The organism is Bacillus sp. VT 712, from assembly GCF_001614195.1.
GTDB lineage: Bacteria > Bacillota > Bacilli > Bacillales > Bacillaceae_H > Priestia > Priestia flexa.
The window spans coordinates 57,672-115,342 of the sequence record NZ_LWBK01000001.1 but is presented as its reverse complement, the minus strand read 5'-3'; the positions used below and the strand labels follow the sequence as shown (position 1 = coordinate 115,342).

At 38.9% G+C, this 57,671-nt stretch carries 55 protein-coding genes and 2 riboswitches (2 of these 57 cut by a window edge); of the genes, 9 read left to right on the top strand and 46 right to left on the bottom strand.

Annotated features, from left to right (window positions below; all coding sequences use genetic code 11):
• A protein-coding gene (locus tag A2U94_RS00565) for a tandem-95 repeat protein (RefSeq protein WP_025910251.1) crosses the window boundary here: on the bottom strand, positions 1-2,593 show its beginning. 7,610 nt of this gene lie to the left of the window's left edge; the window shows 2,593 of its 10,203 coding nt (coding positions 1-2,593); the start codon lies at positions 2,591-2,593; the stop codon falls past the left edge of the window.
• Positions 2,594-2,744: 151 nt separating this feature from the next.
• On the opposite strand from A2U94_RS00565, the gene A2U94_RS00560 reads away from it, so the two are divergent.
• A complete protein-coding gene (locus A2U94_RS00560; protein WP_138116876.1) occupies positions 2,745-3,386 on the top strand; it encodes a BMQ_0737 family morphogenetic spore coat protein in 642 nt (213 codons plus the stop codon).
• A 43-nt stretch (positions 3,387-3,429) separates the two neighbouring features.
• On the opposite strand, the gene A2U94_RS00555 is transcribed toward A2U94_RS00560, so the two are convergent.
• Positions 3,430-4,143: a glycosyltransferase gene (locus tag A2U94_RS00555; RefSeq protein ID WP_025910249.1), complete on the bottom strand. Its 714-nt coding sequence runs from the start codon at positions 4,141-4,143 to the stop codon at positions 3,430-3,432.
• A gap of 175 nt (positions 4,144-4,318) precedes the next feature.
• Between A2U94_RS00555 and A2U94_RS22215 the strand changes: the two genes are divergently transcribed.
• Positions 4,319-6,046 (top strand): glycosyltransferase, encoded by a 1,728-nt coding sequence (locus A2U94_RS22215; RefSeq protein WP_081801875.1) that lies wholly within the window; start codon positions 4,319-4,321, stop codon positions 6,044-6,046.
• A 46-nt stretch (positions 6,047-6,092) separates the two neighbouring features.
• Here the strand turns inward: A2U94_RS22215 and A2U94_RS00545 are convergent, their stop codons facing one another.
• On the bottom strand, positions 6,093-6,503 hold the full coding sequence (locus A2U94_RS00545) for a hypothetical protein (protein ID WP_025910247.1): 411 nt from the start codon (positions 6,501-6,503) through the stop codon (positions 6,093-6,095).
• A gap of 155 nt (positions 6,504-6,658) precedes the next feature.
• Between A2U94_RS00545 and A2U94_RS21735 the strand changes: the two genes are divergently transcribed.
• Positions 6,659-8,455 (top strand): glycosyltransferase, encoded by a 1,797-nt coding sequence (locus tag A2U94_RS21735; RefSeq protein WP_226372917.1) that lies wholly within the window; start codon positions 6,659-6,661, stop codon positions 8,453-8,455.
• Between the two features lie 86 nt (positions 8,456-8,541).
• On the opposite strand, the gene A2U94_RS00530 is transcribed toward A2U94_RS21735, so the two are convergent.
• The 7 genes from A2U94_RS00530 to wecB all read right to left on the bottom strand — a co-directional run bounded on the left by A2U94_RS00530 (position 8,542) and on the right by wecB (position 16,167).
• The gene (locus A2U94_RS00530; protein WP_025910245.1) at positions 8,542-9,384 is read right to left on the bottom strand and encodes a sugar ABC transporter permease; all 843 of its coding nucleotides are present in this window, start codon (positions 9,382-9,384) and stop codon (positions 8,542-8,544) included.
• Between the two features lie 2 nt (positions 9,385-9,386).
• Positions 9,387-10,697, bottom strand: a complete 1,311-nt coding sequence (locus tag A2U94_RS00525; protein WP_025910244.1) for a carbohydrate ABC transporter permease — start codon at positions 10,695-10,697, stop codon at positions 9,387-9,389.
• Between the two features lie 130 nt (positions 10,698-10,827).
• Entirely contained in the window at positions 10,828-12,099 is a 1,272-nt protein-coding gene (locus A2U94_RS00520) for a sugar ABC transporter substrate-binding protein (protein ID WP_025910242.1), read from the bottom strand.
• A gap of 282 nt (positions 12,100-12,381) precedes the next feature.
• Entirely contained in the window at positions 12,382-13,287 is a 906-nt protein-coding gene (locus tag A2U94_RS00515; protein WP_051567154.1) for an NAD-dependent epimerase/dehydratase family protein, read from the bottom strand.
• Complete coding sequence (locus A2U94_RS00510; RefSeq protein ID WP_025910098.1) at positions 13,269-14,096, bottom strand: dTDP-4-dehydrorhamnose reductase family protein; 828 nt, start codon at positions 14,094-14,096, stop codon at positions 13,269-13,271. The genes A2U94_RS00515 and A2U94_RS00510 overlap by 19 nt, the downstream gene beginning before the upstream one ends.
• On the bottom strand, positions 14,097-15,083 hold the full coding sequence (locus A2U94_RS00505) for a polysaccharide biosynthesis protein (RefSeq protein ID WP_025910097.1): 987 nt from the start codon (positions 15,081-15,083) through the stop codon (positions 14,097-14,099).
• A complete protein-coding gene (gene wecB / locus A2U94_RS00500; RefSeq protein ID WP_025910095.1) occupies positions 15,076-16,167 on the bottom strand; it encodes a non-hydrolyzing UDP-N-acetylglucosamine 2-epimerase in 1,092 nt (363 codons plus the stop codon). The genes A2U94_RS00505 and wecB overlap by 8 nt, the downstream gene beginning before the upstream one ends.
• Before the next feature lie 226 nt (positions 16,168-16,393).
• On the opposite strand from wecB, the gene A2U94_RS00495 reads away from it, so the two are divergent.
• Complete coding sequence (locus A2U94_RS00495; RefSeq protein ID WP_025910094.1) at positions 16,394-17,641, top strand: glycosyltransferase family 2 protein; 1,248 nt, start codon at positions 16,394-16,396, stop codon at positions 17,639-17,641.
• A gap of 1 nt (position 17,642) precedes the next feature.
• On the opposite strand, the gene A2U94_RS00490 is transcribed toward A2U94_RS00495, so the two are convergent.
• The 3 genes from A2U94_RS00490 to A2U94_RS00480 form a co-directional block, all read right to left on the bottom strand.
• Positions 17,643-17,846: a hypothetical protein gene (locus A2U94_RS00490; RefSeq protein ID WP_025910093.1), complete on the bottom strand. Its 204-nt coding sequence runs from the start codon at positions 17,844-17,846 to the stop codon at positions 17,643-17,645.
• 20 nt (positions 17,847-17,866) lie between these two features.
• The gene (locus A2U94_RS00485) at positions 17,867-18,136 is read right to left on the bottom strand and encodes a hypothetical protein (protein WP_025910092.1); all 270 of its coding nucleotides are present in this window, start codon (positions 18,134-18,136) and stop codon (positions 17,867-17,869) included.
• 189 nt (positions 18,137-18,325) lie between these two features.
• Complete coding sequence (locus tag A2U94_RS00480) at positions 18,326-19,468, bottom strand: acyl-CoA dehydrogenase family protein (RefSeq protein ID WP_025910091.1); 1,143 nt, start codon at positions 19,466-19,468, stop codon at positions 18,326-18,328.
• Between the two features lie 275 nt (positions 19,469-19,743).
• Here A2U94_RS00480 and A2U94_RS00475 point away from each other — a divergent pair, with 275 nt between their 5' ends.
• The gene (locus A2U94_RS00475) at positions 19,744-20,223 is read left to right on the top strand and encodes an Hsp20/alpha crystallin family protein (protein WP_025910089.1); all 480 of its coding nucleotides are present in this window, start codon (positions 19,744-19,746) and stop codon (positions 20,221-20,223) included.
• A gap of 32 nt (positions 20,224-20,255) precedes the next feature.
• On the opposite strand, the gene A2U94_RS00470 is transcribed toward A2U94_RS00475, so the two are convergent.
• The 5 genes from A2U94_RS00470 to A2U94_RS00450 all read right to left on the bottom strand — a co-directional run bounded on the left by A2U94_RS00470 (position 20,256) and on the right by A2U94_RS00450 (position 26,192).
• Positions 20,256-21,530, bottom strand: a complete 1,275-nt coding sequence (locus A2U94_RS00470) for an ABC transporter ATP-binding protein (protein ID WP_025910087.1) — start codon at positions 21,528-21,530, stop codon at positions 20,256-20,258.
• Positions 21,527-22,576: a FecCD family ABC transporter permease gene (locus A2U94_RS00465; protein ID WP_025910086.1), complete on the bottom strand. Its 1,050-nt coding sequence runs from the start codon at positions 22,574-22,576 to the stop codon at positions 21,527-21,529. The genes A2U94_RS00470 and A2U94_RS00465 overlap by 4 nt, the downstream gene beginning before the upstream one ends.
• A gap of 99 nt (positions 22,577-22,675) precedes the next feature.
• The gene (locus tag A2U94_RS00460) at positions 22,676-24,166 is read right to left on the bottom strand and encodes a cobyric acid synthase (RefSeq protein WP_025910084.1); all 1,491 of its coding nucleotides are present in this window, start codon (positions 24,164-24,166) and stop codon (positions 22,676-22,678) included.
• 107 nt (positions 24,167-24,273) lie between these two features.
• Positions 24,274-24,458, bottom strand: a riboswitch (cobalamin riboswitch).
• The gene (gene panF / locus A2U94_RS00455) at positions 24,457-25,917 is read right to left on the bottom strand and encodes a sodium/pantothenate symporter (protein WP_025910083.1); all 1,461 of its coding nucleotides are present in this window, start codon (positions 25,915-25,917) and stop codon (positions 24,457-24,459) included. It overlaps the preceding riboswitch by 2 nt.
• Positions 25,914-26,192 carry a YhdT family protein gene (locus tag A2U94_RS00450; RefSeq protein WP_025910081.1) on the bottom strand — a complete coding sequence of 93 codons (279 nt, stop codon included), beginning with the start codon at positions 26,190-26,192 and terminating at the stop codon, positions 25,914-25,916. Before A2U94_RS00450 ends, panF begins: the two co-directional genes overlap by 4 nt.
• A 193-nt stretch (positions 26,193-26,385) precedes the next feature.
• On the opposite strand from A2U94_RS00450, the gene A2U94_RS00445 reads away from it, so the two are divergent.
• Positions 26,386-26,952 (top strand): YdcF family protein, encoded by a 567-nt coding sequence (locus A2U94_RS00445; RefSeq protein ID WP_025910079.1) that lies wholly within the window; start codon positions 26,386-26,388, stop codon positions 26,950-26,952.
• A gap of 176 nt (positions 26,953-27,128) precedes the next feature.
• Positions 27,129-27,452: a winged helix-turn-helix transcriptional regulator gene (locus A2U94_RS00440; RefSeq protein ID WP_025910077.1), complete on the top strand. Its 324-nt coding sequence runs from the start codon at positions 27,129-27,131 to the stop codon at positions 27,450-27,452.
• Positions 27,453-27,499: 47 nt separating this feature from the next.
• On the opposite strand, the gene metE is transcribed toward A2U94_RS00440, so the two are convergent.
• From metE to A2U94_RS00305, 27 genes are all read right to left on the bottom strand, one after another.
• A complete protein-coding gene (gene metE / locus A2U94_RS00435) occupies positions 27,500-29,776 on the bottom strand; it encodes a 5-methyltetrahydropteroyltriglutamate--homocysteine S-methyltransferase (protein ID WP_025910075.1) in 2,277 nt (758 codons plus the stop codon).
• A 141-nt stretch (positions 29,777-29,917) separates the two neighbouring features.
• Positions 29,918-30,104: riboswitch (cobalamin riboswitch) on the bottom strand.
• A 177-nt stretch (positions 30,105-30,281) separates the two neighbouring features.
• Complete coding sequence (locus tag A2U94_RS00430) at positions 30,282-31,031, bottom strand: glucose 1-dehydrogenase (RefSeq protein ID WP_025910074.1); 750 nt, start codon at positions 31,029-31,031, stop codon at positions 30,282-30,284.
• A 24-nt stretch (positions 31,032-31,055) separates the two neighbouring features.
• On the bottom strand, positions 31,056-32,024 hold the full coding sequence (locus tag A2U94_RS00425) for a DHH family phosphoesterase (RefSeq protein ID WP_025910072.1): 969 nt from the start codon (positions 32,022-32,024) through the stop codon (positions 31,056-31,058).
• Positions 32,025-32,153: 129 nt separating this feature from the next.
• Positions 32,154-33,374 carry a dicarboxylate/amino acid:cation symporter gene (locus A2U94_RS00420; RefSeq protein ID WP_025910071.1) on the bottom strand — a complete coding sequence of 407 codons (1,221 nt, stop codon included), beginning with the start codon at positions 33,372-33,374 and terminating at the stop codon, positions 32,154-32,156.
• A 228-nt stretch (positions 33,375-33,602) separates the two neighbouring features.
• Positions 33,603-33,884, bottom strand: a complete 282-nt coding sequence (locus A2U94_RS00415) for a hypothetical protein (protein ID WP_062686361.1) — start codon at positions 33,882-33,884, stop codon at positions 33,603-33,605.
• 116 nt (positions 33,885-34,000) lie between these two features.
• Positions 34,001-34,723, bottom strand: coding sequence for a hypothetical protein (locus tag A2U94_RS00410; RefSeq protein ID WP_025910069.1), 723 nt, complete (start codon positions 34,721-34,723; stop codon positions 34,001-34,003).
• 140 nt (positions 34,724-34,863) lie between these two features.
• Positions 34,864-35,925 (bottom strand): phytoene desaturase family protein, encoded by a 1,062-nt coding sequence (locus tag A2U94_RS00405; RefSeq protein WP_025910068.1) that lies wholly within the window; start codon positions 35,923-35,925, stop codon positions 34,864-34,866.
• The gene (locus A2U94_RS00400; RefSeq protein ID WP_051567150.1) at positions 35,856-36,266 is read right to left on the bottom strand and encodes a lysophospholipid acyltransferase family protein; all 411 of its coding nucleotides are present in this window, start codon (positions 36,264-36,266) and stop codon (positions 35,856-35,858) included. Before A2U94_RS00400 ends, A2U94_RS00405 begins: the two co-directional genes overlap by 70 nt.
• Positions 36,267-36,453: 187 nt before the next feature.
• The gene (locus A2U94_RS00395; protein WP_025910067.1) at positions 36,454-36,918 is read right to left on the bottom strand and encodes a hypothetical protein; all 465 of its coding nucleotides are present in this window, start codon (positions 36,916-36,918) and stop codon (positions 36,454-36,456) included.
• A 175-nt stretch (positions 36,919-37,093) separates the two neighbouring features.
• The gene (locus tag A2U94_RS00390) at positions 37,094-37,909 is read right to left on the bottom strand and encodes an urease accessory protein UreD (protein WP_025910066.1); all 816 of its coding nucleotides are present in this window, start codon (positions 37,907-37,909) and stop codon (positions 37,094-37,096) included.
• On the bottom strand, positions 37,906-38,520 hold the full coding sequence (ureG, locus tag A2U94_RS00385) for an urease accessory protein UreG (RefSeq protein ID WP_025910064.1): 615 nt from the start codon (positions 38,518-38,520) through the stop codon (positions 37,906-37,908). The genes A2U94_RS00390 and ureG overlap by 4 nt, the downstream gene beginning before the upstream one ends.
• A gap of 47 nt (positions 38,521-38,567) precedes the next feature.
• Entirely contained in the window at positions 38,568-39,254 is a 687-nt protein-coding gene (locus A2U94_RS00380) for an urease accessory protein UreF (RefSeq protein ID WP_025910063.1), read from the bottom strand.
• Positions 39,247-39,693 (bottom strand): urease accessory protein UreE, encoded by a 447-nt coding sequence (gene ureE, locus A2U94_RS00375; RefSeq protein WP_025910062.1) that lies wholly within the window; start codon positions 39,691-39,693, stop codon positions 39,247-39,249. Before ureE ends, A2U94_RS00380 begins: the two co-directional genes overlap by 8 nt.
• 14 nt (positions 39,694-39,707) lie before the next feature.
• Positions 39,708-41,417, bottom strand: coding sequence for an urease subunit alpha (gene ureC / locus A2U94_RS00370; protein ID WP_025910061.1), 1,710 nt, complete (start codon positions 41,415-41,417; stop codon positions 39,708-39,710).
• A gap of 7 nt (positions 41,418-41,424) precedes the next feature.
• The gene (locus A2U94_RS00365) at positions 41,425-41,748 is read right to left on the bottom strand and encodes an urease subunit beta (protein WP_025910060.1); all 324 of its coding nucleotides are present in this window, start codon (positions 41,746-41,748) and stop codon (positions 41,425-41,427) included.
• A gap of 12 nt (positions 41,749-41,760) precedes the next feature.
• Positions 41,761-42,063, bottom strand: coding sequence for an urease subunit gamma (locus tag A2U94_RS00360; RefSeq protein WP_025910059.1), 303 nt, complete (start codon positions 42,061-42,063; stop codon positions 41,761-41,763).
• Positions 42,064-42,077: 14 nt separating this feature from the next.
• Positions 42,078-42,779, bottom strand: coding sequence for an urea ABC transporter ATP-binding subunit UrtE (urtE, locus tag A2U94_RS00355; protein ID WP_025910058.1), 702 nt, complete (start codon positions 42,777-42,779; stop codon positions 42,078-42,080).
• On the bottom strand, positions 42,773-43,525 hold the full coding sequence (gene urtD / locus A2U94_RS00350) for an urea ABC transporter ATP-binding protein UrtD (RefSeq protein ID WP_025910057.1): 753 nt from the start codon (positions 43,523-43,525) through the stop codon (positions 42,773-42,775). Before urtD ends, urtE begins: the two co-directional genes overlap by 7 nt.
• Positions 43,500-44,570 carry an urea ABC transporter permease subunit UrtC gene (gene urtC / locus A2U94_RS00345; protein ID WP_025910056.1) on the bottom strand — a complete coding sequence of 357 codons (1,071 nt, stop codon included), beginning with the start codon at positions 44,568-44,570 and terminating at the stop codon, positions 43,500-43,502. The genes urtD and urtC overlap by 26 nt, the downstream gene beginning before the upstream one ends.
• A 13-nt stretch (positions 44,571-44,583) precedes the next feature.
• The gene (urtB, locus tag A2U94_RS00340; RefSeq protein WP_025910054.1) at positions 44,584-45,486 is read right to left on the bottom strand and encodes an urea ABC transporter permease subunit UrtB; all 903 of its coding nucleotides are present in this window, start codon (positions 45,484-45,486) and stop codon (positions 44,584-44,586) included.
• Between the two features lie 76 nt (positions 45,487-45,562).
• Positions 45,563-46,804, bottom strand: a complete 1,242-nt coding sequence (gene urtA, locus A2U94_RS00335) for an urea ABC transporter substrate-binding protein (RefSeq protein ID WP_025910053.1) — start codon at positions 46,802-46,804, stop codon at positions 45,563-45,565.
• Between the two features lie 329 nt (positions 46,805-47,133).
• A complete protein-coding gene (locus A2U94_RS00330) occupies positions 47,134-48,000 on the bottom strand; it encodes a 3D domain-containing protein (protein ID WP_025910052.1) in 867 nt (288 codons plus the stop codon).
• Positions 48,001-48,280: 280 nt separating this feature from the next.
• Positions 48,281-49,030, bottom strand: coding sequence for an oxygen-insensitive NADPH nitroreductase (gene nfsA, locus A2U94_RS00325; RefSeq protein WP_025910051.1), 750 nt, complete (start codon positions 49,028-49,030; stop codon positions 48,281-48,283).
• A gap of 79 nt (positions 49,031-49,109) precedes the next feature.
• A complete protein-coding gene (locus tag A2U94_RS00320; protein WP_025910049.1) occupies positions 49,110-50,240 on the bottom strand; it encodes an MGDG synthase family glycosyltransferase in 1,131 nt (376 codons plus the stop codon).
• Positions 50,237-50,833 (bottom strand): DedA family protein, encoded by a 597-nt coding sequence (locus tag A2U94_RS00315; RefSeq protein ID WP_025910048.1) that lies wholly within the window; start codon positions 50,831-50,833, stop codon positions 50,237-50,239. The genes A2U94_RS00320 and A2U94_RS00315 overlap by 4 nt, the downstream gene beginning before the upstream one ends.
• On the bottom strand, positions 50,824-51,558 hold the full coding sequence (locus A2U94_RS00310) for a polysaccharide deacetylase family protein (protein WP_051567149.1): 735 nt from the start codon (positions 51,556-51,558) through the stop codon (positions 50,824-50,826). The genes A2U94_RS00315 and A2U94_RS00310 overlap by 10 nt, the downstream gene beginning before the upstream one ends.
• Positions 51,559-51,799: 241 nt before the next feature.
• Positions 51,800-52,414: an alpha/beta hydrolase gene (locus A2U94_RS00305; RefSeq protein WP_025910046.1), complete on the bottom strand. Its 615-nt coding sequence runs from the start codon at positions 52,412-52,414 to the stop codon at positions 51,800-51,802.
• Positions 52,415-53,198: 784 nt separating this feature from the next.
• Between A2U94_RS00305 and A2U94_RS00300 the strand changes: the two genes are divergently transcribed.
• A complete protein-coding gene (locus tag A2U94_RS00300) occupies positions 53,199-54,983 on the top strand; it encodes a transglycosylase domain-containing protein (RefSeq protein WP_025910045.1) in 1,785 nt (594 codons plus the stop codon).
• A 326-nt stretch (positions 54,984-55,309) separates the two neighbouring features.
• Here A2U94_RS00300 and A2U94_RS00295 read toward each other — a convergent pair whose 3' ends face one another.
• Positions 55,310-56,641: a polysaccharide biosynthesis protein gene (locus tag A2U94_RS00295; RefSeq protein WP_025910044.1), complete on the bottom strand. Its 1,332-nt coding sequence runs from the start codon at positions 56,639-56,641 to the stop codon at positions 55,310-55,312.
• Positions 56,642-56,903: 262 nt separating this feature from the next.
• On the opposite strand from A2U94_RS00295, the gene folE2 reads away from it, so the two are divergent.
• Positions 56,904-57,671, top strand: partial view of a GTP cyclohydrolase FolE2 gene (gene folE2 / locus A2U94_RS00290; RefSeq protein ID WP_025910043.1) — the 5' portion only. It continues 144 nt past the right edge of the window; only the first 768 of its 912 coding nucleotides appear in the window; the start codon lies at positions 56,904-56,906; its stop codon lies beyond the right edge, outside the window.

Sequence of the window (57,671 nt, the reverse complement as noted above, 5' to 3'; positions counted from 1 at the left end):
GATTTCCGTCTACATCATTTCCTACAATGGTTCCAACAACAGATACATCTTCTTGTGTATTAAACGTATAGTTGGGTACCGTTGGTAGGTCATTAATAGGTAGAATCGTAACGGTTACTGTGGATATCGCTGTTCCCCCTTGACCATCACTCACCAACACAGTAAAGACATCTGTTCCATTAAAATTCAAATTTGGGGTATAAGTAAACGTGCCATCTGCATTGACAAGTACCGTTCCATTTGTTGGTGCATTTTGCAGGGAAAACGTTAAAGGATCTCCATCAGGATCTGTAGCGGTCACGCGATTTGATAACGTAGTATCTTCATTGATTGTAAATGATAAATTCCCTGTAACTGGGGGATCATTCACTGGTAAAACGTTAATGGTAACAGTTGAAACGGCTGTTCCTCCTTGACCATCACTTACTAATACTGTAAACGCATCTGTCCCATTAAAATTAAGGTTTGGCGTATACGTAAACGTGCCATCTGGATTCACAACCGCCACGCCATTTGCAGGTGAATTTTGAAGTTGATAAGTTAGCGAATCTTGATCAGGATCAACGGCTACAACCGCTCCTATTACTGCTGAATCTTCTTGTGTGGTAAACGTATAGTTTGGAACAACAGGTGAGTCATTCACAGGAATAACCGTTATGGTAACGACTGAAACAGCTGTTCCTCCTTGACCATCACTCACTAAGGCTGCAAATTGATCCGTTCCGTTAAAGTTTATAGTGGGTGTATACGTATAAGTTCCGTCAGCATTGAGCGTAACTACGCCATTTGCTGGTGCTGTTTGTAAGCTGAACGTCAGCGGATTCCCATCTGCATCCGTCGCAAAAATTTGCCCCGTAAGCGGGGTGTCCTCTAGCGTTTGAACAAAATAATTTTGCGTAACTGGCGCATCGTTGACCGGTGTAATAATAAGAGTAACTGTTGAAACGGCTGTTCCTCCTTGACCGTCGCTTACAACAACAGTAAAGCTATCTGTTCCGTTAAAATTTGCGTTTGGCGTATAGACAAATTGACCATTCGGATTGACCGTTACAATTCCGTTTACGGGTGCTGTTCCCAATTGGTATATCAGTGGATTCCCGTCTACATCAGTTCCTACTATTTGGCCAATTGCTGGCGTATCTTCTGGGTTTGTCACGGTATAATTGGGAACTGTTGGAGGCCTATTGACAGCTGTTACATTATTAATTGTTGAAGATGATGCACCTGTCAACGTGTTTCCAGGTGTACTTTCAAATCGATATTCAATAAAGACCTGATTGGACAGCTGCGGAACATTTGTTAACGGCCCAGCTACTTGAACTTGATAGGTTAAAGTAATGGTTTGATTAATGCCTACTGTACCAAGAGAAATTCCACTTTGAATATTCTTATTAGGCTGTTGCACTCCATTCACAAATAAGCTATTCGGTACAAAGGTAGTCGCATTGGACAGCGCATCTGTCGCAACCACCAGGTTTGCTGCTGCTGTTCCTGTATTTTGAATCGTAACGGTATACGTAATAACGTCTCCAGTTCTTGCTGATGACACGTTAGCTGTTTTATTAATTGTAAAGACAGGTGCATTAATATCAATTTGAAGCCCCAAAGTATTGACGACATACGTGTCTCCACTAGTGGCTCCTCGGACTGCCGCAGTCGATTGATTGTTTTGTAACCACGGTGATACATCAATGTTTGTAATATCCCACCCTTGACGAGCACCTGAAATATTGGTTCCAATAGGATGGTTGACGTTCCCAAACGTACCTGACGTATCGATGGTACCGGCATCATTATTAATTTGAGATGCAAAAAAGTTCGTAAGTGGATTATTAGGACCTGATACCGCTTGAAGCGTTGTTGGAGTTGGACCAAATAAAAATTGGTCTCCAACTATGACTGAATCCCCTTCAATTGAACTAATTAGTAGACGTCCGTTGACAGCTCCAGTTACAGGTGTACCAAAACCAGATACCGTCGCCGTTGAAGTCCCGGCACTACTCGTTAGCTCAGCTCCAACAAAAAGGGATAGATTCCGAGATCTTTGCAGTGGGTCTTCGTATACAACAGCAAGTGTCCATCCCGCTGAGTTTAGCGTATTGTCTAAGTTTCCTTGTGTACCTGGAACTCCAAGAGCTGTATACGTTCCTGGAGTTGTGATTAAGTTCGTTACGTTGGCACTTCGTACATAAAAGAGATTCGGAGATACGGTTAGCGTTGAGCGCGTAGCGGTGTCAGGTGCAATAGTAAAGCTTCCTGAAGGTGTGCGAAACGTAATTGAATTATTAATAAAGGCGCTGACGTTTTCATCTGTGGATGTATACAAACCACCCCAAATTAGTTCAGCGTATAAAATTCTAGTTGTTGTAGATGGCAACCGCAATATGGTACTTGAAGCATTTTGCCGCCAGTCAGCCGTTGTACCAATCGGATAAGACCCATCCACTGAGCTTGCATTTGCGCTAAAAAAGGTTCCAATAGAATGGGCAGTACCGGGGGTATTTGCATTGTTTTGCTTACTGAGGCCAAAGGTATTTCCCGTAAATGTAATAGCCCCGTTTGCATTCCCTAAAAACCGATTAATATAGGGCACAGTATGTTCACCTCGTTTTTTAAATACACTTAAAAGTATATAACCCCTTTTTACAAAATGTTCCTAAAATGCATAAAAAACTAAGACGTTTACCTAACACACTTTCTATAGGAACTTGAGTATACTAACTCATAGATTCTACTAGAAAGGAATGAATATAACAGTGTCATCCTCTCACCAAACTCATTGTGTAAATGCATTTCACCTTTATGATTGGGTACAAAAAAAGTACGAGGGTGAGCTAGACGTCTTCAAAAGCGATGGAACCGATGAAATTATTAACGGCATTAATTTATGCGAACTTCTGTTACAGCGCAATCGCTTTTTTATTGAAGCTATGATTGTAGATGAAAATGGATGTCCAACCTCACCAGAACGAGGCATTACTACGACTGAACTAACCAACTCAATGATGCGTACGAAAAAGAAAGTAAATGACGAAGATAATTGCTCCTCTCTTTATCGGGCAGTCATGCAAAAACAAGGACGTTATGTGCTTAAGCTAGTTGATCAAACAACTGGTCAAATTTGTCGATCTAACCCCATTCCCTTTACCATTCAAGAAACCGTATACCTTTATGCACCGACAGGTACAACTGTTCAAAGTGACGTGACAAGCGTCGAGTTTACCGTAACTCCTTCATGCATAAACCGTGAGCAAGAGCTTCGCGTAGAAGTAAGCATTTGTCAAAACGTAACAAGTGGTTGCAGTAAAACCATCCAACTCGAAGGTGCTTACATTCATCCAAGAGAAGAGCTTCAATCCAGTCATTGTAAACATAGCCACTATTAACATAATTAAAAGCACTGTTTCGGACTCTGAAACAGTGCTCTTTTTATCTAGCTTGTTCTTGTGCAATCACTTGCTGTATGGAATCTTTATGAGCAGCTTTCACACGTTTTACTTCCTTTTTAATAGTTCGCGCATGCTGCATAGTTCCCATCTTCTCATGAATTCTATAGTATAGAAGCGGCTCATCAATATAGTAAACAGAAAACTGTTCGATAATTCTCAGCCACATATCATAATCATGCGTATACGGTAAGGTTTCATCAAATATCCCTACCCGGTCGAATACTTCTTTTTTAATCATAACGCTACAGCCGTTAATAAAATTACCTTTGCTCATCTCTTTTAGTATCTGAAGTCGAGTAGGGTAGTAAATACCGATTCCTCTAGACGTAATTGCCCCTGCCTTATTAATTAAATGATAATTTGTATAGGAAAAAGATGCGTTAGTTTTAAGCATGTATGCCAGCTGATTTTCAATTTTATTTGTGGAGTACATATCATCTGAACTTAACCAACAAATATAATCTCCGGTCGCACGACTCAGCCCCATATTTAATGCGCTAGCCGTCCCTCCGTTTCCCTTTTCAATGTAAATGATTCGATCTAAGTAAGGGGTAATTTTCTCATAGTGTTCAGTGGACCCATCGTTGATTACAATAACTTCAATGTGTGGATACGTTTGCTTAAACACACTATCAAGTGCTTGATCGATGTAGGCACAGTTATAAAAAGGGATAATAATTGATACTTTTTTCACTATCTAAACTCCTCCTTTCCATTAACGTATGAACCAATACTAAATCCGTGCTTATTGAGAGTTTTTATGTCAAATGAACATAAACGCCCCCTCTAACATATATGTATGAAATAGCATGAATGAAATGGAAACGTATGCTTATATGTAAAATTTAAAAAAGAGGAGGTCCTTTCCAATGCTTCACTCTTCTTACGCATCATTTTCAGGTAGTGAACAACTTAAAGCAGACCCACCGACTTCTGTTCCTATTTCGAATACATTTACGATTGAATTTTGGGTACGCCCTTCAAAGGAACAGTTTCTTGAAAACGAGGCTCGCTCAGGTATCTCTACCTTTAAAAACCAGCCGTTTGTCATTGCGCCTGATGATGACCAAGTTCTCAACAATACTGAAGCGTCCGTTGCCATTTCCGTTGGAACGAACGGCATCTCTATTTATGAAGTGGGGAAAAATCATTTTACACCAACGCTTGTCTTTCCTTCTGTAGTGGAAGAATGGACGCACCTTGCACTCGTTTATCACAATCGTATTCCTTCTCTGTATATAAATGGAAAATTTGTCAAAAAAGGAATTTTAAGCCGTCGAAGAAAAATCGTTCCACATTTTTGTTTCGGTGGCCATTCTTCATATGGCTACTTCCAAGGTGATTTACAAGAGGTTAGGCTTTGGAACATCGTACGAACAGAACCGTTTATCCAAGCCTTTTTCAAAAAAACCATTGAACATGTAGAAGATCATATGATTAGGTACTGGCCACTTTGTAAAGAAACAACTGCTCAGCCTGTCATTAAAGCATCCTTTCCTACTACAGTAACACCCGTAGACTCAGATAGAAAAAAACTATTATTTACGTTTTATATTCCAAGCGGTGGCGTTGAAACGCTAAATCGACAGCGCTTTTACGCTTTGTCTGAATCAGATATCCAATGTGATTTTTTATATACGCAGTCTGGAACTGGTCTGCAAAACAAAGTAACCGCTTCTGTCTTTGTAACAAATGAAGATGTAAAAATAAAAGAAATTATTTCAAAAGGAAGCTATGACGCTATTATTGTTAATACAGATTATCTTCTTTTAAAAAGGTTGAGACATTTAGGTTATAAGGGGCATTTGATTTATGAAGTGCAAGGATTAGGAACGGATAAAGAGTACACAAATGCTTATTTGAAAGGGCATGCGCATTCTTATATTAAAAACTATAGCGATGCCATTCTATATCCTAACACCCCTCATCTTATCAATGCTTTTCAGCAATATTTCTCTTCAAAATCACAGTTTTGCTTTCATAACTGTTTTGATACAAAGCAATTTCATTATCAACCGCTACCAAAGCATCCTACACCAATTATCGGATGGGTAGGAAGGATTGAGGATAATAAAAATTGGCGTGATTTCCTTCGCATTGGAGCTGATATTATAAAACATTCTTCTGATATCAAGCTTTGGATGTTCGAAGACAATACGCTTTCAACTCCAACTGAACGTGAAGCGTTTGAGCGTTTGCTTGACCAGCTCAACCTTAGAAGTCATTTAACTATTTACGCCAATCAACCTCATGCCAAAATGGCAGAGTATTTTTCAACCATTGGGGATTCTGGAGGATTTTTATGCTCAACTTCTAAAGTAGAAGGTTTCGGCTATGCTGTATTAGAAGCCATGGTATGTAGATGCCCCGTTTTATCAACGGATTCTGACGGTGTCAAAAGCTTTATTATTCATAATCAAACAGGAAAATTTTTCACCCTAGGTAATATTGAGGAAGCAGTCAGAGAAGGCATCGAGCTTCTTACTGATAAAGCTTTGCGTGAAACTATCCGAAATCAAGGTATTACGCATATTATTCAGCATTTTTCACCGCAGGAATATGCAGTTCACTTTAAACAAATGCTCTCTCAGCTTTAAAAAACCCCTTCTGTCCGCTAAATGTTAACGAATAGAAAGGTTCATATTATGAAACAGGGCCAATTGTAGTTCCAGTAAACGTTAGAGGACCGGTAACACGAGCTTGTGTTAGGAGCGGATTTAACAACTCAGCAGTAATCGTGTACGCATGATAGCCAACAGGAGCATTTGCATCTACAATTTGAAATGTAGCAAGTCGAATTTCATTTACTGCCAGCGTGCTTACCTGAACAGATCCGATAATACCACCGTCACGTAACACATTAACTAAGATGTTTGGTAACCCTAAGAAAGAGCGAATACCAACGGTCCCTTCTAACAAAACATTGGAACTAGAACGAGGAACAGCTAGTCCGAATTCAGCTAAAACAACAGTTCCGCTAGTCGGAATGACTCGATCTAAACTATTGTTAAAGTTACTTGGCACGCTTGCACTAAAGTCATCAATAGGTCTCAATTTATTCTCTCCCTAAATTGGAATATACTTACATTTTATTATATGAATTTTGTCTAAAAGTGCTTGGACAATAAAACTATTTTTCAACTGTTTTATTCTTTCAAATTTTATAACAAGCCTTTCATTTTAAGCATGAAAGAAAGAAGGGATTTAAAATGGAAAAAGTATCAATTATTATTCCTTTTTATAATTGTTCCTATGTTAATCAAGCAATTGAAAGCGCACTTGGACAAACGTACCCAAACATCGAAGTGGTTGTAGTAAATGACGGATCAACGATGCATACTGAAAAAATCACGCCTTATTTAAATCAAATTCGCTATGTAGAAAAGCAAAACGGAGGAACTGCCAGCGCTTTAAACATGGGTATTCAGCACGCAACGGGCGAATATTTTGCATGGCTTAGCTCGGATGATTTGTTTGTTCATGATAAAGTAGAAAAGCAGCTAAACTTTATGAAAGCACATAACGCTTATATTAGTCATTCAAACTATGCACTTATTAATAACAACAGTGAAGTAACTGTGCCTTTAGCCGGTGTTTATTTTGACCGCAAGCTAGATTTTATTGAACACCTTCAAATTGGGTGTAGCATTAACGGCTGTACAATCATGATGAAAATGGAGGTATTCACTACGCTTGGCTTATTTAATGAAGCTCTTCGATTTACCCAAGATTATGATTACTGGCTGCGCTGCGTTCCTGCTTATGAGTTTTATTACCTTAATGAACCGCTTGTTCACTACCGCGTGCATGATGAGATGGGAACAAAAAAACATACGTCGGAAATTGATCTTGAAGTAAAAGCAGTTCAAGAAGCTCATCGTCCCGTGTTAGCCAACATGGTAAATCTTGAAAAGAATTCATCTGCTCAGGCTAACTCTTTAACAACTCAATCTTTAAATACGCCTTTAAACATTACGTTTCCTATTTTAACGCTGTGCAAAGGTGGCGCTCAGCGCATGCTTGCTGATATTAGTAACGGCCTTGTTGATTTAGGGCATAATGTAACCATTTTAATGCCTCCACAAGGTGACATAGAGTATGACGTAAAAGCAAAGATTACAAGGACTCCTGGTGCTGTGATAACGGAGCAAGACTATCCCAACAGTGACTTAATTATCTCAAACTTCTACTCAACCGTTCCGTCTGCTGCAGCTGCAAGCGCTCAAGGAAAAGGCGTTCACGCGCGCTTTAGCTTATGCTACGAGCCCGTGTTTCTTCCTGAACAAAGCGTTTCTTTTCAGTCTTACAATACAACACCCTATTTGCTTGTCATCTCACGGTATCAGCAAGAATTAATCTCGTTACTTCATGGGATTAAAGGTGAACATATTCCTATTTATGTCAACCCTAACTTTTCAAAGCTTTCACTCTCTAATAAAAGAAAACCGTTCACCATCTCTGCTATTGTGAGAATACCAGAAGGCGGATATTCTTGGCAGCGGGATCAGGATTATTTAATTGAGCAACTAAAGGTTGTCAAAAAACAGTTTCCAAGTGTACGAATTAACCTGATTTGTCCACCAAATGAGTTTGCTCAGTCTCCTACTCTACAAGACTTGCGAAATAAGGAAGGCTTTTTATTTTATTCTCCAAAAGATGACTATGAACTGTGCGCTTATTACAACCGAGCAGATATTTTTGTTACTTCGTCCATTTATGAAACAGCTGTTTTACCTGGGCTTGAAGCAATGAAATGTGGTGCTGCAATCGTATGTGTCTATGCAGGTGGGAATACCGAATACGGTCGTCATGAAGAAACCTGCTTAATGTCTTATCGCTATGAAAATCGACTTGGGAAAGATATTGGCCGCTTAATTCAAGATTCTGCCCTACTTGCGAAGTTAAAAGTTAACGGACAGCAAGAAGCTGAAAAGTGGCAGCTCTCAAACAGCATCGCAGCGTTTGAAAAAGCATGCTATTCCTTTTTACAAGATGCACACAAATAAACAGGCACATTTCACTGTGCCTGTTTATTTGTGTTGATGTTCATATAAGGAAGCTGTGCATTCCTATACGATTAAGATTCATATAATTATCCCTTTGTCCCTCCGGCTGTTAAGCCTGAGATAAAGTACTTTTGACAAACTAGGAATAAAAGAGCAATCGGAACGGCAATGAGTACAGACCCTGCCGCAAAAGCTGTAAACTGATTTCCGAATTGTCTTGAAATCATATCATATAAACCAACTGCCAGCGTGTAATTTTCGCCTGAACGAAGCAATACCTTTGCTAAAATGAAATCTCCAAACGGAGCTGTAAACGTAAATAATGCAATAACAGCAATGATTGGTTTGGCTAATGGCATAACGATTTGGAAAAAGATACGAAGATGCCCAGCTCCGTCCATCTTTGCGGACTCATCTAGCTCTTTTGGAATCGTATCTAAATACCCTTTCATTAACCATGTATTCATTGGAATAGCTCCACCTACATAGATTAAAATTAACCCAAGGTGTGTATCAATTAACTTTGTAACCGTCGCAAGCACAAAAATAGCAATTAATGCTGCAAAGTTTGGAATCATTTGTAACACCAAAAACGTTAATAATCCATTTTTTCTTCCAACAAATCGATAGCGAGAAAATGAATAGGCAGTTAGGCTAACTAAAATAAGAGATAAAATCATTGTTGAGATACTAATTTTCAACGAGTTCGCATACCAAATTAAATAATTACTTTGGCTCGTATCAAATAGAGCTGCATAGTGCTTGAACGTAGCATTTTCCGGAAACATTTTTGAACCAGACAGGCTATCTCCGGGATTTAAAGACGAACCAATAATCCAAAGAATTGGATATAAGATAATGGCAAACATAACTAGTACAACTGCGTATGATAAAGTGAGACGAATGGTTTTTTTTGTTTTTATACTCATAGTTACATCATATCCTCTTCTTGGAATGATTTTGTGCGCTTAAATTGCCATAGCGCCACAGTGATAACAATCACTGACAATAACATTGTAATGGCTGCAGCTTTTCCATATTGCTGAGTCGTCATCGTCAGCTTATAAATCCATGATATTAGAATATCTGTACTTCCAGCTGTTTGACCTGATACCGCAGGTCCACCAGCATTAAATAAGTAAATCACGTTAAAGTTGTTAAAGTTAAACGTGTACTGGGTAATTAAAATTGGTGCCGTTGCAAAAAGAACAAGCGGTAACGTAATTTTCATGAATTTTTGAACAGCCGTTGCCCCATCTACAGTTGCCGCTTCGTACAACTCCTCTGGAATTGATTGAAGCACACCTGTTGTCATCGCGAAGATAAATGGAAATCCTAACCATGTCTGGATCATAATTAAAGCCACTCGGCTCCAAAGCGGTTCCGTCATCCAATTTATTCCTTCAATTCCTAAAAAAGCGAGGATGTCATTATTAATCGCTCCGAAGGTCTCGTTAAACATTCCTGCAAACACTAGGATGGAAACAAAGCCTGGTACTGCCCAAGGTAAAATAAATACAGTACGAATAATTGCTTTCCCTTTTAAATCTTTTTGATTAATTAAAATCGCTAAAAAGATGCCCAATGCTACTTGAAGGGTTGTTGCGCCAAATGTCCAAATTAACGTCCATGCAAACACGCTGATAAACGTTTCTCGCCAAATTGGCACCGTTGCCATATCAATAAAGTTCTTAAATCCTACCCAATCGACAAGCTTTGCTGGCGGTGAGTGGTAGAGATCATAGTTTGTAAATGCTAATAAAATAACAAACAAAATTGGAAAAATGACAACAAAAACAAGAAGAACAAAACCTGGTGAAATCATGAGATACGGAAATCCGTTATCTAGTAAATTGTGATATTGCTCTTTTACCGTACTGATACGTAGTCCTAAATCACGCTTCTCTCCGTTTTTATAGGCATCACGTAAGTTAAAAACATAAAACCCGAGTGCAAACACGAGTAAAATAACGGACAAGATTCCGTATACTAGCAAAAAGATTGAATGGTCTCGCGGCAGCACTTCACCAAGTGTCACAAGTCCCCATAAACCAATGTTCAAAAAATCTTTAAATACAACAACGAAGGAAATAGTAAGTAAAAGAAACAACATTCCTTTTAGAATTTGACGATTATATAGCTGACCTAACCCGGGGATGATTGATAATCCTAACGCTATTTTACGATGGTTGCTACCTTGAAATGTTTGCTCGGGCTGATTTTCAGCATGTTTTAGCTCCATGTATGGCCTCTCCTTTTCATTCTAAATAAGCAAAATAGTAAGTCTTTTCATAGCGCAAACGCTTGCCTTATTAGTAAGGAAAGAGTACCCCTGAAGAATCAAAGGTACTTCTTTCCTTAAACAGATTGATTTATTTACCGCTGTGGTTTGCTTTGATGTTTTCTTCAATTGTTTTACGTGCTTCATCTAGAGCTTTTTTAGAATCTGCTTTACCCGTGATAACGGTTTGAACTGCGCTTTGCATTGGAGGCCAAACTTCTGACATTTCAGGAATTGACGGCATCGGTACTGCATCTTGAGATTGCATAGCAACTGCAGAAGCTAACTCATTGTCTTTAATAATTGGATCTTCAAGCAATGCTGTATTTGGTGGAATTTCTTGTGTTAACTCAAAGCGTTTCTTTGCATTCTCATCGTTTGTGATATGGTCAATAAATTTTTCAGCCCATTCTTTATTAGTTGAGAATGATGTAACGTTCCAACCTTTTACACCCATAAACGTTTTAACTGGTTCACCGTTTGGTAACTTTGGCATTGGAGCGGCACCAATATCAATTCCCGCTGCTTTATAGCCTTGGAAAGACCATGCACCATTCATAACAGAAGCTACTTTACCTTCGTTAAATAGACCGTCTAATGCGCTACCACCATTTTCTCCAATAATACCATTCGGTAACAGCTTGTCTTGGTACCAAGTGTTGATGTAGTCAACTGCTTCAACTGCTTCAGCATTGTTGACACCCAAGTCTTTTGTATCAAATGAACCGTCTTTTTCACCGAATACGTAACCACCGTAACCACTTAGGAAACCATGTGCAAAGTAATAGTTATCCAGTAGCGCTAAAAAGCCATACTTCCCGTCTTTTGTGAAGTCTTCTGAAAAGGCTTTAAGTTCGTCCATTGTTTTTGGAGCCTCTTTCATAAACGCTTTATTATACACAAGTACTGGCGTTTCCGTTGCTTTTGGTAAACCGTAAAGCTTGCCGTCAAACGTCATTGCATCAATTGATGATTCACTAAAGCGAGATGTTGTCTCATCTGAAGTAGTTGTCAACTCTGCAAGCAACCCTTTTGTAACAGCTGGACCGATGTTATCATGAGGAATTGTTACAACGTCTGGAGCTGTTCCGGCAGGCCCGTCCAATGCTAGCTGCTCCTGAATTTTTGTTGTTTCTACTTCTTTATACTCAATTTTAATACCATGTTCTTTTTCAAAACTTTTAATTGCATAGTCTAGTGCTGGTCCTTTATCTTTATCTTCCCAAACAACTAGCTTTTCTGGTTTTTCTCCCCCACTCCCAGATCCTGGTGTCGTGCTTGTTGCGCCTTCTTCTGGACCACATGCTGCTAACATACCTACTGTTAGAGCTGAAGTCATGAAAACTGATAACGCTTTCTTCATTTTAACCCCTCCGTTGACCTATTATGTTTGACTTGTGCAACCGCTTGTACAACTCCCTAAAAATAGAACGCTTTCATTTTATAGCGAAAGCGTTTGCACAATCTACAATCTCTATTATACTTATAATCAACCATTTGACAACTACTCTTTTTCATATTTTTATGGAAAACCAAACTTTATTTTCAATATTGATTATTTACACTCCCCTCCTTATAAAAAGAAAAGCTGCCTTTTTAGACAGCTTTCTTTTGTTTATTGATTTATATGAAAACGTGTACTACTTTAATCCTTGGTTTGTCGATGAAATGTCAGAATATCTAAAAGCGATTTCTCAAGCGAATAGTTTGGTTTCCAGCCTATAAGTTGAAGGGGTGACGTATCTGGTATTAAGAAAGGTTCACTGTTCGCTTCATCATTCGTAATCTGGAAATCTACGTGAGCAAGCGTTCTCAGCATAGAGGCAACTTCTTTTAATGAATAGCAGACAGAGGAGGCGATTTCATAAACTGCCTTCCTTTGACCAAATAAGAATAAATGTTCATATGCTGCAACAGCGTCTCTCACATCAATAAAATTGCGCCTGGCTTCTAAATTGCTAATGTGAAGCTCTTTCTTTTCATCGCCTTTTTCCATAGCAGCAATTTTTTTGGCAAAAATCGAACAAACACCGTTGGAATGCCCAGGTCCAATTAAATTTGAAGGCTTTGCAATAACCACATCGAGATTATAGAGCTTTGCCCATGCCTCTGAGACTAGAATCTGCATCGTTTTTGAAAAGCTATATGGATGAGTCAGTGTTGAACTATCTGAAGGATTATACTGGAGCGCGGATCCGGCTACTACAATTCGAGCAGTAGGCACTTTTTTTCTCACTGCTTCTAATAAATGAAGCGTTCCAATTACATTGCTGTTAACGTAAGATAAAGGCTGTTCCCATGAGCTACCGACATGATTTTGACCAGCAAGGTGGAGAATATAATGAGGATTTGCGTCTTCAACGAGCTTCATGACCTGGTCTTCGTTTTCTAAATCACAGCTAACTACGCTTGCACCTTCACAAGACATTTCCTTGCGCATTGCAGCAGTTACTTCATAGTCTTTTTTCATAAAATGCACGACTGCGTGCTTCCCTGTAAAACCGCTTGCTCCGGTAATAAGGATGCGCTTTCTCATTGCTTTTGAATCCAATCTTTCATCTCTTCCAGCATGACTCGGTAAGTAGGCGGCGTGTAAATATGGTCTATTCGCGTATTTTTAATGGTGCGATCCAACACAAATACTTCATCTTCTTCAATCGTAACATCATCTTTTTGAAACACTTCTTTCATGAGCTGAAGAAGGTCGAATTTGGAAATTTTCGGCTCGGTTGCAAGATGATAAAGTCCCGTCACGTCCTGTTGAATAAACACTTCAATTGCCTTAGCAAGCTCTATTGTTGTGACACCGTTCCATAGCGCTCGCTTATAGCCTTTGATTTTTCCAGTTTGCTTCATAAACCATAGAAATAGGCCAATTCCGTCGGTTTTTAACTCAGGTCCAATGATTGAAGTTCGAACCGTTAGGTGCTTATCGCTAATAATTTCACCTAACTGCTTGGATTGAGCATAAATGGATGTCCCGTCAGGAGCATCACTTTCCGTATAGTTGCCTTTGTCCCCTAAAAAGACGCAATCTGTACTAATATGAATAAGCTTCCCTTGGTAGCGCTCCGTTAATTTTACAAGCTGATGAGGAAGAACGCTATTAACGTGGAAAGCAAGTTTACTATGCTGCTCCGCATGATGATTTAAAATACCAATACAGTTAATCGTAATATCCGGCTTTTCTTGTTCCATTAACTTTTCAAGATCAGTTGCGTTTGTTACATCAACATACAATCCTTCTTTATCATCTAAATCCCTTGATGTATAGACTACTTCGTACTGAGGTTTTTGCTTAAAATAAGAAGTGATAACGTGACCAGCCATTCCTTTTCCACCAAGGATTAGTATTTTCATTTAGATAAACCGTCCTTTCTCTAACATCTCTTTAATTTCTTCCTTCGTCATTAACTCTTTGCTAGAATTATAGTTCACAAGGTTCACAGGCTTAAAGTTTGCATAATGCTTTTTTAGACCTGGAATATGAATTGGCGGTAAGATGACAAAATATTCTTCATCATAAGCAATCGTTGTTGTGCTTTCGTATTCCGACAGAAGCAATTCGTGAATTTTTTCACCAGGACGAATGCCTAGTATTTCGATATCGACATTTTCTTTGTTTGAAGCATCAATTAACACATAAGCAAGGTCAATGATTTTGCATGTTGGCATTTTCATAACGAAAATCTCACCGCCAAGGCTTTCAAATGTTGCTTTAAAGACAAGCTTGATTGCATCTTCTAGCGTTAAGAAAAAGCGCGTCATGTCTAAATCAGTAATTCCTACTTTTCCTTTTTCTTGAATTTGCTTTTTAAATACGTGAATAACGCTTCCGTTTGTTCCAAGTACGTTTCCACCGCGAATGCATACAAATTTTGTCTTCGTGTTTAGTGTATTCGCATGAATAATTAAACGTTCGCCCATGGCCTTTGAAAGCCCATAGAAATTCGATGGATTCGCCGCTTTATCAGTTGAAATGTAAATTACGCGCTTCACATTACAAATGATGGCTGCGTCAATAACGTTTTGCGTACCGTGTACGTTTGTTTTTAATGCTTCTAACGGCTGATCTTCACAGACGGGAACATGTTTTAAAGCTGCAAGATGAAACACATAATCCACGCCTTGGCATGCTTCAATCAATGAATCTTTTTCTTTAATATCCCCTATTAAAAATTGAAGCTTTGGATCGTTGTCAAACTCTTGCTTCATTGTAAATTGACTGGATTCATTGCGTGAAATAATTCTAATTTCCTTTGGGTCAAGCGTTAATAACTGCCTTACTAATTCGTATCCCCATGAGCCTGTGCCACCTGTAACTAAAATCGTTTGGTTTTTAAACACTGTTAAGACCTCCTAAAATTACTTTTATTACTTTATCTGAAACATCCGGATGATCGTAGCCTTCCGGGTAAGACCATCTATTTGACTGATTTACCATGACTTTGACGCAGTTTACAATTTGATCCCCGTTTAAGCCTGATAGCATGTTGCTTCCACAATCAATCGTTTCAGGACGTTCTGTTGTTTTTCGAACCGTTACTGTTGGAACATGAAACAAGCAACATTCTTCCTGAACGGTACCGCTATCTGTTAAAACACAAAGCGCATTTTTTTCAAGCTTCACAAAGTCAAAAAAGCCGAATGGTTCATGAAACTCAACAAGTGGATGAATTTGAAGAGAAGGATGCTTATCAATGCGTGATTTTGTTCGTGGATGAATGCTGCAAATCATACGTTTTTGAAATGATTCGGCCACTTTATTAAGACCATTCATAATTTCAACTAAACGGTCTTCATAATCAACATTTTCAGCACGATGTATCGTGACTAAGAAATAATCATTTTTTTTGATGCTTAGTGCTTCTAAAATAGAACTTGCGTTAATTTGAGGAGCGTAATGGTTTAACACTTCAAAAATAGGATTTCCAGAAACCACAATTCGGTTCTTTGGAACACCTTCTCGAATAAGATTTTCTTTACTTTGAGGAGTATAAGGAAGGTTAATGCTTGAAATGGCGTCAATTACTTTTCTATTCTTTTCCTCGGGTACTTCGAGATCAAAGCAACGATTTCCAGCTTCCATATGCATCACTGTAATTCCCATACGTTCTGCTAGAATTGCACTTAGTCCGCTATTTGTATCACCCAACACCAAAACTTTATCAGGCTTTTCTTTCAAAAAAATTGCTTCTAACTGAGCATACATTGTTGAAAGTTGCTGTCCTAACGTGGCTTGCTGATTAGCAAGCACGTAGTTTGGCTTTCTAACCTGTAACTCTTGAAAAAATACGTCGCTAAGGGAAGCGGTAAAATTTTGACCTGTATGAACTAAAATATGCTTAGTTGCATAGCGGTCTAATTTGTCAATAATCAAACTTAGACGTATAATTTCAGGCCTCGTACCTAAAATGGTCATCACTTTCATTCTCTACACATCCTATACATAGTTTAGACTCCGTCTTTGCTGTATCCTCTTATTACTCTATGCCGGGAAGTAAGACTTGCTATAGGCTAGATTATTATCTTTATGCTATTAACCTACCTCTCAACATTAATCCAAACCTCATAGAATATATATACCTTGTATGCATGGAAATTTTTAAAAAAACTAGCGTTCAGCCTATAATTGACTAAGTTAAAAGGAGAGTATTATGACAAATATGCACATTTTTCTTTTTGGGCATGAAAGTCCGCATGTAATTCAGCAGCTTTTAGCCAAACTGAGCGACGGTGCGTCGGTTACCGTCATTGCCAAGTCAGAAGTTCTGCAATTGATTCCGCACCACGCGGATACTATATCTCTTTCTAGTTGTATAGGAAGCGAGCTTAACAAAAGAGTTCAACGTTTAAATAAGGAGCACGTATTGTTTTTATTTAAAGGAGACGACCTAAACCTTCCGCTTTTAAAAAAGCAAACGCTAGATAAAATGAAGCTATACACTTATCCATTAACAGATGAAGAGTTAAAACTACCTCTGTTTTTTAAAAGCGCCGATTTGAAATTATTTCCATTTCCTGAAATACACGCATTTCCTTTTGTTGAAGCGATGTTTGCATATTGGGTACGCACCCTTCCTTCAGATCAATGCATACCTGTGGATACAAAAAAAGCGGTGAAAATGGGAATTCAAAAAGAAACCCGCCTTGCTTCTGCTTTTTTAGAAACTAGCCAACTCTATCAGTTTACTACTGAGCATAAAGCCAGCTCTCCTCTATCAATTATGCTAGCAGCTTATAACGCAAAGCCATTTATTCATACAGCCGTTTCTTCATGCTTCATTCAAAGCGTTTCTTTTCAAAAGAAACAACTTTTTGTAGTTGACGATGGCTCTACGGATGGAACTGCTGAAGACTTAGCTTTTCTTCAATCACAGCTAGGCTTTCAGCTCATTCAAAAAGAAAATGGAGGAAAAGCACGCGCTCTAAACACCCTTCTACCTTTAGTTGATACAGAATTCGTACTAGAGCTTGATGCAGACGACTGGCTTGATCCCAACGCTTTATCAGTTATTTCAAATCACTTACCTTCTATTCCTTCAGACGCTGCTATTTTGTATGGAAATTTACGAAGGTGGAAAGAAACACCACACAATGGATTAAAGCCAATGGGTGTTGTGCACGGACGGTCCATTCGCTCAAAAAATGAGCTTTTAGGCTACGCATTTCCGATGGGGCCACGCATTTATCGTACGTCTTTTCTAAAAGCAATTGGAGGATTTCCCGTTCTTTCTTTTTTAGATGGGCGTATGTACGAAGATGTCAGCGTCTTAAATGAGCTAATGAAGCGCTATTCGGTATGCTACCGAGATTTCACTGTATACAACGTTCGTGATCACGTAAAAAGCATCACAAAAAAAAATCACTCCAATTGGAGCGATTTCATTAAAAATTTAGATTAGTTTAGACAGTGAAGAAACGAATTGTGTTAATAGAAGTTAGGGCAACAAATACAGGCGTAGCACCATACCCCATCGATTCAACAACCGTGACATGATCAGGACCAACAAGCGTAATAACTCCATCAATGATTCGGTTATCTAATCCAATTTCAGCTCGCTGACCAATATATCTTGCCAATTGAGAAAGTAATAAGCTTTCAAACATACCATTATTCCTCCTTTTAATTAAAGTGGTGTTACCGTTTCAATTTGAGAAACTAAAACGAATGTTACGGATAAATCGTCTTCAACAACAACTACATAGTCTGTACCTACAAATGATAAAACACCTGTAATTGTTGGTTCGATACCTGATGAAATTTCTAATGTTACGCGCTCATTTACTAGCGTTAATAAAGTACCTAAAAGTGGTGTTGGGGCAGTAGGTGGTTCAACAGGCTCCGGAATTGTTCCTCCATTACAGCAAATAGCACGAAGTGCAACTGCTCTTTTCATAAAAAATCGTCTCCTTTCATCTCTTGATATTCAGCAAAAAACCTTGGCTTTTTCACTAAATATTCTCTACAGTCTATGTAGCTTAAACATGTTATGCATAGATGCTTGACCTATAAAAATAAATATTTGTAAAAAAACGGCAAGAGCGGATGTTTACTTAATTCCACTCTTGCCGTTTTCTTAGTATGATTATTTAAACGCTTGTTTTGCTAAATTAATGAGCGTCATATCGTCCATCGGCGGGTTATGAAGACCCGCTCGCACGTCACGATAATAGCGCTGAAGAGGATTTTGTCGCTGCAAGCTGCGTGCACCAACAATTCGCATTGCTTTGTCTACTACCTGAAATGCACTATTTGTGACCACATGCTTTACAGCAGCTAATTCTCCTGCCAATTCTTCACGCTTTTGTCCTTCATCCCATTTGCGCGCAACGCTATACATGAAGTGACGTGCTTTCATAAGCTCAAGCTCAATTTCTCCCATTTGCATTTGCACATTTGGAAGTTCACTGATTGTTCCTTCTATACTATTTGGTGAGTAGGTTTTAGCAAACTCTACTGCGTAGTCTCTCGCTGCGATAGCAATGCCAATGTAGCATGCTGGAATATGCAATAACCATCCGTTTGCGCCAGGCTTTTTACTACCACCAATATATTCAGCTAAATATTCTTTGAGAATCCAAACGTCTTCCAGCACTAAGTCATGACTTCCAGTTCCTCTCATTGCAATCATATCCCATGTTTCTTCAATCGAAAGTCCGGGGGTATCTCTTGGGATAATAAACTGTGCTACCTGATTTGCTTCTGGCACAAAAGCTTTAACTAAAAAATAATCCAGTACAGGTGACATCGTTGTAAACGTTTTTCGGCCATTTAACACCCAGCCATCTTTTGTACGCTCTGCTTTGGTTTCAGGAAGGCCTCCTCTCGTAGGGCTCCCTGTTTTCGGTTCCGTTGCCGCACTGTTAACAAGCGCTCCTTTTTGAATTTTTTCAAATAAAAATTCAAGCGTTTCTGGCTTCCACGGCTGCTTATCACGAAGATCCATCGTAATGCCCATATGCCAGCCAATGCTTAACGCCGTGGACGAATCACCTTGAGCAATTAACTCCTGATACAATAGAAAGTCATACAGAGATAAGTTTTCCCCTCCATTCGCTTCACTTAATGACCATGTTGTGTAACCAACATTTTTTAAGTCTTCAATGTTTTGGAAGGGAAAGCTACTTTTTTCATCAATTTCTTGAGCACGCTCTTTAAAAGCTGGAATGAGAGCTGCAAGCTTTTGGTACGATTCTTTGTTTGAATCCGTGATAAATGAATTGTGCACTATCAACCGCTCCTTTTTCACTAAATCTCTACTACGCCCATCGGTTTAATACTTATTATCATAGCACATCTATTTTCTATGATGCACTTTGGATGCTCATTATTACGAAAAGAAGTATAAGCACCTATTAGGCATTTGTAACATATGTATAATTAATCCTCTCTCTCAATCGCTTTTTCCAAATATGGAAAAGGCGATTTCATTTGTGATATGCACCTATTTTTATTGCATTCATAAGCTACATAAACGGCATTTGTCGCTAAAGGAGGTTCGCTATGTTTCCGTTTGGAAAATCACCTTTTAAAGAAAATGGATTTGGAAAGATGAATATGAAAGATATCGATCAATATGTACAGCAAGTGTTATCCAACGCAATGGGTCAGTCTTTTCCACAATATATGAAAGAAAACGACTTCTTTAAGCAAGCACATCAAATGTACCATCAGCCGCTTTCTTCTGAGCAACAGCGAAGTTCATTAACATCAAACGTCTTTCAAACGCACGATGAATGTATCGTCCAACTTTCTTTTCCAACACCTAATAAAATTGAAGAAGTCAAGGTTGCCTATACACCTTACTCATGTACGATTACGGGTACGTATGATGGTGAAGATTTCACAGAAGAGTGTCAACTTCCTTGTACGGTCAGCCGAAAAGGAAGTAAAGCTACGTGCAGAAACGGCATTCTTGAAGTCAAGCTCATAAAGTATACAAATTTACCTGAAACAGAAATTGATGTTCATCGCTTCGACTAAAAATGCTCGCTGTTTACACGGCGAGCATTTTTTCATTGCATAACAAGCTGATATTTATCAACTTCTCGTTTTATAATAGCTTTAATTTTTTTAGCATCTACTGCTTTTGTATCCGTATTTCTAACAGCACAAGCTGCAAAATTCCCTCGATTGATTCCCAACCCTCCAAGCTGAGCACTTACTTCCATTGCTGTTTCTAAAAGTGATTCATCTTTAAGAGGCATATCCGTAACAACTACGACGTTCACCTGTTCCTTACTTTTTGTAAACAAGAATAGCCACGTATATACTCCATCTTCGTAAAATGAAATTCGTGTAAAGCGATGATCGATCCCAGACCACGAAAGTAAATCGCTGCTTTTCTCTTCGTCTGTGTACTGAACGATTTGCTTACACCAATGGATACCCTTTCCGCTATCTCCCGTAGAAAGGGTGCGCAGGGAATGTTCAAAGCTTACTGACAGACAACGTTCATTTTCTATGAGCGTATATAAGTTGGAAAAAGCTTGTAGTACCTTCTCTTCTTTCGGGGGGACATATGCAAGCTGCCTTTTATGGACTCCAGGATGATAAAGTACGTGTAAATCAACTCCATAGACGTGCTGAAGAGTTTGCTGGTCACTAAAAATCTCTTCAATACCTCTTGCATAAACCTCTCCATCTTTTAACAAGATGGCGTCATCAGCAAATAGTGCTGCAATGTTTAAATCATGTAAAATCGCCACAATGGTTAAGTTTTCTTCTCGCTGCAGCTCTTTTAATAAATGCAGCAGTTCCATTGCGTGCTTTACGTCTAGATGATTTGTCGGTTCATCTAACAACAAATATTCAGGTTCTTGCGCTAAAGATTTAGCTAAAAGAACACGCTGTTTTTCCCCACCGCTTAAAGCATTGAATGAGTGATGACGATATCGCCACACATCCGTTCTTTTCATCACTCTTTCAATCACTTCTTTATCATAAGATGATTCATTATTTAAAAACCGTTTCGTTTGGAAAGGATAGCGACCAAGCGCCACAATTTCACGAACGGTAAACTCTAGACCGATTTGGTTTTCCTGCGTCATAACCGCTATTTTTTGCGCTAACTGCGTAGCTGAATAGGAGGAAATTGACTTTTGTTCTAACTTAATTTCTCCTGCTGTTAGCGGTAGCACGCCCATCATCAAGCGAATAAGCGTGGTCTTTCCGCTCCCGTTTGGTCCAAGAAGCGTGCAAAATGAGCCTTTTTCCACGGTGAAAGCTACGCTTTTTACAGTAGGCTTATGCTTTTTATACCCACCAGTTACGTTACAAACCTCAATCATTCAATCCCTCTTTTCCTAATCCTTTCTTTAATAAGCAACAGCGTAAAAATAGGTGAGCCGATGAGCGCAGTTACCACACCAATTGGAAGCTCCTGTGGGTTTAGAATGGTTCGTGCTACAAGGTCTGCCAACACAAGATAGCTTCCTCCAATCAGAATAGAAAGAGGAAGCACATGCTTGTGGTTTGCACCTACCACCAACCTTACTAAGTGAGGAATGACAAGTCCAACAAAGCCGATTGCTCCAGAGACAGATACGGATGCACCTGTCAAAATAGCTGCCGATACCAAAATGATACGCTTTCTGCTTTTTACGTTAATTCCCATAAACTGTGCAGACTGATCGCCAAACGCAAAGCCATTTAGCTCGCGGGTATTCGCAAGTAAGCCGACCGTACCGATGATGAAAAACGGGAGTAAAAGCTGAACATGTCCCCAACCTCTCATTGACACACTTCCCATCAGCCAATACAAAATTTCACGCACTCCTTGCTCTGATGATAATGCAACCATAAGAGAAATCATAGCGCTCATGAACGATGACAAAATAATACCTGCTAAAATAATAGTTTCGTTAGCTAATGTCCCGCTCGCTAACTTTGTAATACCAAATACGAGTAAAAGCGTTAAAAAGCCAGATACAATCCCAATAATCGGTAGCGTATAGGTATGCATCCCAAATAGCTGCCAGTTAAAAAAGATAGCAAGCACCGTGCCAAGAGTGGCTCCAGAAGACACCCCGATGGTATACGGGTCCGCTAATGAGTTTCGAAGCAAGCCTTGAAAAGCTGCCCCCGCAATGGCAAGAGCTGCTCCAACTAAAAAGGCAACGACTACGCGTGGAAATCGAATTTCCCAAATAATGAGCTCCATGTTACTGGGGCCATGATATAAAGATAATCCAGACATGTTTTGAACAATAATTTTAATAACGTCTGTAACGGTTAAAGACACGGTACCTACAAAAACACCAGTAATAACTGTAGTTAAAACAAGGATTATACTAAAGACATAAAATAAGACAATTTTGTTTGCGATTTTTTTCATCTTGCATCAACTCCCTCTATCGGAAACCGAGGGCCGGGATTTTAACCTTTTTGTAAAGAATCTTTTACAGATAGCACGCCCCAACCGTTTGATAGTGAATTACTTTTTATATTCACTCATGATTTCATAAATTTGTTTCATATCAATTGCTTTTCGTACATGTGCAGCCAGCTTTTGAAAAGACTCTTCCTTTCGCGCCCTACTATTAAACGTTTTCTTAATCGGCACTAATCCTTTTTGCTGTCGAATATCGTTTAAATATGCACGTCGAAAGCCATCATTATGAAAAACATCATGTATGTATGTACCAATGACGCGACCAAAAACTGCTCCTTCTTTTATACCATTTAGCTCAGCAAAATGTACAGTTGGCTTGGTAGACGTTGTTTCGCCCATATGAATTTCGTAACCTTCAATTTGATAGGACTCATCGTGTAAAATAGCCCTTCCCGTTACCCGTTCTGTTCGCTTCTTTGTTTTCATTACAGTTTCAATAGGTAAAAGACCTAGCCCTTTAACAGATTTTTGGGTTGATTCCACTTCATTTGGGTCACTTATCACTTCACCTAAAATTTGATACCCACCGCAGATTCCAGCAATATCCACCTTATTCTTCTTTGTCAAAATAGCTTCTGCTAAGCCCGTTTCATACAAGTACTTTGCGTCTTCTAACGTATTCTTGCTCCCAGGTAAAATGATTAAATCAGGCGTTCCAAGCTGAGAAGGTTTTGTCACAAGCCTTACGTGGCAATCATCTTCAAAACGAATAGGATCTAGATCTGTAAAGTTCGACATGCGAGGATAAGAAATAACGGCAACATCAAGTTCTTTAGCTGGATTTGGAAGAGTAGGGTACGTAGTTAAAGCAAGTGAATCTTCTGCATCAATCTCCACATCATCCAGATAAGGAACGACGCCTAGAACAGGAAGTCCCGTATACTCTTCAAACCAATCAAGCCCTGGTTGCAACAGCGACAAGTCACCTCGAAATTTATTAATAATCACACCTACCACTTTTGACTTATGCTCTTTTGGAAGCAGCTGAATTGTTCCTACTAAGCTAGCAAAAACGCCTCCCTTATCGATATCTCCTACTAAAATAACGGGAGACTGTGCAATATCAGCCACTCGCATATTCACAAGTTCACGGTCGTTTAAGTTAATTTCAGCAGGACTCCCTGCTCCTTCAATGACAATATGCTCGTACTCAGAAGCAAGCTCTTCATACGCTTTGGTGATAATCTCACGTCCGGTTTCAAAGAAATCTTTCCTATACTCGTACGCATACATATTTTGCAAAGGAACACCATGAACGACGACCTGCGCCTCATACTCTCTTGTCGGTTTGATTAAAACCGGATTCATATTGGTCGTTGCTTCCACTCCAGCAGCTTCAGCTTGAATTCCTTGAGCACGTCCAATCTCTTTTCCATCCTTTGTAATATAAGAGTTAAGTGCCATATTTTGTGATTTAAACGGCGCTGTTTTGAAACCATCTTCTGCAAAAATTCGGCAAAAAGCAGTTGTAAGTAAACTTTTTCCAGCGTCCGAGTGCGTTCCTTGAATCATAAGAGGAATTGCTTTTTTCATCTGTATCACGCCTTTCATAGCAAAAAGCCTTGGCTAAAAACCAAGGCTTCATGACAACATCTTCATTCTTTTGATGTGCACGTCACCTATTTTCCCCGCCGAAAAATAAGAGTTAATGTTTAAAAGCAGGTCTCCTGGCTTGTGCTTCACTTTACTTCTGCACCTTCCTAGCTCATTGCTAGCGGTTTGTTGCAGGTTCATCCACACTTACAGTAGCGGGGGCTGCATCGGATTTCCACCGATTTCTCTATTATCCTTAAACGCATAAGGCACTTTTAAAACATAATCGTTTATAAATATTTTTTTCGAAGCTGTTCTTGTAGGTTCTTTGTTTTTGATTGTGTCATTATACTTGCAGTTACAAAAACCAATAAAGACAGAACAACGGGAAGCACAACCGTATGCATGCCAAATGGGTTAGGAGCGTATGTGTGAATTAAAATATACACTAAAAGCCCCGTCACCATTCCCGAAATTGCTCCATATTTATTTCCTTTTGTCCAATATAATCCTAACACAATTGGCCAAATAAATACTGCTTCAAGTCCACCGAATGAAAATAAGTTAAACCAAATGAGTAAATCAGGTGGGTTAATAGCAAACAAAAATACTAAAATTCCAATAATCATTGTTGTTAAGAAGCTCCATCTTTTCACCTGCTGCTCTTTTGCTTTCGGATTAACGTAGTTTAAATACAAATCTTTTACAATAGCAGAGCTAATGATTAATAAAATAGAGTCTACCGTCGACATAATGGCTGCCATCGGCGCAGCAAGTACAACTCCTGCTAACCAAGGTGGTAATACTTCAAGAGTTAACGTCGGCATCACAGTGTCTCCCACTTCAATTCCTGGAATTACAGCACGAGCAAACACACCAATAAGATGCATCCCTAACATAATCACACCAACTACTACCGTACCGATAAGCATGGCTTGATGCATCGCTTTCGAGTTTTTATAAGACATCGCTCGAACGGCCACCTGTGGCAGTCCCACAACTCCTACTCCAACTAAAATCCAAAATGATGACACATAAAGCGGTGTTAATGAACGATCTGCTCCGTACGGGCTCACAAGATTTGGATTTTCATTCACTAAGTCTTTCATGATTGCTTCGACACCGCCGCCAGCATAAATAGTAGCAATTAGTAAAATAATCGTCCCTACAAGCATTACAATTCCCTGCAGGGCATCGGTTAGTACGACAGCACGAAACCCACCAATTGATACATAAACAAGTACGGTGACTGCAAAGATGACAAGCGCACTTTTGTATGAAATGCCTACAAAACCTTCAATTAATCTAGCTCCTCCAACCCACTGAGCAGCTAAAGAAGCAAATAGAAAAAGGACAATGCTTACAGCAGAAACAATCACAACAATATTGCTTTCATATCGCTTTTTCAAAAAATCAACAAGCGTAACGGCATTCATCTTTCGCGAAACAATGGCGAATTTTTTGCCAAGAGTTGTGAGAACAAAGTAACCTGTTACAACTTGAATCACGGACAATAGTACCCAAGCAAGTCCGGTTTGATATGCTGTACCAGGACCACCAATAAAGCTGCTCGCACTTCCGTACGTCGCGACCATCGTCATGGCAAGAACAAACCCTCCAAGCTCTCTGCTTCCTAGAAAATAATCATTAATAAATGAACTTGCCGTGCTTGTTTTTTTAGCGGTAATAAAGCCAATCGCAAAAATTAATAGAACAAACACAACAAGAGGAACAACAACAGCCCAGTTCATTCGCTCTCACCTCTTTCTTCATCTTCTAAAGGAAGATCTGAAAAGAAAAAGCGAACAATAATCCAGACCAGTAAAATAATGAGCGGGATTCCAAGTATGCAGCTATAAAAAAACCAGGCCGGAAACCCCAATATGTATGTATACTCTGATACGGGCTTTGAACCAAGTCCGTACGCAAAACCAAACCACCATGCAAAGTGGAAAAGAGCCAGACCGATACCGATTAAAGCTTCTTTATGTGCGATTCGATAACGCCAATCGGCTTTTTTCTTCATGTTCGTTCTCTCCTTCTTTGAAATGTTGCAGAAGATGTGCATAATGATTATAACGTTCCAAAACATATGAAGCTATCCCTTTTGCTAAATTCATGACATTTTTTCCTATTTACCGCTTAAATATTAAATAAATACTACTTTTTATACCAATTACTGCATTATACTAAATAGGAATAAACGATGGGAGTAGCTTATGAAAAGAAAATTTATCTACGTACTTACTTCTTTACTAATTGGATACGTGTTGTTTGCGTCATATCATATTTATTCTGCAGCTAGTTCACCTCCTCCAAAAAACGCAGACTACATTATGATTCTTGGAGCTAAGGTAAATGGAAAAGAGCTATCTTTAAGTTTACGAGAGCGCATGATTACTGCGCTGCGTTATCTAGAAGATAATCCTTCAACTATTGCTATTGTCTCAGGTGGACAAGGTGATGATGAAGACATCTCTGAAGCGGAAGCGATGTCTACTTTTTTAGTAGATCACGGCGTTGACTCTGCTCGCATTATACAAGAAAATCAATCTACTTCCACTTATGAAAACTTTCTCTATACCAAAAAGCTTATTGATATCAATGACAAACATATTGTACTCGTCAGCAACCAGTTTCATTTATACCGCGCATCACTGATTGCCAAAAGACAAGGATATAACGTATACCCATTAGGTGCAGAAACACCAAACGTCGTGAAGCTTCAATCATATGGTCGTGAGTATGCAGCAATTATTAAAACTTGGCTATTTGATCGTGAATAAGCCATTTCGTTTTTTAGATAGATAAGTAATTGGTTATTAACTAGTTTCTCTCAACAGCTTTACTTCAATACTCCTTTCGCTTACTTTATGTAAGGTTCTTCTCTTTGGTCGTGAAGTTTTAAGAAGTGTAGCACCTAATGCTTTGTGCTATAATATGTGTTATAGGAGTGAAACAAATGAATCAATCAACCTTATGTCCACGCTTTGAAAAAGCAATGACGATTTTAAGTCAGCGCTGGACCGGGCTCATTATTTATAAGCTTCTGTCTGGACCCCAGCGTTTTTGTGCCATCGAATCATCCATTTCAGTAAGCGGCCGCGTACTATCAGAACGCTTGAAAGACCTTGAACAACAAGGGATTGTCAAGCGTGAGGTCTTTCCAGAAACGCCTGTACGCATCGAGTATTCCTTGACGGAAAAAGGAAAAGCGCTTGAACCTATTATGATAGAAATTGAAAAATGGTCGCAGCAATGGCTGGAACAAGATAATTTGTCATAACGTAAACAAAGAACCCCCATATAAAAGGGGGTTTTCTTTGTTTCATTTTATTGTGCGACTGCTGCTAACTTTTCACGATACTTCTTCGTAACGTTTACCATTTGAGTTAAAGCATCGATTACCTGCTTTTCATTTCGTGTTTTCAAACCGCAGTCTGGATTAACCCAAAATTGTGCTGGGTTTAACACGCGAAGAGCACGGTCAAGATTATTTGTCATTTCTTCAAAGCTTGGAATACGAGGGCTATGAATGTCGTAAATGCCAAGCCCGATTTCTTTATCGTATGAATACTGCTCGAATGAAGAAATAATATTGCCATGACTTCTGGATGCTTCAATTGAAATGACATCTGCGTCTAGTGCAGAGATTGTGTCAATCATGTCATCAAATTTCGAATAGCACATATGCGTATGAATTTGCGTTGTATCTTCTACACCCGTTGTTGCTAGACGGAACGCTTCAACAGTAGCATTTAAATACGCGGCTTGCTTTTCAGCTCGAATTGGCAATCCTTCTCGCAGCGCAGGTTCATCTACTTGTATCATGTGAACACCGGCTTCTTCAAGCGCTTTAACTTCTTTTCGAATGGCTAATGCAATTTGATTCATGCTTTCATACTTCGAGATGTCTGTACGTGGGAATGACCAGTTTAAGATGGTAATTGGCCCCGTCAGCATTCCTTTTACGACTTTTTCGGTTAAACTTTGTGCATAGACAATTTCTTTAACCGTCATCGGCTCGACTAAATAGACATCTCCGTATACAACAGGTGGTCTTACGCAGCGTGAACCATATGATTGAACCCAACCGTTTTTCGTTGTTAACATTCCGCCTAAGCGCTCACCAAAAAATTCAACCATATCCGTACGTTCAAACTCACCGTGAACCAGCACATCAATACCAATTTCTTCTTGAACCTCAATCCAGCGCTTTGTTTCTTCTTTTATAAACGCTTCATACTGTTCGTTCGTTAACTGACCTTGCTTCCATTTTAAGCGCTTCGAACGAACCTCTGCTGTTTGTGGCAAGCTTCCAATTGTTGTAGTTGGTAAAAGCGGTAAATCAAACTTTTCTTTTTGCAAACGCTGGCGCTCAGCCACAGAAGCACGAGATAAGGCTTGATCATCAATCTGTTCTAGCTCTGCTCTCGTTTTCGTGTGAACGCGGTTTGCAACCTTCGAAAATGCCTCAATCTCTTGCTGATGTGCTTTTACTGCTTCGCTATCCCCTTTTAAAAGGTCCTTTAAAAGTTCTAGCTCAGTCAGCTTTTCTTCAGCAAAACTTAAGCCTGCTCGAATATCAGCTGGTAGCTCTTGTTCAGTTTCTACCGTTACAGGGACATGAAGCAGTGTACTAGATGGCTGAACAATTACCTCTTCTTTACCCACTAATTTTTGCAATTCACTTACAAGTGCAGCTTTTTCAATTAAGTTACTTTTCCACACGTTACGACCATCAATAACGCCTGCAAAAAGCTTTTTCCCTTTTGGAAAACCGTGTGCTTTTATCGCTTCACTATTTTTTCTCTCATCATGTACAAAATCCAACCCAAAAGCATTCACAGGAAGGTTCACAACAGATTGGTAATTATCTAATGCTTCAAAATACGTTTGGATGATAAGATTAGCACCAGGTACTTCCTCTGAAATACGCTGATAAAATGCCTCAACCTCCTTCCAGTACCCTTCTGCTTTATTCGTTACAAAAATTGGTTCATCAATTTGAATCCACTCTGCTCCCGCTTCATGTAACTCCTTAATCACTTGAATATAAAGCGGAGTTAATTGAGCAAATAAGCTTGATACTTCTTCTTGTTTAAATCCTTTGCCTAATAAGATAAAGGTTGCTGGCCCAATTAGAAGAGGCTTACCGTTAAGTGCCAATTCGTCCTTTGCTTTTTGCCAATATGCTAATGGTCTGTTTTCATTCAATGCCGGCGTTACGTCAGTAAACTCTGGGACAATGTAGTGATAGTTGGTATTAAACCACTTAGTCATCTCACATGCCTCTGCTTCTTTGTTCCCTCTTGCCATTGCATAATATGTATCAAGAGCGGATAGATTTTGCTTTTTGAAACGAGCTGGAATAATATTAAACATAACCGCCGTATCAAGCATGTGATCGTAATAACTAAAGTCACCTACTGAAACAAAATCAATCCCCTTATCTTTTTGAATACGAAGCTGATTAACATACAACTCATGAAGTTGGTTGTGCAGCTCTGCTTCCGTTGTTTCCTGCTTCCAATAAGCTTCAATTGCTTTTTTCCATTCTCTGTTTCTACCGATTCTTGGATACCCAATTGTTGCTGTATTCACTGTCATTTCAATCTCCTCGTTTCGTCTATTTTTCTGCAATAAAAAACTCTCTGGAAAGAGAGTTAGACGACAGCTTTAAGAAGTATTGAACAACATATACTTTTGTTTCAATACCAAGCTAATCACCTCTCCCTATTACGCGTAGGTTGTGAGTGCAAACAACAGGCAGGTCTCCTGACTTAGAATCATCACCTATTATCACCTTCCCGTTTCATAAACAGTGGTTTACTGATAATAGGCTCCTCCTTACAGTGGCGCGACCGTGTCGGATTTTCACCGATCTTCCCTTTTAAGCTAAAACAAGTGTCTTAGCACCTTTTGCATGAACATATTCACTTTATACACTAATTCCTTTTCAATTAGGAATTGAACATAACGATACATGATTTCGATAAGTAAATCAAGTCTGATTTTTCTAAATTTTAAAAAGAATACGCTTTCATATAACTGTGTTTTTATACAAAATAAAAATAGCAGGCTATAGGTATAGCCTATAGCCTGCTTACTTTAGTTAATGTTCATAAATCATCTTGCGCGTCATTCCACCATCGACAACTACGTTTGTCCCCGTTACAAAATCATTGTCTGGATGCGTCAGGTAAAGGCACGCTTTTGCAATATCTGCTGGAGTGCCAACTCGGTTAGACGGATGCTGAGCATGATCAACATCTCGAAGCTCCTCATATTGCTGAGTTTCAATCCAGCCAGGAGAAATTGCGTTGACGGTAATCTTGTCTGGTCCAAGTGAAATGGCAAGAGCATGCGTTAGCGCCACAATGCCACCTTTTGTAGCAGCGTATGCTTCGGTGTGTGGCTCTGACATAACGGCACGCGTAGAAGCTAAGTTTACAATTGAACCACCTATTTTGTTATTTCGCATCACTTTGGCAGCTTCTCTTGAGCATAAAAATACGCTTCGTAAATTAAGATTTATGATATCATCCCATTCATCTAGCGTTAACTCATACGGAGACTTCCACTTTGTTACTCCAGCATTATTAACCAGAATGTTAATCGTACCATAAGCTGAAACAGTTTCTTTCATGAGGTTGATAACATCCTCTTCTTTTCTTACATCTGTGTGAATAAACATTGCCTGTGCACCTGCTTCACGCAGCGTTTTAGCATGCTTCTCCCCTTGTTCTTCATCAATATCTGCGATTATCACTTTGGCACCTTTTTTGGCATAGGCGCTTGCCACACCTTTTCCAATTCCATTTGCGCCACCAGTTACCACAACAACCTCACGTTCAAATGTCAAAGTCATCCCTCCTCTACACTTAGTTTATTCACTTTTTTCGTCTGGTTGAAACAAGTGGTCGGTTACAAATAGCTTGAAGGTTTCGCTCGTTAATTTGCAGCCGGATGCTTTTGGATGGCCTCCACCACCAATGTGACCCACGATTTCAGCTAAATTAATCTTATCTTTCACTGCTCGAAACCCTAGCTTTTTCCTTCCCATATCAACCATTACTGAAAAGTCGATTTCTTCATGCTCTAGGCATAATGCATTTCCCAACTCTGACTGATATGTATCTGCGAACACAATCCCTACCTTGTATTTTTGCTCTGCAATCTCTACTTCTGCTTGCATCATTTGCTTTTGTTTGTCATAGATATATTTTTCAATTCGCTTCTCTTCAGCTTCAAGTAAAATCGCGTGCTTTTCTGTAAATTCAAAGCTTTGACTGGCACCAGTATAAGATGCTTGTAGCGTTTCGTGAACCGTATCTTTAAACTCTTCATGAGAAATTAAGTAGTAAAGGTGATTAAGTCTTTTTGCTTTTTCATTTTTCTCGTGAAACCAATCCCACGTATCGAATAAACGTACAAGCTCTACGTATTCATCCAGCATCTTCGTACGTTCCAACATCTTGTTTTCTAGTAGATATGTATAAAAAAGCGATGTAGCTGCTGTTTTCGTCCCATTCTTATCTTCTGGTATCACATGGACCCAATCGTATTTTTCAGAAAGAGGAAGTGCAGAAATATGATGATCAATAAGCGTAACCTTTTGACCATTTTTCACAAGTTCATCCAGCTTAGCTGCTACTTCATCATTTACGCTAATATCCGTTATGTATAAGTCTTGTCCATCATTATCTTCTTCTATAAAATGCAGCACCGTATCGTTTATGCGTCCGATTCCTACCGTGTCGTAATCAAGGTTCTCATCACCAAATGCTAAGCGAGCTAATAAAGCTGGGCTTACCCCATCTAAATCATTATGTGAAATTAACTTTACTTTTGTCATCAAAAAACTCCTTTAAATCGTTATCAATTACTCATTCACTTTAGTATGCGTGAATCTTTTTCCATTATAGCAAGGAATGAAAAAAAATGCGTACATCCTCACCTTTCATAAGGATGTACGCACAAAAATTCACGATGCTTGCTGATTCGCTTTTTCTTTTGATTTCTTCTCATATGAGTCTACAACAACAGAAGCTGCAGCATCTCCGACAATATTAACCGACGTACGGAACATATCAAGAATACGATCGATTGCTGCAATTAAAGCAATTCCTTCAACTGGAAGGTTGACGGCTGCTAGTACCATTGTTAACATAATCATCCCTGCACCTGGCACGCCCGCAGTACCAATTGATGCAATGGTAGTTGTAAACATGATTAGTAAAATTTCACTCATACCGAGATCAATTCCATAAAATTGTGCAATAAATAGCGCAGCAACACCTTGGTAAATCGCACTACCGTCCATATTCATTGTGGCACCTAACGGTAAAACAAAGCTTGCTGTTTCCTTTGAAACGCCAAGGTTTTCCTGAACGTTTTTCATTGAAACAGGTAGCGTTGCACCACTACTTGCTGTACTAAAAGCTACAAGGCCGGCTGGTGCTATTCCTTTTAAAAATGTAAGTGGACTCATCCCAGCAAAGCCTTTAACCGCAAGAGAATACACAACGAGAAGCTGCGTTAAACAACCTAATGCTACAGCAATAATCACCTTAGCGAGAGGTGCTAAAACAGCTAAACCATACTCACCAATAATTGGTGCTACCATTCCAAAGATACCAATTGGTGCAATGACCATGATACCACTTGTAATTTTAAACATGACTGTGGAAAAAGATTCAAATAGCTTTTGAATTGGCTTTGCTGGCTCTCCTACAAATAAAATCCCTAAACCAATTGCAATTGCCATAAAGATAATTTGTAGGATATTCCCTTCCATTAACGCTGCAAATGGATTTTCCGGAATCATGTTTAACAACGTCTCCGTAAGCGTTGGTGCTTCTCCACTCGGCGCAGTGGCTCCTTGCTGTAACGACACGTTAGCTCCTGTACCAGGTGATAAAATCACAGCATATACGATACCAATCGTCACAGCAATCAACGTTGTAAAGAGGTAGAAAACAATCGTTCTCCCTCCCATACTAAAAAGCTGCTTGGTATCTTGTAAACTTGTTACGCCTACAATGAGCGTCGTTAAAATCAAAGGCGCCATAATAAACTTAATGAGCCTTAGAAACAAATCGCCAAGCGGCTGCACGACAGACATCTTGTCTCCAAAGATGAGTCCGAGCGCAACAGCTACGACGAATGCTACTAAAACCTGCGTTAGTAACGATGGTTTTTTCATAGTTGTTCTCTCCTCATAATGATATTCCCGCTGTATCCCATCGCCTTAACTGCTACGCAGCAACTCCCCTTTTTTGCATATTTATACATATTTTGTTCACTGCATACTATACACTTTCCGTTTATCACACTACCATCTTATTCTCCATAAAGACACGTGTCAACCCTCAAAAAACTAAAAAAACGAACAAAAAAATGAGAATAGTCATCTTTGTTCGTTTTTTTAAAATCAATTGGGAGAAATCCCTTTAAAGAAGATATGTAAAATTTCCAGCGACTTATTTTTATCAAATGTAGCTATCTCATGAGGAGCTAGCTGATCAAAATGATTGCTTCTAAGAGACGAACAATAGCTGTTCCAATCTTTTTGGTTTGTCTGAACACGTTCGTTCCATTGCGCTACGGTCACTCGCTTTCCGCGGGGAGGAACCTGAGCTTCCTCGCTGCGCTGCGGGATCTCCGTTTTCCCTCTCTTTCCCGCAGGAGTCGAGTGTCCTACGTTCCATTCCACCCTGTTTCCAACATTGTTTTCACAATCAACCAAAAAACCTGAACGATTAAAAGTTATGAACTCTCAGTCGTTCAGGTATATCATTGGCTGAATTACTTATGTCTCAGCCTTTTTCTTCATCCTGCTTTCATAGGTATATTGCGGTCTTGTTGGTAAATGTCATAAACTAAAAAGCTAAATGCGTAGTAAAATGCAATGATTGCAATCGAATCTGACATAATATACATAGCGCCCAAACCAACTCCAACAACTAATGTCTGAAGGCTTAAACGATCTTTTTGAAACGCTAACTGTGACATGAAATAACCTAAACCGATTAAAACGGCTAGTACCCAGCTATTTTGAATTTGTAGAACATCATGAATATAGATATAAAGACTTGGAAAATATACCAGCGTTTCTACTACGCTTGAAGTTCCACTGTATGTAAGCCACCACTTGCGTTCTCGTTTCGTTTTTGGAACCGTTGCCTCAATTGAAGTAGGCATCTCCTGTTCCATAAATACCGTTTCTCCATGATCTTTCATCCATTGAAGCATAATTGACAATACAATAAACCCTAAAAAGATAAGCAATAATAAGTACTCAACCCAGGCTGGAAACATGTTCTTTTGCTGTATGGTATCCAAGTATACCGTTTGAAGACCCCACTTCTCTACTGGTAGCGCATAGTACAGCATAATGACTACGTAAAGAAGTAAAATAAGAACATAAAAAAACGATTGTTCTTTATAATATCGAACTTTTTTCTCTTCAGATATTATTCGTCTGACCATAATACTTTCAAAATAAGGACGAACAATACTGATGATCACGACTAAACAAGTAAATGCAATCATAAACCGCTTTAATCACCTTTTCACTTTTCATTATGTAATCAACTTTCCGTATGGTTTCTTATACAAAAAAGCTGCTGTTCTTATCAATGGTTTCCTTTTCCTATAGTATCAAATATATGAAGTTATTTACAATGAAAATATTATGTGGAAATTAAGTTGGCCACGTTTATACCACTGATTGTAACCATTGGTGACCCACCTCCTGGATGAGTTGTTCCACCGACAAAATAAAGCCCTCTTACGTCTTTGGACACGTTGCTGGGCCGTAGAAAGCTATCCATTTTCCGATTAGCACTAATACCGTAAAGAGCCCCTTTATACGCTCCGAATTGCTTTTCAATCCAGCTTGGTGTAATGACTTTTTGCCATGATAAGGTAGATGTAATATCGATATCGAACCTCTTTAGCTTTTCATAGATAACTTGTTCGTACCCATTATCATTACTCATTCCTGCTGGTGCGTTGACAAGAATAAATAAGTTATCACCAGGCGCTACGCTTCTATCTGTATAAGAAGAATTACAAATGTAGATTGTTGGATCTGATGGAAGCTGCTTTTTCTCAAACAGTTCATAGAATTCTCTTTTATAATCTTCTTCAAAGTATACTTGGTGATGAATAAGCGAGTCGTTTCTATTTTTTGTTCCAGATAAAATGACATAAGCTGAAATAGAGGGTTCAAATTTACTAACCATCTTATTTGTAAAATGCGGGCGGTTCGCTTCATCTACCAGAAACGGGTAGGCTTGCAGTAGGTCACCATTAACAATAATTGAGTCTGCGGGCAGTTTTTCACCATTCTCAAGCTTAATTCCCACTGCTTTCTTGTTCTTCACCTGCACTTTTTCTACTTGTTCATTCAGCACTAAAGTTCCTCCTGCTTTTTGAAATACCGTAGCAAATCCTTCAGCGATTCTAGGGTTCCCCCCCTGAACATAGTAAACTTCTTCGTTCATTTCTAAATGACCAATTAATGAAAAGGTAGCAGGTGAAACGTATGGTGAAGAGCCTATATACGTGGCGTAACGATTGAATGCGTTAATCACTTTTTCATTTTCAAAAAAACGCCTGTGAAAAGAATCAATTGTTTCAAATGGCTTCACTTTAAGAAGGCTCGTAAACAAAGACGGGTTCATATAATCTTTCCACGATGAAAACGTTCGATAAAAGAACTGATTTTGTGCCTCACCTTCTCTTTCCACCAAGTTAGCCACTCGCTCAACGTTTTTCTACCCGTCATAAACACGTCAAATGTTGAAAGGTCCTCGCTAACAAGCTTACTTTTAATGCTATCTAACTCAGTAGTTACGGCCTGCTCTAGCTTATGAGTTAATTCACTTCGACTTGTTTCTGTATTTACTTCTATACGTTTACCCACTTTAATAAATAGCTCTGGACGCTGATCATGACGAAAACTATAGTAATATGCAATTGGAATAGCTTGTACACCCTTTTCTTTTAACATGATAAAAGATGGGCCGTCCGAAAATTGCAGAGGTCGCTTCTCTAAATGTTCTTCCTTTCCCTGTGGAAAAATCCACACCCCTTTTTTCTCTTAACAATTCCCTTGCATACAGGAGCGATTTCATAATATGCTTTGGCGAGGCTTGATTAACCGAAAATGCTCTATTTTCAATATATTCTTCACTATGTTATGTACAACCATATCTATATTTGGCATAAAAATAGACATGAAAGATAAGCTGAAGAATTTAACTTTCATTTCATGTCTATGGCGTAGCATTTGCTTTTTTAGCTAGTAAAAGCTGAATCGGCAATCCAACTATCAGTCCTGGAATCACAGACAGCATCGGTAGCCAAATCGGCCCAAGCAGTACTCCGTTAATTTTCACAACTGAAGCATACATGATGCCTACTGTTACAAAGTAAGCACAGCATGCAAACGGTATAAACGAGTAAAGAGGAGGGGGATCTGCTTCTGCATCTTTAAAACCATCCCACATTGCAAAAAAATACAAGCATGGGTAAAACATAATCCACTGCATGTCTACAGTTGCTAACGCCTGTTCAGTTTCACCTAAAAAACTTAATTGTATTGCAGAGTTAAAATGTGCGCCCATATTGATTAAAAATTCTAATACTATAAACACAATCCCTTTTACGTACTGCTTGTTTAATAATTGACTAAACCCTGGTAGGGCAATATTCCACAAGATCGCTTCTAGCCTAGTCAAAAAATTCATTCTCACAATTTAGAATATATACAGGGGGCACTCGGCATGGTAATTGTTTTTTCATCCTTATCTACCTCGCATTGATTTACCAATAGTTTTAGTAAAGGAGAAAAATTTATACCCCTAAATGTAATTTTCTGTAAGTTCACTTAACACCATTACTCAAAGGCAGCTCTTAATATTTACGAAGATGAACCACCTCTAAGCCTAACAGGCGCTTTCTCAGGAACTGAAAACATCTATTAATAATACTTTCAAGCGTTTTTGTATCATTTCCCAAAATTCTAATGGCACATCCATTAATCGCTAATTTTGAAATCCCTATATATCCATGCTGCTCTTCACTTATTACTTCATCATACAATTCATCAATGACCGAATCGATAATTCCTTCAGCCACTGCTAAAAAAGAACCGAAATGTGTGTAGCCCTCCATTTTCATAATCGCATGGATGTCTTCATGAGGCGATAAAAACAAATGGTCAAACACCATTAACTGATTGTTTTGATAAACTTTGAGCTTCGAACGCAGTGAATCATACTTAAATATCTCTCCATTAGGTGACCAGCCTGGCGTAATAACGTCAGAGATAAAAAATGTTGCTTTCTCTTCCATATGTACAGTTGTTTCTTGTATAAACTGCGCATCTTCGTATAAAATAAGCGGATCTGGAAGGTATTCAATCACTGCTCCTTTTTTTAAGAGCAGCTCTGTTTCCTGAACTACAGGTGCGTTTGGCGTTCGGTATACTTTTGTTGCAGCCTGTGTCGTCAAGCATAAATGTGCACCCTCTTCAGCCGTAATACACGCTTTATAACGGTCTCCACCAACATATCCACCTCCTACATGTAGAAGGTAGATTGTTGGGGTATGCTCTTCCATGTAAATTGGGCGAGCCACCTTAAAAGCTCCGTCATGATATGTGTTATAAACAACCGTCTTACCTTTCACCTTGTGCGACTCAAGCTTTAAATAGCCTGTATAGCTCATGATTTAATGCCGATAAGCAATACTTCTTTTTTGATCCACTGAATTACTTCATCCAGTCCTTGATCCTTTTTCAAATTTGTAAATACAAAAGGCTTTTTACCTCGGGCTGCAATTGTATCTTCTTTCATTACATCTAAGCTTGCACCAACATACGGAGCTAAATCCGTCTTATTAATAATAAACAAGTCTGATTTAATCATTCCTTGTCCACCTTTACGCGGAATCTTTTCACCCTGAGCGACGTCAATAATATAAATAGAAAAATCGACAAGTTCTGGACTAAACGTTGCTGCTAAATTATCTCCACCGCTTTCCACAAAGATCAGCTCAACGTCAGGATGTCTTTCAACCAGCTCGTCGATTGCCGCAAAGTTCATAGAAGCATCTTCTCGAATAGCGGTATGCGGACAACCTCCTGTTTCCACACCAATGATGCGTTCTTGAGGTAATACGCTATTTTTCACTAAAAACTGAGCATCTTCTTTTGTATAGATATCATTTGTAATAACGGCCATGCTTAGCTCACTTTGCAGTGCTCTCGTTAGTCTTTCTACAAGCATCGTTTTCCCCGCCCCTACAGGACCTCCAATACCAATTCTCATTGCATTCATTTTTTCGCCTTCGCCACAAAGGCTTCCCTCCCTTATATCGTTTTGTATTAAGACATAAATAAGCGAACGTGCAGACGTTCATGCTGCATTTGAGCGATTTCAAGACCGGGCATCATTGCACCAAGCTCACTTGAATCCGCTTGAAGAATATTCATTACTGCCTGGTCAATTTTCTCATGAAAAGCAAGCGAAATTCGTTGACCATCTGTTTGTCCAATTGGGATACCACGAACTGCATTTTGAATAAGCGATGACACAGTGGCGTACAAATGCGTAGAAACAGCTGTTTGTTTACACACCTGTAATTGCTCAGCTATAATGGCAAAAACAATTGATGGATGACCAAAACACTCCTTCCGCTGAATCTCTTGTTCGTAGCATTCTAAAAGCTTCCCACCAAACAGATCGACGCAAAGCTTGACCATTCTCTGACCAATTCTCCTTGTCCCTTCTCTTGTTTCTTTTGCTAGCGCCAGTGCATACAGCTCTTGATCTAATTCCTTTATTTTCTGAAGGTGCCCTTCTGAAGCAAATTCATATGCCAGTCGGCAAGCTAACCCATCTGTATAAGTAAGCTGTGTTTCAACATACGTACTAAGAGCTTCTGAAAACGTAACAGCATTTATAATTCGCTCTTTTTGAATATAGGTTTCCATGCCAAATGAATGTGAAAAAGCGCCGGATGGAAAGTTTGAATCACACAGCTGTACAAGCGCTAACAGTTGATTAGTCATGACTATGTCCAATATGTCTAAATGCTTTTTGAACCGTTCTTTTTTCACGCTTATACGGAATGCTTAGCTCGTTAAGAAGCTCTTCGACTAAATAATCATATTGAACAAGCATTTCGTTTTCTTCAAATTGAGCTGGCAGATGCCGGTTTCCAAGCTGATGAGCAATCTCCCCCATCTGCTTAATACTTGTGGGTTGAATCGTTAATAAGTCATCTGCTATTACTTGAATAACAATCATATTCTTCTCATCCATATAAAGCACATCACCATCTACAAGCTCACGATTGTCTTTCAAACGAATTCCTAGTTCTTTACCGTGATCGGTCACAACTCGCTGCACGCGCTTTAATAGATGATCACTTTCTAAATACACTTTTTCAATATGTGGCGCTTTCTTTTCTAGCGTAGCGACATTTCCAACAATTTGCTCGATTAACATTGTTTGTTTTCACCTCAAAATAAAAAGTATCGTTGTGCCATAGGCAATACTTCTGCTGGCTCACACGTAATTAATTCATCATCCACTCGCACTTCGTACGTTTGTGGATCCACATCAATTTTAGGCATTTCACCATTTAGCTTCATGTCCGTTTTACTTAGTGAACGAATCCCTTTTACAGGCTTAATCCGTTTCTCCAATCCCAAGGTTCGATGTACTCCTCGGTTATATGCAGCTTGCGAGATAAATGTTATCGACGTTTTACTGCGTGCTTTCCCGAAAGAAGCAAACATCGGGCGATATAGAACCGGCTGAGGAGTAGGTATAGAGGCATTAGGATCACCCATTTGACTGTGAGCAATCATTCCGCCTTTAATAATCAACTCTGGCTTTACACCAAAAAACGCTGGATCCCAAACGACTAAGTCTGCAAGCTTACCAACTTCTACTGAACCTACGTATTCTGAAATGCCGTGGGTGATAGCTGGATTAATTGTATATTTTGCGATATATCGCTTAATCCGTTCATTATCACCAATACCGTTATCACCTTTTAGTTTTCCTCTTTGCTTTTTCATCTTATCTGCTGTTTGCCACGTTCTCGTAATCACTTCACCAACACGACCCATTGCTTGCGAATCAGAAGAGATCATGCTAAAAACTCCAAGGTCATGCAGAATATCTTCAGCTGCAATCGTTTCTTTACGAATACGGGAATCTGCAAATGCAATATCTTCTGGTACAGAAGGATCTAGGTGATGACAAACCATCAGCATATCTAAATGTTCTTCTAGAGTGTTAATCGTATACGGTCTAGTTGGATTCGTTGATGACGGCAGAATGTTCTTAAAGCTTGCCATCTTCATAATGTCAGGTGCATGTCCACCACCTGCTCCTTCCGTATGATACGTATGAATAACACGATTTCCAATTGCTCTCATCGTATCTTCGACAAACCCACCTTCATTTAGCGTATCTGTGTGAATCGCAATCTGTACATCATATTCATCCGCAACTTGCAGACTTGTATCGATTGCTGATGCGGTGGTACCCCAATCTTCATGAAGCTTAAGGCCAATCGCTCCAGCCTCAATTTGTTCGATAAGAGGCGTTTTTGCTGATGCATTCCCTTTACCTAAAAAGCCTAAATTCATGGAAAAAGCCTCAGCTGCTTCTAGCATCCGCTCGATATACCACGCTCCAGGTGTACACGTCGTCGCGTTTGTTCCCGTTGCAGGACCTGTCCCTCCTCCAATCATTGTTGTTACTCCAGACGATAAGGCGGTTTCAATTTGTTGTGGACAGATAAAGTGAATGTGCGCATCAATTCCTCCAGCCGTCACAATTTTTCCTTCCGCAGCAATAATTTCTGTACTAGCCCCAATAACAAGATCAACATCATCCATTAATAATGGATTTCCCGCTTTTCCAATGGTTTGAATCATGCCATCTTTTACACCAATATCTGCTTTGTATATCCCCGTATAATCCATGATGATGGCATTCGTAAAAACAAGATCTGCTGCTTCACTTCTTGTCGCAAGAGGATGCTGTCCCATCCCATCACGGATGACTTTTCCTCCCCCAAACTTCACTTCATCACCATAGGTTGTAAAGTCCTGTTCAATTTCAATAAAAAGGTCGGTATCCGCTAGCCTTACAGCATCTCCAACCGTCGGCCCAAACATATCTGCATACTGTTTTCTTGACATTTTAAAGCTCATGTTCGACCTACTCCTCTTTTAGCTGGCCCGTGGGTCCATTTGTTTTATTATTTAATCCATATACATGCTGTGATCCTGAAAAGGGTACAAGCTGTACATTTTTAGGATCACCTGGTTCAAAGCGAACGGCCGTACCAGCAGGAATATTCAAGTGATAGCCAAACGCTTCTTTGCGGTTAAACTCTAATCCGTAATTAACTTCATAGAAATGAAAATGAGATCCCACTTGAATAGGACGATCACCTCGGTTGGTTACTAACATCTCGACTATACCCTTATCTTTGTTACAAACAATTTCATCTTTACGTAACTTGTATTCTCCGGGAATCACTTCTTCTCCCCCCTATCGAATTGGATCATGTATCGTCACAAGTTTTGTTCCATCTGGAAACGTTGCTTCTACTTGAATATCATGAATCATTTCAGGAATACCTTCCATTACATCATCTCGTGACAAGATTTGTGTTCCGAGCTGCATTAATTCGGCAACAGTTCGACCATCTCTGGCGCCTTCTGTTATTTCATATGTAATAACGGCAACTGCTTCTGGATAGTTCAGTTTTAGCCCCCGCTTTTGCCTACGCCTCGCAAGGTCTGCAGCGACAACCACCATAAGTTTTTCTTGCTCTCGTTGTGTGAGTTTCATTTAAACCTCCCTTTCTATACTACTAAATGCTTTTGAATAGCTTCTAAGTTCACATTTTTTGAATCTCCTTGTGCAACAATTCGACCATGATCTAAAATGTAAAAAAAGTCCGAACAAGCTAGTGCTAAATCTACGTTATGCTCTACTAAAACGATGCCAACACCTTGTTCTCTAGCAATTTTAATAATGACCCTTTCAATAAGCTGAACAATAGAGGGTTGTATTCCTTCCATTGGTTCATCCAGCAACAAAAGTTCAGGATTTCCTACTAAAGCACGGGCAATCGCAAGCTGCTGCTGTTGACCACCGCTTAAATCACCTCCTTTCCTCTGTAACATTTCATGAAGAACTGGAAACAGCTCAAACACATGTGATGGAATAACGTCTTTTTTTGGTTTTTTTTGAAGCGCTTCAAGACCTAACAATAAATTTTCCTCTACTGTTAATGTTGAAAAGATATCCCTTCCTTGAGGAACATAACCTATCCCTTTTTTTGCTCGCTGCTCTGGTCTAAGACCTTTTACGGAGTGATTTCTCCAAACAACATCTCCTGCACTCGGCTTCAGTAAACCCATTAGTGTTTTCATTAACGTTGTTTTTCCAACTCCATTACGCCCAAGAACTGCAATAATTTTTCCTTTTTCAACTTTAATTGAAACGTCACGTAAGATCGTGGTTTCATCATACCCCGCTTGTAGATTTGCTACATTTAGCATGTTTGCTTCCTCCTCCCAAGGTATACTTCTTGAACGTGCTCATTTTCTTGAACATCTGTCATATTACCTTCGCAAAGTATTTTCCCTTCATGCATGACCGTAACTTGCTTAGAATACTTTCTGACAAAATCCATATCGTGCTCCACTACAAGTACAGAACATGACGCGGAGATCTCATGCATTAATTCACCGGTTTTTTCTCGTTCTTTCCCAGTCATTCCAGCAATGGGCTCATCTAGAAGTAACAAGCTTGGGTTTTGCATAAGCTGCATTCCAATCTCTAGCCATTGCTTTTGCCCATGTGATAACTCTCCAGCTTGCTTGTATACGAAGTCTTGCAAACCAATTTGCTCAAGTACTTTTTCAATATGATTTTTTGTCTCTCCAGTCATTCTGGCAAATAAAACAGAGGTGAGATTTCTTTTTTGCCTGATTGATAGTTCCAAATTTTCAAACACACTTAACTGTGAGAAGATAGAAGGGTTTTGAAACTTTCTTGCAATTCCCTTTTGAACAATTTTATGTTCTTGAAGGCTTCCAAGGTTAACCACCTCTTCAAACAAAACTCTTCCAGATGTTGCTTTTGTTTTCCCACAGATGACATCTAAAATTGTTGTCTTCCCAGCCCCGTTAGGACCAATTAAAAACCTCACTTCATTCGGTTCAATCATTAAGTCCACACCCTGCAAGGCTTTGAATCCATCAAAATCAACCATAACATTATCGCACCATAGTATCTGGCTCATGAGATTTCTCCTTTCTAGATTTAAGCTTTTTAAATTTGTTCTGTATTGATTGAACAAGTCCAGCCATACCATTCGGTAAGAACAACACGACTACAATAAACAATAAACCTAAAAGGATTAGCCAAATATCTGGGTATGTCTCGCTAAATAAACTTTTCGCACCATTTGTAAAGATAGCACCAAACACAGCACCAAGAAGAGAATGTCGCCCTCCAATCGCTACCCATAAAACCATTTCGATAGATGGCGTTATGCCCATCATTGCAGGTGAAATAATCCCTACCTGAAGAACAAACAACATACCTGCTACACCAGCAAAAGCAGCTGATAAAGAATATACAAACACTTTATAAGAAGTTGGATTAAAACCTAGAAAACGAACGCGGTTTTCACCATCTCGTATAGCCATTAATACTTTCCCAGCTCTACTTTTAGTTAGCCAGATGGAAAGTGCAAAAACAATTGCCAATACACCTACTGTGACAAAGTAAAGAATTTGTTGAACAAAAGAATCCGCTAATGACATCCCCAAAAATGTATAAAAGCTGGTAAGACCATTTGTTCCTCCTGTTAAATCTTGTTTTCCAATAAATAAAGTGACTACAACGACAACAATTGCTTGAGAAATTAACGAAAAATAAACCCCACGGATGCGATTTTTAAACGTAAAGTAACCAAGAACTGTTGCTAACAGCATTGGTACTATGATCCCTGCACCAATTGCAAATACGGGGTTCGTAAACGGCTTCCAAAAAGCAGGAAGAGTCGTAACGCCACTCCACTCCATAAAATCTGGAAGACCAGTAGTCGAACCTTCTAGCTTTAGATACATGCCCATGCAATAAGCTCCTAGTCCAAAAAACACGCCATGCCCTAAGCTTAAAATACCTGTATAGCCCCATATTAAAGAAATTCCTATTGCCACAATGGCATAGCATAAAAACTTCGCTAATAAACCCAAACGAAACTCTTGCAGGAAAAGTGGTGCTACTAGAAAGCCAATAAGTACAACGATATATATAGCATATGTGCGATTAAATTTCATGGATAATCCTCCTTTAATCCAATGAGCGTGTTCGCATACTTACAAGGCCAGACGGCTTCCATTGTAAAAATGCAATAATTAGTGCAAACACAATTACTTTTGCAATGGTGGCGCTCGTTGTATATTCAATCGTTGTACTTAAAATCCCAATTCCTAAGGCGCCAATCACTGTTCCTGTCAGCTTGCCAATCCCACCTAATATTACAATCATAAACGCATCAATAATATAGTTGGTACCAATTGAAGGTCCAATTGGTCCAATAACTGTGAGTGCGCAACCTGCAAGGCCCGCAAAACCTGAACCTAACGCAAAGGCATAGCTATCTACCTTCTTGGTTGAAACCCCTAAGCAAGAAGCCATTTCTCGATTAAGCATAACGGCTTTCATTTTTCGACCAATTGCTGTTTTATAAAGGAAATAAGAAAGGCCAACTATGCTAAAAACAGCTAATGCTAAAATAAAAAGCCTTTTATACGGAAGAGTTGCCCCAAGAATACTAAATCCACCGTCTAGCCAATCGGGTGTCTTAACTGCTACATTCGGCGCTCCAAATATAGAACGAGCCGCTTGTTGTAAAATTAAACTCACTCCCCACGTGGCTAGCAAACTATCTAACGGACGATCATACAAAAAACGAATGACGGTCTTTTCAATGATTATTCCTAATACTGCGCTGATTAAAAATGCTAAAGGAATTGCTAGAATAAAATAATAAGCAAGCATTTGCTGAGGTAAATATGAAGAAACAATTTGTTGTACCACATAAGTAGTGTAGGCACCCACCATAATTAATTCGCCATGCGCCATATTAATTACATTCATTAGTCCAAACGTAATCGCAAGTCCTAACGCAATAAGAAGCATGATTGACCCTAAACTTAATCCATTAAAGAGCTGTGTAATAAAAATGGACAATAAAATGACTCCTCTCTATCTTCAAAAGATAAGATGTATACTTAGCACATCTTATCTTTTGAAAGCTTAGTAATCACTATTTTTTATTGCTGAGTGAAGCTCCCCATTCATAGCTTTCAAGGTATGGATCAGGCTTAATCGATTCACCGGATTTCCATACTTCTTTAAACTGACCGTCAGCTTGCACTTGACCGATTCGAGCTGTTTTCCAGATATGCTGATTAGCTCCTTCTATTTTCACTACTCCACTCGGCGCATTAAATTCAATTCCATCAGCTGCTTTCTTCACTTTATCAATCTCAAAGCTTCCTGCTTTCTCCACCGCTTTGGCCCATAAATATACTGCTGTATAGGCAGCTTCTATTGGGTCACCAGTTACGCGGTCATCTCCGTATTTCTTTTTATAGTTTGCTACAAATTCTTCATTTTCGGGAGTGTCTGTTGTTTGATAGTAATTCCAAGATGCATAATGCCCCTCTAATACAGAGGCACCAATTCCTCTTATCTCTTCTTCTGCTACGCTTACAGATAGTACCGGAATATCAGCAGAAGTAATACCAACATCTTTTAATTGTTTAAAGAAAGCAACATTACTGTCACCGTTTAATGTATTGAATATTACATCAGGCTTCGCGTCTTTAATTTTACTAATTAGCGTGCTATAATCTGTGTGCCCAAGAGGTGTATATTCTTCCCCAGCTAACGCGCCCCCTTCTGCTTTCAACTGAGATTTAATGACTTTGTTAGCTGTTCGTGGAAACACATAGTCTGAACCTATTAGAAAAACTTTTTTTCCTTTATTTTCAAGCAACCATGTGACAGCAGGTACAATTTGCTGGTTAGTTGTGGCGCCCGTATAGAATATGTTAGGTGATGACTCCATTCCTTCATATTGGACTGGGTACCATAACAAGCCGTTATTTTGTTCAACTACAGGCAGCATCGCTTTACGACTCGCTGACGTCCATCCTCCAAAGATTGTTGCTACTTGATCTTTTTGCAAAAGTTTTTTTGCCTTTTCAGCAAACGTAGGCCAATCAGAAGCTCCATCTTCAATTACAGGCTCAATTTTTTTACCAAGCACTCCTCCTGATGCATTTATTTCATCAATGGCCATCAATTCTGCATCGCGCAATGAAACTTCACTAATAGACATGGTTCCACTTAGTGAATGTAAAACCCCCACTTTCACAGTGTCCCCAGATGTATCTATCATCGCTTTTTGCCCTTCTGTACTAGTTGTTTTCCCGCAACCTGCAAGAACAAGCGTTGAGACTGCTATAGCTGATAAAACTGTTTTCCAACTGATTGGTTTCAATTGTGCCACTCCTTATCACATTCTAATTATTTGTGTTATAATTAGAATTAGGCATACATACCCCAATTTGTTATGCCCAATTCAAGCTTCTCACCGCCATGAGAAGCTTTTTATGTATAAACCTCCCTTCACATCATCATGTTATTTTTCCTCACATCCGATGATATTTCTAATTATAATAAATTTTCTGACAAAATCAAGGTATTTTTTGAAACCTTTCCCAGAAAGCGCTAACATTAAAGGTGTTTTTTTGTAGATTATTCGTTTTCTGTATGTAATCATAAAAAAGAGATGCCTGAAATCAGACATCTCTTTTTTCTTATACACTATTAATCTAATACTGTAATGTTAACTGTTTTACGACCCCATTGCTCTGCATCAGCTTGTGCAGGAACAAATACGTCGATTTTATTACCTTTAATCGCTCCGCCAGTATCAGCAGCGATTGCTTCTCCATAGCCTTCAACATATACTTTTGAACCTAATGGGATTACGCTAGGATCTACAGCAATTACTTTTTGGTTTGGATTTGCTTTCAAATCTACTCCCGTAGCAGTTACACCGCTACATCCTTCACAGCTAGCTGTATACGCAGTTGCTTCAACTGTTAACTGCTTACCGCTCTGTTGTGATTGTTCAGCAGGTTGTTCTTCTTTAGCTGGCTCAGGTTGTGGGGCTGGTGCAGCAGCTTCCTGAGCTGGCTCTTGTTTTTGTTCAGCTTCTGGTGCCGGTTGTTCGGCTGGTTCTTCTTTAGGCGCCGGCGCAGCTTCTTGCACTGGTTCAGCTTTTGGTGCTGGAGCTGGTTGTGCTACAGCTTGTGAACCTCCACTTGTTTCAATAGCAAAGACCTGACCTGGAATGATAAGATCATTTCCTAATCCGTTCCAAGCTTTAATTTGCTCTACTGTTACGCCATACTTTTGGCTGATTGACCATAATGTATCGCCGCGCTCAACTTTATGTGTAATTTCTTTTATGATTGATACATTTAAATTTTGTTCTGGATGAATAATCGTTGATGTTAAGTTATTTGCATCTTTTAATTCGTCAACGCTCACATCGTGGTTTTGAGCGATGCTCCATAACGTATCACCTTTTTGGACTTGATACGTGTCGTTTCCACTTGCAGATGCTCCACCTGCAAATCCTGCTGAAAGGATTGCTGTTGTTCCTAGAGTAAATATAAATTTCTTCATTTACGAATACCTCCTTATTTACTCAATGATTGAATGATATCACCTAGAGATTGCACAGCCATTACAGGAACATTCAACTTCCATTACAAAAATAACGCTTTTTTAACATGAAACTGTAATATTTCTGATAATTTGTCCATATGCTTCAACACTTTCTATTTATTTGTTGTTTTTTACAAACAAACCCTCCTATTCCTTTTTATTCATAAAAAATGCACCCTAATTGCTAGAAATCTCTAACAACTAGGGTGCATTTCATCAATTGCATATAACTGGTTATTTATTTTTTATTAAAGCCTTGCTTCTCTACGTACTCTTTCATATACATACGCGTTGGGTTCGATAGCATATGAGCCATTTGACCAGTCCACGTATCGTTTCTTTTTCCATTCGTACGCTCATTATAATAAGAAGAAATTTGTTCATCATAGGCTTTTAATTCTTCAATAAACTTATTTTGATCTTGCTCGTATACTTCTTCATGATACACATTAGCTTGAGGTAAACGAGGCTTTTTATCCGTATCAGCAGCCGGGTATCCAATCGTTAAACCGAATAGAGGCAGTACGCGACCAGGTAGCTTTAATAATTCTTGAACGTCTTGAAGTTGATTTCGAAGACCGCCAATATAACAAATTCCAAGGCCCATTGACTCCGCAGCAACCGAAGCATTTTGAGCTGCTAAAGCTGCGTCTATTAAAGCAACCATGAATTTTTCGGCACTTTCAAGGGACTCAGATAAATCTTTACCTTCTATTTGAGCAATAACATCATGCCTATGCAGGTCTGCACAAAAAATAAGCAAGTGACCATTTTGAGCAACATACGGTTGATTACCCGCTAATTCAGCTAAGCGATTCTTGGTTTGTTGATTTTTAACTCCAATAATTGAATATGCCTGTATATAGCTTGATGTGGATGCTGCTTGAGCACTTTCTACGATCTTATGAATTTGCTCATTCGTTAAAGGTTTATCCTGGTATTTTCTAACAGAGCGATGACTTAAAATTGTTTCAATAACTTCGTTCATTTTTCAGAACTCCTTTTTCATTTTAATTCATTCGCTTCTTAGTATAACGAACATTTTCTTTTTTCAATATTTTTCTGCTTTATAACCGACTCTTTGTTGTTTCGTATTCATATAGATGAAACTGGTTCGCCAATACGTCAGAAACCGAGTACTCAATGCTTTCAATGTATTCATCCATTCTTCGTAGTAGCCGGTTGCGCTGCACATCATTTTCAAGCACTTCCACCAACTGATCTTCAAGCAGCTGTGCTTTGTTAAGAGGCATCAATAAACCCTTTCTTTTTAACGTTTGAATATTAACTTGTTCTTGTCCTGGAAGTGAAGAATGAATAAAAATCGGTAGGCGTTTACGTAAAGCTTCACTAATGGTAACACCACCCGCTTTTGTCACAACTGCACTAGCTTGTTCATATAAGCAATTCATTCTTTTTCTGCAAGCAATATACGGAAGGGGTGTAATGCTTGGATGATTTAACTTTACGAGCTCTTGAAATAGCTTTTTGTTGTTTCCGCATAGTACCACATATTGATAAATACTATCGTAGGGAACAGAGCTAAGCATTTGTTTTACATTACCAAGCCCCGCATTCCCTCCAGCTATTAGAATCATCTTTTCAGATTTTAAGTCTATTCGTTTATTCGTAAAAGCAGCATGAACTGGAATTCCAGTCACATAAATGTTACGAGCAGGCACATCGTGAATACTTTGTAAAAAGTTTTTTGTTTCCTTATCAGGTACACAATGAATATCTACACCATTTTTCCCCCACACATCGCTTACTAAAAAGTCAGTATAGATATTAACAAGGGGTGTATCAATGATTCCTTTTTCTTTCAATCCGCTAATGACACGCGAAGGAAAGCTGTGAGTGCAAACAATAACGTCTGGCTTCTCAGACTCAACTAACCGCTTCATATTGTATTCAATAATCGGCCAGCTCTTAACAACAAAATCATCACATGTATGATTCTCCACTTTATAGACGTGTTCGTGATAAAATTTCTCAAACTGCTTTGGAAACATAGAAATCCATTTCATATATAAAGATGAAATTAACTGTTCAAGAGGTTTGCTCCAGTAACTTAGGCAATCAATCTTTTTCACAGAAATTTGCTTATAATTTGCCACGATTATTTCCATTACAGCATCCGCTACCTGATGATGTCCAGATGCCCTCTTAAACAAGGGCAAAAATAAAATCTTTTTCATGAATGATCACTCCCTTTAAAGCGGGTGCTTCGCTTTTTTCGCAGCTGTAGTATAACGTAAACAACAAAAAATAAAATGGCTCCCCCGACAATAATTGAAATATGAACTTGATCTCCAACAAAATAGCCTAGTAATAAAAAAGATAGTACCCATACAATTCCGCCTATTACGGAAAAACAAACATATAATAAAAAAGGATAATGACTAATTCCTGCAAGGTACGGGCTAATTTGCCGAAGACCAGGAACAAATAAGCCAAATAAAATTGTCCACTTTCCATGCTTATGAAACTTCTCACGAGCAGCTTTTAATTTTGGTTCAGTTAGTCCAACATACTTTCCATACTTACTAAAGAATGGGACTCCTGCATATCTACCCAGCGCATAAGCTACCAGCATACCAACGATAACACCTAGGCAGGCATAGATTGTTGATGAATACAACAACAGCTGGCCTTTTGCAATAAACATTCCAAGAATAATTAAGAATGACTCTTCAGGAGCTGGAATACCAACAATCCCGCAAAATAAAATTAAAAATATTGTGGTATAACCAAATGCATTAATATAATGTGACACCATTGTTAATTCCACGTGCTTGTTCCTTCCTTTTGTAATTCAGAGAGCGTCTTACTATTCATCTTGTGCTGCTTGGCATATGGAATGAATTCTCTCAAAGCACCAATTGTATGCTCTGGTGCTTTTTCATCTGCTCCTTTTGTTTCTCCATTATCATGCAACACATAGACTGCGCCACGTTTTAATTTACTCTTCATCTCAGCTTCTAATGCTCTTTTTGTTTTCTTAAGCGACCAATCTCCAAATATATTAGACCAAATAATTGTATGGTAAGGTCTTGCACACCAAATGCTAAATAAATTCAAGTGCCCCCATGGCGGACGATAAAATATGGGCTCTACTCCAGCTGCTTCTATAATAACATCTTTACACATTTGAATTTCTTTCTTTAATCGACCTGGTGTTAAAAACCAGGCACTTACATGATTATAATGATGGATACCAATTTCATGCCCTTCCATGACCATTCGTTTAAGTAGATCGGGTTGTTCTTCTGCAATTGACCCTACTACAAAAAAAGTTGCTTTCATTTCATGTTCTTTTAGCAAATTTAAAATCTGAACCGTATATTCTCTGTGAGGCCCATCATCAAATGTTAAAGCAAATGATTGAGCTCTCTTTACATTTATATATACGTTTGGATGAAACCACCGGTATAAATAGGTTGGGAATACTGCATACAAAAGCCAACAAAATCCAATTACTAATGAAACAACCAAAAACCATTTTATTACAATCATTCCAAATTACCTCATCCTTAATATTCTTTCATTATAACGTTTTTTTAAGTCTTTTGTTTCATTTTTTAAACATTTTCATCCTAACAAGCTTGATAGTACTGTGCAACTCAAAAAAAGGATGGGATATAACTAAATGAGCTCTTCTTAAAGACGAATCAACAAAAAATCCGAACCATAAAAGAGCTAACTCTTACTAGTTCGGATTTATCATTAACTGAAATAGTTACGTCTCAGCTTCTTTTTATTTACTTTCATGAATGCGTCTATACCATGCTTTTGCCGCTTCTACTTCTGTTCGCGTAAGCTGATGACCAAAAGACTCCCAGTGAACGTCGACAGTAGCTCCTGCACCTTGAAGAAGTGTTGTTAATTCTTTCGTTTCGTCCGCTGGACAAATTGGGTCGTTTACTCCTGCACCAATAAAAATCGGAATACCTTGTGCATTAGGTACTTTAATATCTCTTCTTGGTACCATCGGGTGGAAAAGCACTGCACCTTTTAATGACTGTTCATAGTGAAACAGTAAGCTCCCCGCAATATTAGCACCGTTTGAATAACCAATTGCTATAATATTCTTCCTATCAAAGGCATATTCTTCAGCTGCTTCGTCTAAGAAATTATTTAGCTCTTTTGTTCGAACTGCTAAATCTTCTATATCAAAAACACCCTCTCTTAAACGCTTAAAAAATCTCGGCATCCCTTGTTCTAATACGCTCCCTCTAACCGATAACACAGACGCTTCAGGGTCAATCATTTCTGCAATTGGCAACAAATCCTCTTCTGTTCCACCCGTTCCGTGAAGCATTAGCAAAACTGGCTTTTTACTATTTATTCCTTGTTTAAAGATATGTTTCATCTCTCTCTTCACTCCTCTGCATATAAATATCTCGAATTAAAGATATTTATTATTATACGAACTCTTCTTATAAATGTAAAGGTGTTGCTCAATACACAACCTTAAATAAATTGAACATACTAACAAGCACTTAAAACGGCAAATTCTTATCAATTATGCATTGAATAGTCCATACATCGCATGACTAATTATTCATTACAAGGTTTTCTCTTATCTTTTAATTTTACTGTTGCTCAACATTTCACAGCTTTTTGTAATAAACCCCCTTTCTCTTGTTAATATTTTCTATATTGTACCGATAGTAGTAAATGACCTAGTGTTGAACGATTACTTTTACTATTTAAAATAACGCATGAAGAAGCAATACCTAGCGTAATTAGATATTGTTTTATTTGACAAACCAAAATTTATGGGTACACTAAATGCAAGATGTATCCGTCTTGTTTAAGTTTGTTGTAAACAAGAAAAATTTAACTTCTTTTGTTGTAGAAGACTGTACTATTGAATAAGATTATGCCGATAAGTATAGGCAACCTCTTCAATAAGTATGCGTACAAGTGTAAACCAACCTTAACAATTAAAAAGAGTAACTAGTTAAACCATCTCTAGTGAAACAAACAACCACCGTTGTCAATAAGCTACATAAAGGACATGCCATGATTAAGGTTATCAAAAACCCTTTCTCTTCATGCTTACACTCTATGTGCTAACTTACCATAAGGATAGAAGTTAAAGCTCTATCTTATTGAACACGGAATTATTAATTAGTGTGGAGTGAGAAACCATGAGAAAATTTATTCTCGCTGTTTTAACCGTTATTCTAGTGATCCTTCTTGGTGTCACTTATGTGTTAAAGCAATTTGAACAAACAGCTAGCTTATCATACAGCAAGCTGCAGGCTGTACAAAGCACTGTCATTTACGACAAAAATAATCGACCACTTGATGAATTATATAAGACGGTTCCAAGACAAAATGTGTCCATTGACGAAGTGCCTGATCATGTCAAAATGGCATTTGTTGCAACAGAAGACCGTCGCTTTTATGACCATTTTGGAATTGACATGCAGGGAATTGCGCGTGCTGTGTTTAAAAATGTCATCACGATGAGCAAAGCTGAGGGTGCAAGTACTATCACCCAACAACTTGCACGAAACTTATATCTATCTAACGATAAAACGTTTAAGCGCAAGTTTGACGAAATGCTTTTATCAATCGGACTTGAAAAGCAGTTTTCAAAAGATCAAATTTTAGAACTATATATGAATCAAATATATTTTGGTAGCGGCGTATATGGTATTGGAGCCGCATCTCAGCTTTACTTTAACAAAGACGTATCCCAATTAAGTGTTGGTGAAGCGGCACTGCTAGCTGGACTTCCAAAAGCGCCAAGCACATACTCACCTGCTAGTAGCACAGAAGAAGCAACCAAGCGTCGAAACGTCGTTCTCCAGCTTATGTTAGACCAAGAAGTCATTACGCAAGATGAGTATAATCAAGCTATCAATGAACGAATTGTCAAGCCTGACGTAACGTTTAAGCAACGAAATAGTCATCAAGCTTTCGTAGACTATGTTGTTCGTGAAGCTGAGAAAACGTACGGTGTTACGGCAGAAGATTTATACAAAGGCGGCTACGAAATTTATACTGATTTCGACCCACTTCTACAGGAATCCATTAATCGCTCCGTAACTAATCACGTGTTTGCAGACGATACGGCATCACACAAAGTAGAAGTTGGAATCGCCGCTATCAATCCAAAAACAGGCGGTATATCAGCTATTTACGGTGGGCGAAATTATCAAACAAACGGACTAAACCGAGCTACAATCGGTTACCAGCCTGGATCAGCTATTAAGCCCCTTGCTGTTTATGGGCCTGCGCTTGAAACTGGCGACTACAGCCCAACAACTACTCTTGTGGATGAGCCGGTAGACTTTAATGGCTATAAGCCTCAAAATGCAAGCGGTCGCTATCTTGGAGAAATACCGATGCGAGAAGCCATTGCTCGTTCAGTCAATACAACAGCCGTATCGCTTTTAAACGACATTGGCTTTAGAGATTCGTTCGACTTTATGGAAAAAGCTGGACTTCCTTTAACTGATAAAGATCGAAACTTATCGCTAGCTTTAGGAGGAACCACAACGACTTTCTCTCCTCTTCAATTAGCGCAAGGCTACTCAGTCTTTGCAAACGAAGGGAAAATGACGAAGCCTTATGCGATTAAAAAGATTCAAATGCGCGGTGGCGAAGAACAAGAACCAGAGATTGAAACAGAAGAAGTCATGAGTCCACAAAACGCGGATACAATGACGTCCATGCTTGAAGATGTTATTGAAAAAAGCTATGGTACAGGAGCTAACGCTCGTTCTTCTAAGGATGCCGCTGGTAAAACTGGTACAACCCAAGATTATGGAGACGCTTGGTTTGTTGGCTATACGGACGAAGCTGTCATCTCTATTCATACAGGGTTTGAAAAACAGAAAACTGATAAGAAAAGAAAGAAATTAACAAGCGGTGGTGGCGAAGACCCTGCTAAATTATTTAAATCTATTATGGATAGTTGGTAAATCTAAAAGAGGCTGGGACATCAGTAATTCAGCCAATGTTAAACCTGAACGGTTGAGAGCTCCTCACTTTCAATCGTTCAGGTTTTTTTGATTGTGCAAACAATGTTGGAAACAGGGTGGAATGGATCGTAGGATACTCGACTCCTGCGGGAAAGAGAGGGAAACCTGAGGTCCCGCAGCCCAGCGAGGAAGCTCACGTTCCTCCCCGCGGAAAGCGAGTGGCTGTAGCGCAATGGAACGAACGTGTTCTGACAACGTAAAGAGGTGAGAAAAGGGATTGTTCGTCTTTTTTGAAAATTTGTTTTGTTATGTCCCACCCTCATTTTTTATAAAATTGTTTTATGTTTTTTAAGCGAAAAAAACGAAACGTTAATGACTCGACAGATTGTGACGTAGTGTAAAAGCGTCAATACAACGATACCAGCATTCATACCGATAATAACTCCTGTCATGCCAATCGTTGGCTGCGAACCGAGTACAAACATAAGTGAAAAGGAAACAACGTGAGACCAAATCGTATGAAATAGCGCATCTTTCACGTACCCTAACCCAATTAAGTAGGCTTGAAGCGGAATGGCAAAGAAATGAAACAGAAAATATGGCCACAGTGCCTGCAGATAAAAAACAGCTTCTGTGGAATGAAAGAATAAGCTCGTTAATGGCTCCGCAAAAATATACATAACCAAAACAGATGGAATACCGTAAATAAACGTAAGCTGCATACTTTGGAGAAGCAGCTTTTGCAATTGCTTTTCTTGATCCTTTGCGTGTGCTTCAGATACCGCAGGAATAAGAGCTACTAAAAGAGAATGAGCAAAAAATGCTGGAAAAAACCCAATGCTCATCGCTACTCCTGTGAGCATCCCAAAGTGCTGCGTTGCACCGCTAAGCGTCATCCCTGACAAAATAAGAGCATGCTTAATCAAAAATGGCTGGATAGCATTACAAATCGCATTAAACAAGCGCAAACCAGTTGTTGGCAACGAAACGCTCAGTAGCTTCTTTCGAACATCTTGAGAGGTTAATTGTGCTCTATGCCCTCTTGTAATGACGTTCAATTGAGTCACATACGTGATAAAAAAATAAAGTAAGATAACAGCTTCTGTTCCAATTAAGGTACAGATAGCAATGAACAGAGAAGTTTTCACATCTGTAAACTGAAACATTTGAAAAATAACAAATAAGATTGTTAATTGAAAGGCTTTTCGGATAAAGTTTGAAACCGCAATGGTTGACATACTGTTTTTTCCGGTAAAATATCCCCTCAATACGGCCGAGAAAGAGACAATTGGAATAAAGATTAATACGGCCCACTTTAAGTAGGGATGGTAATGTGTAAAGAAAGGAAAAAAAGAAACAACACCAAACGTGACGAAAAAAATAACGAGGCTTAATACCGTTGCAAACGTGGTGGCATGCTTCATCATATTGCGATGCTCATGTCGATTATGTTCTGCAATAAACTTTGAAATAGAAATCGGCAGCTCTAAATTTGCTACTGTGGCAACGAGAAAAATAATAGGGAGAACCGTCATATACATCCCCATTCCCTCTTTGCCAAGCTCTCGTGCTAATACCATATTCACTAAAAATTCAATGAGCTCCCCTGCAAAAGCAGCTCCTGCTAAGATAAATGTTCCTTTTAGAAAAGTATTCATCTACTAATCTCCTCAATTCTTGTCCTACCTACATGTATGACAACAATCTAATTATCAATTTCTTTAGATAACCCTTCTATACTTTGTCCTACTTTCATGTTATGTTCACCTTATGAGAAATAGAGCAACTTTATGCCTGTTTGGCACAGAGCACTCCATTTTCCTAAATTAATCATTGCAAGAAAAGAACAAAGTAGGTTAAAATTTTTCCAGATTCATATTTTTAGCGACCACCTTCTCTTAGGTGAAAGGAGAAAGAGCCATGACAACGATGACAACAATAAACTTACCTTCAAAGCAAGAACGCCATAAACTATTCGGTTCAGTAGATCCTGGCCCAAAAACAAAGCCCACTAAAAAAGAAGAAATGGCTGATTTACAAAATAAAAAGAAAGATTTTTTATTTGATATTCAAGCGGTTGGTGTTTCCAACGTTAAAATACCTGTAAACATATATGCCCCAGGTGGAGCTACGCCTACAATCGCTACTTTCACTCTCACTTCTTCTATTCCGAAGGATTCAAAAGGCACAAACATGAGTCGCTTTACGGAACTTTTAGAAGAGTATCGCAAGCGCAGTGAGTTGAATTTAACGTTTGCTTCCCTTACTTCATTTGTAACGGAACTCTCTGATCGCCTACGTATCCCTGATGCTAAAGTAGAGATTTCATTTCCATGGTTTTATGACCAAGTAGCACCTTCTTCAGGATTATCAGGTCTTAACCATTCTGAAGCTCGTTTGAAAGTTTCTTACACAAAAGAAGCTGGTGTGACGTTTGAAGTTGGATTAACAGCTGTTGTAAAAACACTCTGTCCTTGTTCAAAAGAAATCAGTGAATATAGCGCTCATAACCAGCGTGGCTACGTATCGATAGATGTTCGGTTAGCTGATTCAATCAATGATGCTATTGACTGGAAACATGCTTTATTAGAGGCCATCGAATCAAACGCAAGTGCTAAAATCCACCCGATTCTTAAACGTCCAGATGAAAAAATGGTCACTGAACAAGCATATGAAAATCCACGATTT

Coding starts and splice junctions, on each gene's coding strand:
- A2U94_RS00560 (WP_138116876.1), top strand. CDS start 2,745: ATGAATATAACAGTGTCATCCTCTCACCAAACTCATTGTGTAAATGCA.
- A2U94_RS22215 (WP_081801875.1), top strand. CDS start 4,319: ATGCTTCACTCTTCTTACGCATCATTTTCAGGTAGTGAACAACTTAAA.
- A2U94_RS21735 (WP_226372917.1), top strand. CDS start 6,659: ATGGAAAAAGTATCAATTATTATTCCTTTTTATAATTGTTCCTATGTT.
- A2U94_RS00530 (WP_025910245.1), bottom strand. CDS start 9,384: ATGAGTATAAAAACAAAAAAAACCATTCGTCTCACTTTATCATACGCA.
- A2U94_RS00525 (WP_025910244.1), bottom strand. CDS start 10,697: ATGGAGCTAAAACATGCTGAAAATCAGCCCGAGCAAACATTTCAAGGT.
- A2U94_RS00520 (WP_025910242.1), bottom strand. CDS start 12,099: ATGAAGAAAGCGTTATCAGTTTTCATGACTTCAGCTCTAACAGTAGGT.
- A2U94_RS00510 (WP_025910098.1), bottom strand. CDS start 14,096: ATGAAAATACTAATCCTTGGTGGAAAAGGAATGGCTGGTCACGTTATC.
- wecB (WP_025910095.1), bottom strand. CDS start 16,167: ATGAAAGTGATGACCATTTTAGGTACGAGGCCTGAAATTATACGTCTA.
- A2U94_RS00495 (WP_025910094.1), top strand. CDS start 16,394: ATGACAAATATGCACATTTTTCTTTTTGGGCATGAAAGTCCGCATGTA.
- A2U94_RS00490 (WP_025910093.1), bottom strand. CDS start 17,846: ATGTTTGAAAGCTTATTACTTTCTCAATTGGCAAGATATATTGGTCAG.
- A2U94_RS00485 (WP_025910092.1), bottom strand. CDS start 18,136: ATGAAAAGAGCAGTTGCACTTCGTGCTATTTGCTGTAATGGAGGAACA.
- A2U94_RS00475 (WP_025910089.1), top strand. CDS start 19,744: ATGTTTCCGTTTGGAAAATCACCTTTTAAAGAAAATGGATTTGGAAAG.
- A2U94_RS00470 (WP_025910087.1), bottom strand. CDS start 21,530: ATGATTGAGGTTTGTAACGTAACTGGTGGGTATAAAAAGCATAAGCCT.
- A2U94_RS00465 (WP_025910086.1), bottom strand. CDS start 22,576: ATGAAAAAAATCGCAAACAAAATTGTCTTATTTTATGTCTTTAGTATA.
- A2U94_RS00460 (WP_025910084.1), bottom strand. CDS start 24,166: ATGAAAAAAGCAATTCCTCTTATGATTCAAGGAACGCACTCGGACGCT.
- panF (WP_025910083.1), bottom strand. CDS start 25,917: ATGAACTGGGCTGTTGTTGTTCCTCTTGTTGTGTTTGTTCTATTAATT.
- A2U94_RS00450 (WP_025910081.1), bottom strand. CDS start 26,192: ATGAAGAAAAAAGCCGATTGGCGTTATCGAATCGCACATAAAGAAGCT.
- A2U94_RS00445 (WP_025910079.1), top strand. CDS start 26,386: ATGAAAAGAAAATTTATCTACGTACTTACTTCTTTACTAATTGGATAC.
- A2U94_RS00440 (WP_025910077.1), top strand. CDS start 27,129: ATGAATCAATCAACCTTATGTCCACGCTTTGAAAAAGCAATGACGATT.
- metE (WP_025910075.1), bottom strand. CDS start 29,776: ATGACAGTGAATACAGCAACAATTGGGTATCCAAGAATCGGTAGAAAC.
- A2U94_RS00425 (WP_025910072.1), bottom strand. CDS start 32,024: ATGACAAAAGTAAAGTTAATTTCACATAATGATTTAGATGGGGTAAGC.
- A2U94_RS00420 (WP_025910071.1), bottom strand. CDS start 33,374: ATGAAAAAACCATCGTTACTAACGCAGGTTTTAGTAGCATTCGTCGTA.
- A2U94_RS00410 (WP_025910069.1), bottom strand. CDS start 34,723: ATGATTGCATTTACTTGTTTAGTCGTGATCATCAGTATTGTTCGTCCT.
- A2U94_RS00390 (WP_025910066.1), bottom strand. CDS start 37,909: ATGAGCTATACAGGCTATTTAAAGCTTGAGTCGCACAAGGTGAAAGGT.
- ureG (WP_025910064.1), bottom strand. CDS start 38,520: ATGAATGCAATGAGAATTGGTATTGGAGGTCCTGTAGGGGCGGGGAAA.
- A2U94_RS00380 (WP_025910063.1), bottom strand. CDS start 39,254: ATGACTAATCAACTGTTAGCGCTTGTACAGCTGTGTGATTCAAACTTT.
- ureE (WP_025910062.1), bottom strand. CDS start 39,693: ATGTTAATCGAGCAAATTGTTGGAAATGTCGCTACGCTAGAAAAGAAA.
- ureC (WP_025910061.1), bottom strand. CDS start 41,417: ATGAGCTTTAAAATGTCAAGAAAACAGTATGCAGATATGTTTGGGCCG.
- A2U94_RS00360 (WP_025910059.1), bottom strand. CDS start 42,063: ATGAAACTCACACAACGAGAGCAAGAAAAACTTATGGTGGTTGTCGCT.
- urtE (WP_025910058.1), bottom strand. CDS start 42,779: ATGCTAAATGTAGCAAATCTACAAGCGGGGTATGATGAAACCACGATC.
- urtD (WP_025910057.1), bottom strand. CDS start 43,525: ATGAGCCAGATACTATGGTGCGATAATGTTATGGTTGATTTTGATGGA.
- urtC (WP_025910056.1), bottom strand. CDS start 44,570: ATGAAATTTAATCGCACATATGCTATATATATCGTTGTACTTATTGGC.
- A2U94_RS00330 (WP_025910052.1), bottom strand. CDS start 48,000: ATGAAGAAATTTATATTTACTCTAGGAACAACAGCAATCCTTTCAGCA.
- nfsA (WP_025910051.1), bottom strand. CDS start 49,030: ATGAACGAAGTTATTGAAACAATTTTAAGTCATCGCTCTGTTAGAAAA.
- A2U94_RS00320 (WP_025910049.1), bottom strand. CDS start 50,240: ATGAAAAAGATTTTATTTTTGCCCTTGTTTAAGAGGGCATCTGGACAT.
- A2U94_RS00310 (WP_051567149.1), bottom strand. CDS start 51,558: ATGATTGTAATAAAATGGTTTTTGGTTGTTTCATTAGTAATTGGATTT.
- A2U94_RS00305 (WP_025910046.1), bottom strand. CDS start 52,414: ATGAAACATATCTTTAAACAAGGAATAAATAGTAAAAAGCCAGTTTTG.
- A2U94_RS00300 (WP_025910045.1), top strand. CDS start 53,199: ATGAGAAAATTTATTCTCGCTGTTTTAACCGTTATTCTAGTGATCCTT.
- A2U94_RS00295 (WP_025910044.1), bottom strand. CDS start 56,641: ATGAATACTTTTCTAAAAGGAACATTTATCTTAGCAGGAGCTGCTTTT.